Source organism: Actinosynnema sp. NPDC023794 (assembly GCF_040639675.1).
GTDB classification, from domain to species: domain Bacteria; phylum Actinomycetota; class Actinomycetes; order Mycobacteriales; family Pseudonocardiaceae; genus Actinosynnema; species Actinosynnema luteola.
This window is the reverse complement of sequence record NZ_JBFAFR010000024.1, coordinates 57,672-112,682: the sequence shown is the minus strand read 5'-3', so window position 1 is coordinate 112,682 and position 55,011 is coordinate 57,672. Positions and strand designations below refer to the sequence as shown.

Sequence of the window (55,011 nt, the reverse complement as noted above, 5' to 3'; positions counted from 1 at the left end):
GCAGAAGCTGGAGGACGCGGGCCTGACCACGATGGAGGCCTGCGGCGACAGCCCGCGCGTGGTGCTCGGCTCGCCGGTGGCAGGCATCGCCGAGGACGAGGTGGTCGACGGCACGCCCGCGATCGACGAGATCCTGCGCCGCTACATCGGCGACCCGCGCTTCTCGAACCTGCCCCGCAAGTTCAAGACGGCGATCTCGGGCCTGCCGGACGTGGCGCACGAGATCCACGACGTGGCGTTCGTCGGCGTGGACCACCCCGAGCACGGCCCCGGCTTCGACCTGTGGGTCGGCGGCGGCCTGTCCACCAACCCGATGATCGGCAAGCGCCTGGGCGCGTGGGTGCCGGTCGACGAGGTGCCGGACGTGTGGGAGGGCGTGATCAGCGTCTTCCGCGACTACGGCTACCGCAGGCTGCGGCACCGCGCGCGGATCAAGTTCCTCGTCGCGGACTGGGGCCCCGAGAAGTTCCGCGAGATCCTCGAGAACGAGTACCTCAAGCGCAAGCTGGTCGACGGCCCCGCGCCGCACAACCCGACCAACCCCCGCGACCACATCGGCGTGCACAAGCAGAAGGACGGCCTGTGCTACGTCGGCGCGGCCCCGATCGCGGGCCGGGTGTCCGGTTCCACGCTGGTCGAGGTGGCCAAGGTGGTGGAGCGGGCGGGTTCGGGCCGGGTCAGGCTGACGCCGCAGCAGAAGCTCGTGGTGCTGGACGTGCCCGAGGCCGAGGTCAAGAACCTGCAGGCGGACCTGGCGAAGCTGGGTTTGCAGACCGAGCCGTCGCCGTGGCGGCGGGGCGTGATGGCCTGCACCGGCATCGAGTTCTGCAAGCTCGCGATCGTCGAGACCAAGGCGCGCGCGGTGGAGCTGGTGTCCGCGCTGGAGTCCCGGCTGGCCGACGTCGTGGCGGGCGTCACCGAGCCGATCTCCGTGCACATCAACGGCTGCCCGAACTCCTGCGCCCGGATCCAGACCGCGGACATCGGGCTCAAGGGCCAGATCGTCACCGACGCCGAGGGCAACCAGGTCGAGGGCTTCCAGGTGCACCTGGGCGGCGGGCTCGGCCTGGACGCCGGTTTCGGCCGCAAGCTGCGCGGCCACAAGGTCACCGCCGCCGAGCTGTCGGACTACGTCGAGCGCGTGGTGCGCAACTTCGTGGCCAAGCGGGAGCCGGACGAGCGGTTCCCGCAGTGGGTCGCCCGCGCGGACGAGGGTGATCTGAAATGAGCGCGACCGCGCCGCCGTCTCCGGGGGAGCGGCCATGAGCGAGCGGGCCACCCCCTTCTACTGCCCTTACTGCGGCGACGAGGACCTCCGTCCGCAGGAGGAGCCCGGCTACTCGTGGCTGTGCGCCTCCTGTCGCCGCGTGTTCACCGTCAAGTTCGTTGGTCTCAACCTTCCTCAGGAGGTGCAGCGATGACCGCCCCCACCAGGGTCGAGGAACTGAAGGTGATCGCGGAGGCCGCTTCGGCAGAGCTGGCGGATGCCAGTGCCGAAGAGGCGCTCGCGTGGACCGCCCGCACGTTCGGCGAGAGCTGGATCGTCGCGTCGAACATGCAGGACGCCGTCCTGATCGACCTGGCGACCAAGGTCAAGCCGGACGTGGACGTGCTGTTCCTGGAGACCGGCTACCACTTCGCCGAGACCATCGGCACGCGGGACGCCGTCGACCTGGTCTACCCCGACGTGCGCATCGTCAACGCCGCGGCCGAGCAGTCGGTGGCCGACCAGGAGGCCCGGTTCGGCCTGCTGAACAAGACCGACCCGAACCGGTGCTGCGAGCTGCGCAAGGTCATCCCGTTGCGGCGCACGCTGAAGGACTACGACGCTTGGGTCACCGGCGTGCGCCGCGTCGACGCGCCGACCCGGGCGAACACGCCGATCGTGACGTGGGACGAGCGCAACGGGCTGGTGAAGGTCAACCCGATCGCGCCCTGGTCCGACGAGCAGTTCAACGCCTACATCGCCGAGCACGGGATCCTCGAGAACCCGCTGGTGCAGGCGGGTTACCCCTCCATCGGCTGCGCGCCGTGCACCGCGAAGCCGTTGCCGGGCGCCGACGCCCGCAGCGGTCGCTGGGCGGGCCAGGCCAAGACCGAATGCGGGTTGCACGGATGACCACCGCGACAGCTCTCGACACGTTGGGCCGCCTGGAGTCCGAGGCGATCCACATCTTCCGCGAGGTGGCGGGCGAGTTCGACCGGCCGGTGATCCTGTTCTCCGGCGGCAAGGACTCCACCCTGCTGCTGCACCTCGCGGTCAAGGCGTTCTGGCCCGCGCCGGTGCCGTTCCCGCTGCTGCACGTGGACACCGGGCACAACTTCGACGAGGTCATCGAGTTCCGCGACAAGGTCGTGGCCCAGCACGGGCTGCGGTTGGAAGTCGCCAAGGTGCAGGACTACATCGACGACGGCCGGCTGGCCGAGCGCCCCGACGGCACGCGCAACCCGTTGCAGACCGTGCCGCTGCTGGACGCGATCACCGGCCACAAGTTCGACGCGGTGTTCGGCGGCGGTCGCCGGGACGAGGAGCGGGCCCGCGCCAAGGAGCGGATCTTCAGCCTGCGCAACGCCTTCGGCCAGTGGGAGCCGCGCCGGCAGCGCCCGGAGCTGTGGAACCTCTACAACGGCCGCCACCGCCCGGGCGAGCACGTCCGGGTGTTCCCGCTGTCCAACTGGACCGAGCTGGACGTGTGGCACTACATCGCCCGCGAGGGCATCGAGCTGCCGCCGATCTACTACGCGCACCGGCGCGAGGTGTACCTGCGCGACGGGATGTGGCTGGCGGAAGGCCCGTGGGGCGGTCCGCGCGAGGGCGAGCGGATGCTCGAGAAGACCGTCCGCTACCGGACCGTCGGCGACGGGTCGTGCACCGGCGCGGTCGAGTCCGACGCCGCCGACATCGACGCCGTCATCGCCGAGGTGGCGGCCAGCAGGCTCACCGAGCGCGGCGCGACCCGCGCGGACGACCGGCTGTCCGAGGCCGCCATGGAAGACCGCAAGCGGGAGGGCTACTTCTAGATGAGCGACCTGTTGAGGTTGGCGACGGCGGGCAGCGTGGACGACGGCAAGTCCACGCTGGTCGGCAGGTTGCTGTACGACACCAAGTCGGTGCTGGCCGACACGCTGGACGCGGTGCACCGCGCCAGCGCCGACCGCGGCCTGACCACGCCGGACCTGTCGCTGCTGGTGGACGGCCTGCGCTCGGAGCGCGAGCAGGGCATCACCATCGACGTGGCCTACCGCTACTTCGCCACGCCGAAGCGCTCGTTCGTGCTGGCCGACACCCCCGGCCACGTGCAGTACACCCGCAACACCGTGACCGGCGCGTCCACCGCGCAGCTCGGCGTGCTGCTGGTCGACGCGCGCAAGGGCGTCATCGAGCAGACCCGGCGGCACGCGGCCGTGCTGGCTCTGCTCGGCGTGCCGCGCCTGGTGCTGGCGGTCAACAAGATCGACCTGGTGGACTTCGACGAGGTCACGTTCTCCCGCATCGCCAAGGAGTTCACCGCGCACGCCACCGCCCTCGGGTACGCCGAGGACGCCGTGGTGGAGATCCCGGTGTCCGCGCTGGCGGGCGACAACGTGGTGGAGCGCTCGACGCGGACGCCCTGGTACGACGGCCCGACGCTGTTGGAGCACCTGGAGTCCGTGCCCGTCGACGCGGACGCGCACGACGCGCCGTTCCGCTTCCCGGTGCAGTACGTGATCCGCCCGCGCACCGCCGAGCACCCGGACTACCGCGGTTACGCGGGCCAGGTCGCGGCGGGCACGGTGCGGGTCGGCGACGAGATCGCCGTGCTGCCCGCCGGGCTCCGGTCCACGGTGACCGGCATCGACACCGCCGACGGCCCGTTGCAGGAGGCCGCCGCGGGCCACTCGGTGACCCTGCTGCTGGCGCACGACCTCGACATCTCGCGCGGCGACCTGATCGCCACCGCCGGGCAACCGCCGAAGGTGACCGACGAGTTCGACGCCACGGTGTGCTGGCTGTCGGAGAAGGCGTTGACGCCGGGCGCGCGCGTGCTGGTCAAGCACGGCACGCGGACCGTGCAGGCGATCGTCACCGAGCTGCGCACCCGGTTCGACGAGCAGAAGCTCGCCAGCACCGACGCGCCGGACTCCCTGTCGCTCAACGAGATCGGCCAGGTCTCGCTGCGCACCGCCGAGCCGATCCCGGTGGACGACTACACGAAGGACCGCCGCACGGGGGCGTTCCTGGTCATCGACGCCGCGGACGGCAGCACGCTGGCCGCGGGGCTCGTGGGTGCCCCGCTGCCGGAGGTGGACGGCGTGGACAGCTGTACCGAGGGCGGCGACGCCGCCCAGCCCGACAGCCACGCCCTCGTGTCCCCCGGCCCCTGAAAGGTCCCGCGATCGTGAGCACCAAGCGCCGCTTCCTGACCACCTCGCTGGCAGTACTGACCGCACTCACGGCACTCGCCGGGTGCTCCCGGATCGACCGCGGCGCCGCCGCCGCCCCCACCCAGGACAAGGGGGCGGCGGCGGAGATCCGCCTCGGCTACTTCCCCAACGTCACCCACGCCGCCGCGCTGATCGGCGTGGACAAGGGCTTCTTCGCCAAGGAGCTCGGCTCGACCAAGCTCACCACCCAGACGTTCAACGCGGGCCCCGACGCGGTGAACGCGCTGCTGGGCAGCTCGCTGGACGTGTCGTTCATCGGGTCCGGCCCGGCCATCAACGCCTACGCGAAGTCGGGCGGCGAAGCGGTCCGGCTGGTCGCCGGCGCCACGTCGGGCGGCGCGCAGCTCGTGGTCAAGCCCGAGATCACCTCGCCCGCCGACCTGAACGGCAAGGTCCTCACCACCCCGCAGCTCGGCAACACGCAGGACGTCGCGCTGAAGAAGTGGCTGGCCGACGAGAAGCTCGACGTGCAGGTGACCAACGTCGAGAACTCGCAGTCGCTCGACCTGTTCAAGCGCGGCGACATCCAGGGCGCGTGGGCGCCGGAGCCGTGGTCGTCACGGCTCGTGCTGGACGCCGGCGCGAAGGTGCTGCTCGACGAGAAGGACCTGTGGGAGGGCGGCGAGTTCCCGACCACGGTGATCCTCGTGCGGGCGAAGTTCCTGCAGGAGCACCCGCAGACCGTCGAGGCACTGCTGCGCGGCCACCTCGCGGCCACCGACTTCGCGCTGGACAACAAGGTCGAGGCCAAGCAGGTCGTCAACAACGCGTTGAAGCAGCTCACCGGCAAGGCGCTGGGCGAACCGGTGCTGGACCGGGCGTTCGACAACATCGAGCTGACGCTGGACCCGCAGGCCAAGTCCTTCCCGCGGTTGGCGCAGGACGCGGTGACCGCGGGCGTGGCGAAGGAGGCCGCGAACGTGGCCGGCCTCGCCGATTTCACGCTGCTGAACAAGGTGCTCTCGGCGGCGGGCAAGCCGACCGTGGACACCGCCGGGCTGGACAAGAAGTAACTCGAGGAAGGCAGGCACACCATGACCGCCACGCTTGAGACCCCAGCGGCCGTGTCCGACGTGGACGCCGCGGTGACCTTGTCCGGGGTGCGGAAGGTCTTCGGCCACGGTTCGGCCGGCGTCGTCGCGCTCGACGGCGTCGACCTGTCGGTCGCCCCGGGCGAGTTCGTGTGCCTGCTCGGCGCGTCCGGCTGCGGCAAGTCGACCTTGCTGAACGTGGTCGCCGGGCTGGACGCGCCCACCTCGGGCACCATCGAGCTGAACACCTCGCGGCCCGCCGTGATGTTCCAGGAAGCCGCGCTCATGCCGTGGCTGACCGCGGCGCGCAACGTCGAGCTGCCGTTGCGGCTGGCGGGGCTCAAGCGCGGCCCGCGGCGGGAGAAGGCCAGCGAGCTGCTGTCGCTGGTGCGGCTGGTCGGCGCGGGCCACAAGCGCCCGCACGAGCTGTCCGGCGGCATGCGGCAGCGCGTGGCGCTGGCGCGCGCCCTGGCGTCCACGCTGGGCAGCGCCGAGGACGGCACGCCCGGGCTGCTGCTCATGGACGAGCCGTTCGCCGCGCTGGACGCCATCACCCGCGACGTGCTCCAGGCGGAGCTGGTGCGGGTGTGGCGGGAGACGTCGACGGCGATCCTGTTCGTCACGCACGACGTGCGCGAGGCCGTGCGGCTGGGTCAGCGGGTCGTGCTGCTGTCCTCCCGTCCCGGCCGGGTGGTGCGCGAGTGGTCCACCGCGGACTGCGACGAGCCCGCCGTCATCGAGGACATCACGACCCACCTGCGAGAGGTGATCAGCGGTCATGCCGCAGCTTGACACGGACCTCTCGGCGGTCGGCGCGGGGCTGGACGCGCTCGACGCGCCGTCGGAGGAGCGGCGGCCGTCGTGGCGCAAGCGGTTCGTCCGCACCGCCGTGCCGCCGCTGATCGCGTTCGCCCTGCTGCTCGGCGTGTGGCAGGCGTTGTGGGCACTGGCGTTCTGGCCGGAGTACCAGCTGCCGGCACCCGGCTCGGTGTGGGCGGCGGTCCTCGAGGCGGTCGAGACCGGCCGGGCGTTCGAGGTCCTGTGGACGTCGGTCAGCCGCGCCGTGCTCGGCTTCCTCACCGCCGTGGTGATCGCCACGCCGTTGGGGCTGCTGATCGCCAAGGTGCGGGTGGTGCGGGCGGCCATCGGGTCGTTGCTGACCGGTCTGCAGTCGCTGCCGTCGGTGGCGTGGGTGCCGGCGGGCATCCTGTGGTTCGGCGCGACGCCCGCGACCATCTACTTCGTCGTGCTGATGGGCTCGGTGCCGTCGATCGCCAACGGCCTGGTGTCGGGCGTCGACCAGATCCCGCCGCTGCTGCCGCGCGTCGGCCAGGCGTTGGGCGCCGGTCGGATGGCGGCGGCCCGGCACATCCTGCTGCCCGCCGCGCTGCCGGGCTACCTGGCCGGGTTGAAGCAGGGGTGGGCGTTCTCGTGGCGGTCGCTGATGGCGGCGGAGATCATCGCCACGTCGCCGCAGCTCGGTGAGGGGCTGGGGCAGTACCTGCACAACGGGTCGGCGTTGAACGACATCTCGATGGTGATCGCGGCGATCTTCCTGATCCTGCTGGTCGGCGTGGGGATCGAACTGCTGGTGTTCCGGCCGTTGGAGCGGGCGGTGTTGCGGGCGCGCGGATTGACGGGCGCGCTGTGACGGCGTTGGTGGCCGTGGCGCACGGCAGCCGTGATCCGCGCTCGGCGGCCGTGGTGCACGAGTTGTTGGACGTGGTGCGGGCGTTGGCGCCGTCGCTGGACGTGCGCGGGTCGTTCTTGGACCTCTCCGTGCCGTTGCTGGGCGACGTGCTGCGCGGGGCGTACGCGGACGGCCACCGTTCGGCCGTGGTGGTGCCGCTGCTGCTGGGCAAGGCTTTCCACGCGCGGGTGGACGTGCCGGGCGCCGTGGCGGACGCCCGGCTGCCCGGCTTGGACGTGACGATCTCCGACGTGCTCGGCCCGGACCCCCGCCTGGAGTCCGCGGCCCTGCGTCGCCTGGTCTCGGTCGGCGTCCGCTCCCGCGACCGCACGCTCGGCGTGGTCCTGGCGGGCGCGGGCTCGTCCCACGCACCGGCGAACGCCCTGGTGTCCTCCATCGCCGCCCGCTGGGCCGCCGGCTCCGGCTGGGCGGGCGTGGAAGCCGCCTTCGCCTCCTCCGCCACCCCTGACGTGCCCACGGCGGTGGCCCGCCTGCGTGCCCGGGGCGCCCGCCGCATCGCCGTGGCGTCGTGGTTCCTGGCACCGGGCTTCCTCCCGGACCGCGTGACCCGGCTGGCGGGCGAGGGCGCGATCATCGCCCCACCGCTGGGCCCGGACCCGGAAGTGGCCGAGCTGATCCTCCACCGCTACCGCTCGGCCCTGACCGCCGACCTGGCCCAAACCGCCTGACCCCGCGAGAGTCCTACGTCCAGCACGCGTGTGTCCTACGTTCGCGTCGCGCGTGTCCTACGTTCGGAACACCCGAGTTCAACGCTCAGAACGTCCCGACCGCCCTCAGGACGACACCCGGGTGAGCCAGGAACGCAGCTCCGACGCCACCGCCACCGGTGCGTCGAGCTGGATCAGGTGACCCGCCCCGGCGACCCGGGTGAGCGCCGCGCCGGGGATGGCGGCGGCCAGCCGTTCGCCGGTCGCCAACGGGATCCAGGTGTCCTCGACGCCCCACAGGACGGTCACCGGGAGGTCGACGCGGTCCAGCAGCGCCTCGTTCTCCACGAGGTAGCGCTCGTCGTACGCGGCGATCTGGCGGTAGAACGCCGGTTGGCCCTCCTCGCCCAGCCAGGGCGCCACGAGTTCCGCGAGGTCGTCCTCGTGCGGCCCGCGGTGGCTCGCGTTGCCGACGTAAGCCTTGACCAACGCCTCGTGGATGTACGGCGGCACCCGGGCGAGCACGTCCGGGTGCTCCTGCACGAGCCGGAAGAACGGCGAGCCGGACGGCGGGATCGCCACGACGTCGGCCAGCAGGAGCGACGCGAACGGCACACCGTGCACCAGGTGGGCGCGCAGCGAGACCGCGCCGCCGTAGTCGTGCGCGACGACGTGCGGCCGGTCCAGCCCCCAGTGCGCGAGCAGCGCCGTGAACGCCTCCGCCTGGACGCCGAAGTCGACGGGGTGCTCGGCGTGCTTCGACGAACCGCCGTAGCCGGGCATGTCCCACAGGTGCACGGTGAAGTCGCCGCTCAACGCCTCGGCGAACGGCCGCCACAGCCACGACGACCAGGGCGTCCCGTGGCAGAACACCACCGCCGGCCCTCTACCCGCACGGCCCCAGGCGATGCGCCGCCCTTCCCACTCGAACGTCTCGCCGAGATCCATGCCCTCACGGTAGGGCGTCGCACCGGCGCGGGCAGGGCGGCTGGACGTCCGGTCAGGCGTCGCCCGTCGGCCACTCGTCCGCGTCCAAGGCCTCGACCAGGCGTTCCATCACCTTGAGCGTGGTGCGCAAATCGTCCAGGTCCACCTGGGCCGAGATGCGGTTGGCGAACGCGTGCTGGGCCCGCGCCAGGCCGGAGACGGCTGCGTAGCCCGCCGCCGTGGGGCGGAACAGCTTGGCGCGCTTGTGCGCCGGGTTGGGCAGGTACTCCGCCAAACCCCTCTCCACCAGCACGTCGGCGATGCGCTGCACGCTCTGCCTGGTCAGGCTCATCTCCCGGGCGATGCCCGACACCGGCAGCGGCTCGCGGAGGACGGCGCCGAGGACCTGCCACCACGCGGCGGTCAGGCCGACCGGCTTCGTCATCAGCTCCGCCGCCTCCAGGAAGCCGCCGTAGAGGCGGAACGTGCGCATGATGACCTCGGTCAGCACGTCCCCCGCCGCCGTCCGGGGCTCGACGCCGCTCACGACACCGCGGCGACGAGCTTGCCGAACCACGCCGGGTCGCCCGTCCGGTACAGGCCGTACCACGCCTCCAGCACGGCCGGCTCGTACAGGTCCAGCTCCACGAAGATCTCCCGCGCGAACTCCAACGCCGACGCCGCGCCGGCCGTGATCACGCCGTCCGCCCGCACCGCGCGTTCCGAGCTGAACAACGACGCGCCGGTGTACCCCGGCACGGCCGCCAGCTGCTCGACCGCGTTGCCGCCGTGCGCACGAGTGTTCAGCAGACCCTCGGCGGCCAGGCCGATCGTCGCGCCGCAGATCGCCGCCACCGGCACTCCCGCGTCCAGCCACCGCCGCGCCGCCGCCCCGAACACCGCGTTGTCGCCGCTCTCCCACGTGTCCGCGCCGGGCAGGATCAGCATCGCGCTGTCCGCCGGGTCGACGTCGGCCAACGCCAGGTCCGGTGTGATCCGCAGGCCGCCGATGGACGTCACGGGGTCGAGCGTCGCGCCGACGGTCCGCACCCGGTACCGACCGGGCACCTTCTGGAACTGCGGCGTGTTGATCTGCGCCGTCGCGTACCCGAACTCCCAGTCGGCCAGCGTGTCGTAGAGGGCGAGGTGAACCGTCTTCGTCATCATGACAGTATCCTGTCATTTGGACAGCACACTGTCAATAAGTCCGGATCGTAGAGTGCCACCCATGGCAGACGAGCTGGTCCACTACGAGGTGCGGCGTGGCATCGCGACGATCACGCTGGACTCACCCCACAACCGCAACGCCCTGTCCGCGCAGCTGCGCGCCGAGCTGACCGGGCACCTCAAGACCGCCACGGCCGACGACGCCGTGCGCGTGATCCTGCTGAGCCACACCGGACCGGTGTTCTGCTCCGGCATGGACCTCAAGGAGGCGGGCGGCGCGAGCGCCGACCAGCAGGGGGTCAACGAGTTCCCGGCGATCCTCGACCAGCTCTGGACCAGCCCGAAACCCGTGGTCGCACGGTTGGCGGGCCCGGCGCGCGCGGGCGGCGTCGGCCTGGTCGCGGCGTGCGACATCGCGGTCGCGGCGGACACGGCCACCTTCGCGTTCAGCGAGGTCCGCATCGGCGTGGTGCCCGCCGTCATCTCGGTGACCGTGCTGCCCCGCCTGCTGCCCCGTGCCGCGCACGAGCTCTTCCTGACCGGCGAGACGTTCGCCGCGCCGAAGGCCGTCGCCATCGGCCTGATCAACTCGGCCGTGCCCGCCGACGGCCTCGACGCCGAGGTCACCCGCTACACCGACATGCTCGCGCTGGGCGCGCCGAATGCCCTCGCCGCCACCAAGCGGATGCTCCAGCAACCGCGGTCCACCGACCTGGGCGAGGTGTTCGCCGACATGCTGGCCCTGTCCGCACGGCACTTCGGCGGTCCCGAGGGCCAGGAGGGCATCGCCGCGTTCGTCGGCAAGCGCAAGCCCTCGTGGGTGCCGGCGGAGGATTGACACGCGCACTGGAACAACACTCGTTCGAGTGAAGCCGGTGTGGGCCGCGTAACACCTCCAAAAGCGCGCCGAGTGACTTTACGACCGCTTGTTCGCGGTCCCGTCGCAATCCGAGGAGGTGTGATCATGGCGGAGAACTCATCGGTCGCGGCCCGCAAGGCCATCGACTTCATCCAAACGAGCGGGTTGGTGAACGTCGACGTTCCGCTGAAGGACGTGTTCCGGGACGTCGGCAAGCTCGAGGAAGTCGCAGGCTACGTGGCTGTCTGGGAGAAGTACGCGGTCGTCGTGGCGAGTGAGGCCGAGCAGGTCGTGAAGTCGCCCGTGATCTGAACATCCATTTCGCGAACGACCCGGGAGGCGCGGGTGGTCGAGATGACGGTGTGCCGGAGCCCGGTGGACCTGGAGCGCAAGTCGGTGGAGTGGCTGGCCGCGGCCAGTCGGTACTTCGATCCCGACACCGCGCCCGAGTCGGGTGTGATGTTCGCCCGGAAGGCGCTGGTGGAAGCCGCCCTGCTGGTCGGCTTGCGCGCGCGCCAGGACGGGGTCGAACTCGACCCCGGCACTCGCGTCCTCCGCGACAAGGTCGCCGAGATCGCCGCCCGCGCGTCCTACCGGGAGCTCGTCGCGCGCGACGACCGCGCGCTCCTGCTGTACGCGTGCACCTGCGCCGCGTTGCGGCTGTGCGGACAGGACGACCCGGATTTCGACCACGCCATCGACCGGGCGGTCAACAGCCGGTACGCCACCGCCTTCGAGCGGATTCCCTATCGACAACTCGACCTGCTGCACACCTTGGAACTGCTGGAGGTCGACCACTCACTTCCGTCCGTGGCGGCGACGCTCCCCTTCACGCTCCTGTGCGCCGACCCCTCGGTGGTGCGCCTTTCGGACTCGGACACCTACGCGATCACCCACACGATCTTCTACGCCACCGATTTCGGCACCCGGACACCCGACTGGCCGGAATCGTTCAGCCTGTCGCGCGCCGTGGAGATCCTGGAGAGCCTGCTGGTCCTGTGCCGGCGCCGCGGGAACGCGGACCTGGTGGGAGAACTCCTGTGCTGCCTGTCGTGCCTGGGGATCCACGACTCGCCCGAGTCCGGTCCGGCCTGGGAGTTCCTCGCTCGGAGCCAGGAGCCCAGCGGCCGGGTCGACGGACCGGACGGCATCGTCCACCCCGTGCTCGGCGCCGACGACACCGCGTACCGCGCATGGGCGACGGGCTACCACACCACGCTCATCGTGGCGCTGGCGGGCATGCTCCACCGCAACCGCGTGATCGTGACCGACTACCCCGTCCCGGCACCGCGGTCACGTCGCGCCGAACTCACCACCGCGGTGCGGGGCGGCGTCACGTGGCTCGTCGACGCCGTCGACGGCGAGCCGCTGCGAACAGCCCTGCCGATGCTGGCCGCGGCGGTCCGCGGGGCCAGGACCACCGGAGGGTTGCCGCGAACGCGCGCGGCGTTGACCGAAACGCTCGCGCGAGCGGAACGAGAGCCCGACCACACCTGGGACTCCTACAGCGCCGACATCGTGCTGGAGATCGCCCGCGGGTGCGCGGGGCTCGGCTTGGCGTGCGCACCGCTGAGTCGCATGCTCGGAGACCTGGGAGCGTCCCTCGCCGAGGCCGACTCCGTGCCGCCCGAAGCGACCTGCGGGGTGCTGGCGCTGACCGACCTCGGTCATCTCGCCCGAGGCCGCGGCGCCGACCTCCTCCGCTCGTCGAAGCCGCGTCGATCGGTGGACCTGGCGGCCTCTCCGGTGGACACCGCGCAACGGCTGGCGTCGACCCACGACCCGCGACTGGGCCCGATCGGTCAGCCGCACGAGTGGCGGCCGGTGGCGGAGCACCTGTTCGGCGCCCTCGCGCCCGCGTGCCAGGCGTACGACCTCGGCCAGGTCGCCGCCCTGGTGCGCGGCTTGGCGCTCCTCGGCCTGGGTGGCCACCGGATCACGCTGGACGCCGTCGACTTCCTGCTGGGCCAGCAACACCGATCCGGCGCGATCGGGTTCCCGGCCTGTGACGACGGCGAGGCGCGGGAGCGGGCACACCGCGCTTGGACGCAAGCCGCGGTCGTCGGTCTGTCCGCGCTGCTGGAAGCACCTGTCGGCACGGTGGTCCCGAGTCCGGGCCGGACCTCGCGTCAGTCCGGGTAGACGACGGTCAGCACGCGGTCGCCCAGCTCGGCGGTCCGGGCGGACGCGTCCGCCAGCACGGCTTCCACCTCGGCGTCGCCGCCCTCCCACTCCAGCACGTGCTCGCCCTCGGGCAGCCACGACAGGTCGGTCAGGCAGTCGTGCAGCGCGTCCAGGTTGTGCCCGAACCAGTCGGGGAAGCTCAACGCCTCCGCGATGGCCCCGATGGCGTCCTTCTTCGTGTGCGCGCCCCGGCGCACCACGTGCCGGTAGGTCATTTGCTCACGTCCACGACGACGAACGACTCGTAGTGGTCGGCCGTGTAGTAGACCTCGGCTGACGACCCGGTCACGAGCCGCCGCGCGCCGCGGTCGTCACTGCCCGGCGTGGGCACGGTGTACTCCCGGTAGTAGTCGGAGGGTTTGGCGGGCAACAGCTTCTCGCGGTTCTGGAACGTCACGCCGTCGTTGCGCGGGTACGGGAACGGCCCGCCCTTCCCGATCAGCTCCCACGTGGCCTTCACCTGCGCGGGCAGGTCCGACAGCGGCTCGACCGGCAGCCCCGGGGCCGCGCCCGGCACCGAAGCGGAGGCCGGAGGCGGCGCGGGGTCCGACGACGTGCCGGTGAGGTCCTTGGCGAAGTAGCCGACCACGACCAGCGCGATCAGGCCGAGCAGTGCGACGGAGAGGCGCCGGGCGGGAGTCACGGTCGCAGAGCCTACGAAGGCTCGCCCGCGTCCACCTTCCGGGGCTGGTCCGCGTCACCTGCCCGGTCGACCTTGGGCACCGGGTTGAACCTGGTCGAGGCGTTGTCCACGACCCGGTCGATGAACCTGGCCACACCGAGGGACAACGGCAGCAGCACGCACATGAGCAGCGCGAACTGGAACGGGAACGCCAGCTGCGCCAGCCACAGCTCGACCCCGTCCCACCACTGCTCGAACGCGTCAACCACACCGGCGAGCGTAGTCCCGTGACGCGCTTCACCGCACACGGATCACTACCACTCGGTAAGTTGCCCGCATGTTCGCCGTCTACGCAGCCGAGCCGAGCCCCGAAGACCCGATCGCCGCCGTGCGCGTGGGCGAACGACCGGAACCCGAAGTCCCGGAGGGCTGGGTGAAGGTGGCCGTGAAAGCGGCGAGCCTCAACATGCACGACCTCTGGACGCTGCGCGGCGTCGGCATCAAGCCCGAGCAGTTCCCGATGACCCTGGGCTGCGACGGCGCGGGCGTGCTGGAGGACGGCACGGAGGTCGTGCTGCACTCCGTGATCGGCGACCCGGACTGGTCCGGCGACGAGACGCTCGACCCGCGCCGCACCCTGCTCACCGAGAAGCACCAGGGCACGTTCGCGGAGCACGTCGTCGTCCCCAAGCGCAACGCGCTGCCGAAGCCCGCGGGGCTGAGCTTCGCCGAGGCGGCGTGCATGGGCACGGCGTGGCTGACCGCGTACCGGATGCTGTTCGTGAACTCGGGGCTGCGGCCGGGGCAGACGATGCTCGTGCAGGGCGCGTCCGGCGGCGTCTCGACGGCGTTGGTGCAGCTGGGCCGTGCGGCGGGGTTCCGGGTGTGGGTGACCGGCCGCAGCGAGGAGAAGCGCGCGTTGGCCGAGAGCCTGGGCGCGCACCGGGCGTTCGAGTCCGGCGCACGGCTCCCCGAACGGGTGGACGCGGTGTTCGAGACCGTCGGCAAGGCCACCTGGTCGCACTCCATGAAGGCGCTCAAGCCGGGCGGCACGCTGGTCATCTCCGGCGCGACGAGCGGTGACGCGTCGGCGGCCGAGCTGCCGAGGCTGTTCTTCCTGCAGTTGCGGGTGGTCGGCTCGACCATGGGCACCCGCGAGGAGCTGGGCGACCTGCTGTCGTTCTGCGACCTGACGGGCCTGCGCCCGCAGATCGGCGCGGAGCTGCCGTTCGAGCGGGTCGAGGAGGGCTTGCGCGCGATGCTCGACGGCGAGACCGCGGGCAAGATCGTCTTCACGCGCGGCTGAGCTTCGTCAACCCGTACGGCCGCACAAAATCCACTCCCTCGAATGGTGCAATCGGACAAACCTCGTGACAGTTGACCGGCGTACGGTTCGCCGCACACCGATCCACCGAGGGAGTTGGACGAATGACGGTCCAGGACGGATTCGGCCGTGGCAGCGGGGTGTTCCGCCGCAAGCCGATCGAGCAGATCAGTGACGAGAAGACGGCGCTGACCCGGACGTTGGGGTTGTGGCAGCTCACCGCGATCGGCATCGGCGGCATCATCGGCGCGGGCATCTTCTCGCTGGCGGGCGCCGTGGCCAACAAGACCGCCGGCCCCGCCGTGCTGATCTCGTTCCTCGTCGCGGGCATCGCCAGCGCCGCGGCGGCGTTCTCCTACGCGGAGTTCGCGGGCCTGATCCCCAGGGCGGGCTCGGCCTACACCTACGGCTACGCCGTGCTCGGCGAGATCGTCGGCTGGTTCATCGGCTGGGACCTCCTGCTTGAGTACACCGCGATCGTGGCCGTGGTGGCGATCGGCATCAGCGGCTACTTCAACGAGTTGCTGAACCTGCTCGGCCTCGACCTGCCGGTGTGGATGCTCGGCGCGCCCGGCACCGAGACCGGTGACGTCGCGGCGGGCAGCTACAAGGTCAACCTGTTCGCCGTGCTGCTGTGCCTGCTGATCGCGTTCGTGCTCAACACGGGCATGAAGAACGCGGCCCGCTTCGAGACGACCCTGGTGTACCTGAAGGTCGCCGTGGTGCTGCTGGTGATCGTCGTCGGCGCGTTCCACATCAACACCGACAACTACAACCCGTTCTTCCCGTTCGGCATCTCGGGCGCGCTCACCGGCGCGGCCACGGTGTTCTTCGCGGTGTTCGGCTACGACGCGATGAGCACGGCCGCCGAGGAGTCCAAGGACTCCCAGAAGCACATGCCGAAGGCGATCATCTACTCGCTGGCCATCTCGATGGTGCTGTACGTGCTGGCCTGCCTCGTGCTCACCGGCATGGTCAACTACCAGGACGTCGACTCGGAGAGCGCGTTCGCCTCGGCGTTCGCCGACATCGGCCTGCCGGCGCTGGGCATCATCATCTCCGTCGGCGCGGTGCTGGGCATCACGACGGTGCTGTTCACGTTCCTGATGGGCGCGGCGCGGGTCGGCTACTCGATGTCGCGCGACGGCCTGCTGCCGAAGTGGTTCGCCAAGACCCACCCGGTCAAGCACGTGCCCACGCGCACCACGTGGGTGCTCGGCATCGCGTCCGCCGTCATCGCGGGCTTCCTGCCCATCGCCGAGGCCGCCGAGCTGACCAACATCGGCATCCTGCTGGCGTTCGTGGTGGTGTGCGTCGCGGTGATCGTGCTGCGGTACAAGCAGCCGCACCTGCCGCGCACGTTCAAGACGCCGGGCATGCCGGTCGTGCCGATCATCGGCGTGGTGTTCTCGCTGTGGCTGATCACGTTCCTGGCGCCCGAGACCTGGCTGCGCTTCGGCGTCTGGTTCCTCATCGGGCTGGTCGTGTACTTCGCCTACAGCAAGCGCAGGTCAGTCCTCAACAACCCCTCGAACGCCGACCGCGAGGACTGAGTCGCACCACTCGTCGACCACGTCGGCGAGCACGGCCATCGGCAGCGGCCCGCCGCGGAGCACGAGGTCGTGGAACGCCCTGATGTCGAAGCGGTCGCCCAATCTCCGCTCCGCCTCACCGCGCAGGCGCTGGATCTCCAGACGCCCCACCATGTAGGACAGCGCCTGCGCGGGGTTCTCGATGTACCGGTCGACCTCGGAGAAGATGTCCACGTCCGGCATGACGGCGTTGGCGCGCAGGTAGTCCACGGCCTGCTGCCGGGTCCAGCGCAACGCGTGCAGACCGGTGTCCACCACCAGGCGCGCGGCGCGCAGCGAGTCGCCCGACAGCATCCCCAGCCGCGCCACGTCGTCGCTGTAGAGGCCCATCTCGTCGGCCAGGCGCTCGGCGTAGAGCGCCCAGCCCTCCAGGTAGGCCTCGATGCCCGCGAACCGGCGCAGCAGCGGCAGGTCGTCGACCTTCTGGGCCAGCGCGATCTGGAAGTGGTGGCCCGGCACGCCCTCGTGGAACGCGGTCGACTCGGCGCTGAACCGCTCGCGCAACTCGGACTGGTGGGTGTTGACGAAGTAGGTGCCCGGCCGGGAGCCGTCCATCGCCGGGTCCATGTAGTAGGCCAGCGGCGCGTTCGGGGCCTCCGCCTCCGGGACGACCTCCACCTCGCACCTGGCTCGCGGCACCGTGCCGAACCAGGCCGCAGCGGCTTCCTCGGCACGGGCGATGGTCTGCGCCGCCAGCGTCACCATGTCCTCGGGGCTGCTCCAGCGCAGCTCCGGGTCGGCCATCAGCCGGGCGCGCACGCCGGCGGCCGTGGTCGGGCCGAACACCCGGCCGCCGATCTCCTCGTACTCCCGGTCCAGTTCCTCGATGAGGTTCAGGCCGATCCGGTGCAGTTCCTCGGGCGTGTGGCCGGTCGTGGTGTACATGCGGACCAGGTCGGTGTAGATCAGGTCGCCGTCGGGCAGCCAGCACAGGCCGGGCCGGTCCTCGCCGCGACCGCGGTCGACCACCTCGGCGCGCAGGAAGTCGCGGTAGCGGGTGATGGCGGGGCGCACGGTCTCGTGCAGCAGTCGTGCGCACACGGCGGCGTGCGGGCTGTCGTGCAACGGCGTGCCGAGCGGGTCCTCGTCATCGGCCAGGTAGCGGTCGATGCGGTGGACAGCGGCCTCCACCAGGTGTCTGAGCGGACGTCGGGTTGACTCGCGCTGTCTTCGGGTGAGCACGTCGAGGTAGCCGGGCAGCGACGACAGCCGGGTCAGGTACGCCTGCCGCGCCTGGTCGTCGGTCGGGCGGATCAGCGGCAACGCGCCGAGCAGGACCGCGAGCGGCGCGGTGAGGCCTTCGGCGTGGGTGTGCTCGACCAGGTTCGCGTCGAGGCGGTGCACCAGGCTCCACGCCTGTTGCACGACCACCGCACGCGTCACCGGGTCGTCGTCCTCGGCGCGCGCCCGCCGCGCTATGTCCTCGGCCCGGGCGCGCAGCACGCGTCCGCCCTCGGCGCTCGGATCCGGCAGCCGGTCGTCCCAGCCCGGGATGCCGAGCAGCGTCGCCATGACGGGATCGTCGTCCAGGACCAGGGTCAGCATCTCGTCGGCGAGTTCGCGCGCGGTGGTCACGTCGCCATTCTGTGGTGCTACGCGGGTGAAATGCGCGTGATCGCGACGGAAAGGGCTTGGCGCGCCTCGCCGACCAGCCTCGCCACCACCTCGGCCGCCGGGGCCGGTCGGACCAGCGCGTAGGTCTGCCCGGCCCACAACGACATCAGCTCCGGGTCGCCGGTCGCGCGCACCGGCCGGGTCAGGTGGTGCACCTCCGGGTAGGCGGCGGGCGCCTGCCCCTGGTTGTCCACCAGGAACCGGTTCACCAGGCCGCGCGCCGGACGTCCGCTGAACGCCCTGGTCAACGCCGTGCGGCGGGTGCCTTCGGCAAGGGCTTGGCGGTGCGCGGCGGACGTGCCCGCTTCCGGCGTCGGCAGGAACGCGGTGCCCAGCTGCGCCGCGACCGCGCCCGCGGTGATCACGGCGGCCACGTCCGCGCCGTGCACCAGGCCGCCCGCCGCGATCAGCGGCAGGTCCACCTTGGCGCGGACGAGCCGCAACGCGGCCAGCACGCCGAACAGCTCGCCGCCCCCGGGCGAGACGCCGTCGTCGGCGAACGTGCCGCGGTGCCCGCCCGCTTCACTGCCCTGCACGCACAACGCGTCGGCGCCGACCTGCGCCGCCTGGGCGGCTTCCTGCGGTGTGGTGACCGTGACGACGACCGTGGAGCCGGCGGCGTGCAGCCGGTGCACGTCCTCGGGGTTCGGCAAGCCGAACGTGAACGAGACCACCGGAACGCGCAACGCCATCACGAGTTCGAGCTTGGCGGCGTAGGCGTCGTCGTCCCACCGCGGTTCGCCCGGTTCGGTCGGCGACTGCGCCTTGACGCGGTCGCGGTAGCCGGACAGGTCGGTGGTGGACCGGGGGCCGGGCACGAACAGGTTCACCCCGTACGGCCGGTCGGTCAGCGCGGTGGTCGCGGTGATCTGCTCGGCGACCGCCTCGACGGACAGGTAGCCGGCGGCCAGGAACCCGAGGCCGCCCGCCCGGCCGACCTCGGCCACGAGCGCGGGTGTGGACGCCCCACCGGCCATCGGCGCGGCGATGACGGGCACTTCGAGTCGGTCCAACATGGACCCGACCCTAACCCCGGCCACGGCTCCGGTCACGTATCGGCTGGTCCGCCGCGTTCTGGCGCAAAACGGCGCAACCCGGGCCGCGCCGGGGCCGATCCACGCCAGGCAGCCGGTTCGCTCCCGCCGGGCGGGACAACGGGCAACCCCGGGGCCACCACGCCGTCGTACTGACATGCCCAACACCCACCCACGCCGGGATGCCTTGCGCCTCGGCGCGTTCGCCGGCGTCGCGCTGCTCGCACCCGCGCTGCCCGCGTCGTCCGCCGACGCCTCGACCTCGCACTTCCGGCACGGCGTCGCGTCCGGCGACCCGCTGCCCGAACGGGTCGTCCTGTGGACCCGCGTCACGCCCACCGAGGACAGCACGCCCGGTTCCGGCGCGGGTCCGACCGTGGCGGTCGGCTACGAGGTGGCCGAGGACGCGCAGTTCCGCCACGTCGTCCGGCGCGGCGAGGTCACCACCGGCCCCGACCGCGACCACACGGTCAAGCTGGACGTCGGCGGCCTGCACCCCGGCTGCTGGTACTTCTTCCGCTTCCGCTTCGGCGGCGCGCACTCCCCCGTCGGCCGCACCCGCACCGCGCCCGCCCACCACGCCGACGTCGACGGGTTGCGGTTCGGCGTCGTCTCCTGCTCCAGCTGGGTCGCGGGCCGCTTCGCCGCCTACCGGCACCTCGCCGAGCGCGGCGACCTCGACGCCGTCGTGCACCTGGGCGACTACCTGTACGAGGACTACATCGGCACTCACAGCCGCACCCACGAGCCGCCGGGCGAGGCGGTGTCGCTGACCGACTACCGGATCCGCCACGCCCAGTACAAGACCGACCCGGACCTCCAGCGCCTGCACGCCACCTACCCGTGGATCATCACGTGGGACGACCACGAGTGGGCGGACAACGCCTGGTCCGACGGGTCCCCCAGCCACGACGAGACCACCGAGGGCACGTGGGCGGACCGCCGTGCCGCCGCCCTGCGCGCCTACCGCGAGTGGATGCCCGTGCGGTTGGACGGCGACCGGGTCTACCGCCGCCTCCGCTTCGGCACACTCGCCGAGCTCACCATGCTGGACCTGCGCACGTACCGCAGCCGGCAGGTCGACCAGGGCCAGGTGGGCGACCCCGGCCGCACGCTCACCGGTCCGGACCAGATGGCGTTCCTGCGCGAGGGCCTGCTGCACACCGACGTCCGGTGGAAGCTGGTCGGGAACCCGGTGATCTTCTCGCCGCTGCTCGTCCCGCCGGTGCCGCAGGCGGGCGCCGTGGCGCAGCTCGTCGGGCCGACGATCAACAACGACCAGTGGGACGGCTACCCGCGCGACCGCGACGCGGTGATCGCGCTGCTGGACGAGCACGACGTGCGCGACACCGTGTTCCTCACCGGCGACGTGCACAGCTCGTGGGCGTTCGACGTGCCGGTGGACGAGGCGCTGTACCCGCTGACGAAGACCGTCGCCACCGAGCTGGTCGTCCCGTCGGTCACCTCGGACAACTTCGACGAGCTCACCGGCTCGCCGCCGCGCACCACGTCGTTGGCGGTGGAGGCCGCGCTGGTCGGGCTCAACCGGCACCTGAGGTGGGTGGAACTGGACTCGCACGGCTACACCGTGCTGGACGTGCGGCGCGAGCACGTGCGGATGAACTGGTACTTCCTGGCCGACCGGACCCGGTCGGACACACCGGCCACGCCGGCGAAGACGGTGACCGTGCGGTCCGGCGCGCAGCGCATCGGCTAGCGCCGTCCCTCCCGCGGCGCGACGGGAGGGACGGCGTCCGCCGCACTACGGCAGCGTGTCCAGGTGCGGCGCCACCGCGTTGGCGAACTGCCAGTTGTTGGAGGCGTCCCAGTTGATCGACCACGTCATCGCGCCGCGGATGCCGGGCCAGGTCTGCGCGGGCTTGAACGAACCGCAGTTCGTGCCCCTGGCCAGGCAGTCGAGCGCCCGGTTCACGTTGGCGGGCGACTGGTAGCCGCCGCCTGCGCCGGACGGCGAGGCGGGCAGGCCGAGACCGACCTGGTCGGGGCGCAGGCCGTTCTGCAGCTGGATGCAGGCCAGCGCGACCAGGAAGTCCACCGTGCCCTGGGAGTAGACCTTCTGGTCGCAGCCGAGCATCGAGCCGGAGTTGTAGTACTGCATGTTGACCACGGTGAGGATGTCCTTCACCGCCAGCGCCAGCTTGAAGTACTCCGCGCCGGTGGACTGCATGTCGATGGTCTGCGGCGCCATCGCGATGACCTTGCCGCCGCCCGCGTGGATGGCGCGCAACGCCTGCGCCATGTAGGTGGCGTTGACGCCGTTCTCCAGGTCGATGTCCACGCCGTCGAACCCGTAGTTCGCGATGAGGGTCTTGACGCTGTTGGCGAAGTTGGTCGCCGCGGTGGAGTTGCCGACGCTGATCGTGCCCTTCTCGCCGCCGACCGAGATGATCACCTTCTGCCCGCGCGCCTTCAGCGTGCGGACGTCGGCCTTGAACTGCGCGTCGGTGTAGCCGCCGAGCTTGCTCGACAACGACGGGTCCAGGGTGAACGCGACCGCGCCCGGCGTGGTGGTGGCGTCGGCGAACGCGACGGCCACGATGTCGTACGTGGTGGGCACGTCGGCGAGCTTGAGCAGGCGCGAGCCGTTGTCGAAGTTGTGCCAGTAGCCCGTGAGCGCGTGCTTGGGCAGCGACGGGTCCGGGTTGCCGGGCGTGGTGGTGGTGGTGGTCGTGGTCGTCGTCGTGGTCGTGGTGCTGGTCGTGGTGCTCGTCGGCGGCGTGCCGGGACCGTCCAGGCTCACGTCGTCGGCGTAGAAGGTCGGCTGGCCGTACCAGCCGTGCACGTAGATGGTGACGCTGCTGCTCGCGCCGGTGGTGAAGTCGATCGAGAGCCGGCTGAAGCCCGCCGAGCCCGGTGTCCACGTGCTCTTGTCGCCGCTGCCGGTGCCGGTCACGCCCAGGTACACGTAGCTGCCCTGGACCCACGCGGACAGGTTGTAGGCGGTGTTGGCCTGCACGGAGATCGTCTGCGAGCAGCGGGCGTTGTCCTGGCCCGCCGGCGTGCCCGCCATCGCGTGCGTGCCGCTGCGCTTGGTCGTGGTCGCCGCCGTCGCCGCGGCGCTGCACGTCCACCCGCCCGTGCCGCCCTCGAACCCGGGGTTGGCGACCAGGTTGGCGGCCGACGCGCTGCCCACCACGACCAGGGTCAGGCCCGCGATGGCCAGCACACCAGCCAGCACCGCGCCCAGTGCGCGTCTCGTCCTCGAAACCACGTCGACCTCCACGTCCTCGTCGGCGGCCAAAGCCCAGCACAGGTGAGGTGGGCCACTCGAAAAATGGACTAGACCACTGTGGCTTGTCAAGGTGTGAACAATGATCCGATGACGTTCACCGTTGATGACGCGATCCGGATCGCGCGGGCAGCGCACGAGGGGCAGGTCGACAAGTCCGGGCAGCCCTACATCGGCCACCCGCTGCGGGTGATGGGCCGGGTGTCCGGCGAGCACGCGCGCATGGCGGCCGTGCTGCACGACGTCGTCGAGGACACCGCCCTCACCGCCGACGACCTGCTGGCGGCCGGGTGCCCGCCGGAGGTGGTGGCGACCGTCGTCACGTTGAGCCACCGTGACGGGGAGGCGCAGGAGGACTACCTGGCGCGGGTGCTGACCGATCCCGTCGCGGTGGAGGTGAAGCGGGCCGACATCGCCGACAACACGTCACCGCCCCGACTGGCCCTGCTCGACCCCGCCACCCAGGACCGGCTGCGGGCGAAGTACTCGAAGGCCCTCGACATCCTGGGCCGGTGACGTGGCCTTCACGCCGCCGTGACACTTGCGGCGGAGATCACGTCGAATCTGGTCGCGCAAGCCTCTGACGTGCGGCATCATAGTAGGTGAACCGATACAGAAGGACGACCGAAAGGCGATATGACCACCGTTCTGGAGACCGTTCGCACGTACTTCGCCACCCGGCGGCAGATCCGCAAGCGGGAAGCGGACCTGAACCGCGAGTTGGCCGCCTACGACACCCCGAGCGCCCGGATGGACATGGAAGCCATCCTCGCCCGGCACTCCAGCCACGAGGCGCGTGAGATCGAAGCGATCCTCCGCCGCCAGGCGCTCAGCACCACGCTGCGCAACCACGGCTGAGTCGCCACACCCCTTCGAGGGCCTTCAGGACAGGGGCGTCCTGAGGGCCCTTCCGTCATTCCGCCCCGTCTTCCCGCAGTCGCCCGAGCAGCTCGGCAGGCACGATCCGCACCGGGAACGGCAGCGTCGCGTCGAACGCGTCGTTCCCCTTCACCTCGGCCACCTGCCGGTAGCAGCCCCCGGCGTCGAGTTCGAAGACTGCCAGCACGGGCTCCTGCGGATCGATCACCCAGTAGCTGATCACGCCCATTCGCTCGTAGGCGTTCTTCTTGATCGTGAGGTCGCGAATACCCGTGCTCGGCGAGAGCACTTCCACCGCGAGCAGTGGGGCGACGGGCAACAACTTGTCGGTGAAATCGACGCGGCGGCCGACCAGGACATCCGGCTGCACCTCCGTCCTACCGGACAGTCGACGGCGAACGGAGCCGGTAGCGCGGTCAGGTCATCCGGGCACACCGCGCGCAATCGCCCACAGAGCTCCGCCACGATTTCCTGATGCCGGTAGCCCGGCGTCGGGCTCGCGAGCAGCTGCCCGTCGACGAGTTCGTAACGGCGTCCGCCATCAGGCATGCCCTCCAGGTCCTCGACCGTGTAGGAGCTGCCTTCGTGTTCGACCATGACGGTCATGGTCCCCTCCTTTCCGGTTGGTGCGCCAACCATGGCAGGAGGAAACGCGACAACCGGCCTCCACGCCCACCGGATCACCCGAAGATGTGCCGGCAGGCGCGATTTGGCCGGTGGTCCTTACTTCTTTCCCTTGTCCTTGCCGGAGTCGTCAGTGGACAAGGCGGCGACGAAGGCTTCCTGGGGGACCTCGACGCGGCCCACCATCTTCATCCGCTTCTTGCCTTCCTTCTGCTTCTCCAGCAGCTTGCGCTTACGCGTGATGTCACCGCCGTAGCACTTGGCGAGCACGTCCTTGCGGATGGCGCGGATCGTCTCGCGGGCGATCACGCGGGCGCCGACGGCGGCCTGGATCGGCACCTCGAACTGCTGCCGCGGGATCAGCTCGCGCAGCTTGCTCGCCATCTTCGTGCCGTACCCGTACGCGTGGTCCTTGTGCACGATCGCGCTGAACGCGTCCACCGGCTCGCCCTGCAACAGGATGTCGACCTTCACCAGCTCGGCGTCCTGCTCGCCCGACTCCTCGTAGTCCAACGACGCGTAACCGCGCGTGCGCGACTTCAGGGCGTCGAAGAAGTCGAAGATGATCTCGCCGAGCGGCATGGTGTAGCGCAGCTCCACGCGGTCCTCGGACAGGTAGTCCATGCCGCCCAGCTGGCCGCGCTTGGACTGGCACAGCTCCATGATCGCGCCGATGTACTCGCTCGGCGCGATGATGGTGCACTTGGTGATCGGCTCGTACACCTCGGCGCGCTTGCCGTCCGGCCAGTCGGACGGGTTGGTCACCACGTGCTCGGTGCCGTCGTCCATGACCACGCGGTAGACCACGTTGGGCGCGGTGGAGATCAGGTCGAGGCCGAACTCGCGTTCCAGCCGGTCGCGGGTGATCTCCAGGTGCAGCAGGCCGAGGAAGCCGCAGCGGAAGCCGAAGCCCAGGGCCGCCGACGTCTCCGGCTCGAACGTCAGCGCGGCGTCGTTGAGCTGGAGCTTCTCCAGCGCCTCGCGCAGGATCGGGTAGTCCGAGCCGTCCACCGGGTACAGGCCGGAGTAGACCATCGGGCGCGGCTCGCGGTAGCCGGCCAGCGGCTGCGTGGCACCGTGCTTCTCCGCCGTCACGGTGTCGCCGACCTTCGACTGGCGCACGTCCTTCACGCCGGTGATCAGGTAGCCCACCTCGCCGACGCCCAGGCCGGCGCTCGGCTTCGGCTCGGGCGAGATGATGCCCACTTCCAGCAGCTCGTGGGTCGCGTTGGTGGACATCATCCGGATCCGCTGGCGCGGGGTGATCTTGCCGTCGACCACGCGGATGTAGGTGACGACGCCGCGGTAGGTGTCGTACACCGAGTCGAAGATCATCGCGCGGGGCGGCGCGTCGGCGTCGCCGACCGGCGCGGGCACGCGCTTGACGACCTCGTCCAGCAGCGCGCCGACGCCGAGGCCGGTCTTGGCCGAGACGCGCAGCACCTCCTCGGGCTCGCAGCCGACGATGTGCGCGAGCTCCTTGGCGTACTTGTCCGGGTCCGCCGCAGGCAGGTCGATCTTGTTGAGCACCGGGATGATGGTGAGGTCGTTCTCCATCGCCAGGTACAGGTTGGCCAGCGTCTGCGCCTCGATGCCCTGCGCGGCGTCGACCAGCAGCACGGTGCCCTCGCACGCCTCCAGGGCCCGCGACACCTCGTACGTGAAGTCGACGTGACCGGGGGTGTCGATCATGTGCAGCACGTGGTCCTGGCCGTCGACCTGCCACGGCAGCCGCACGTTCTGCGCCTTGATGGTGATGCCGCGTTCGCGTTCGATGTCCATGCGGTCGAGGTACTGCGCGCGCATCGCCCGCGCGTCGACGACGCCGGTGAGCTGCAACATGCGGTCGGCCAGGGTCGACTTGCCGTGGTCGATGTGCGCGATGATGCAGAAGTTCCGGATCAGGTCCGGAGGCGTGAACGTCTGGTCGGCGAACGTGGTCACTCAGGTTCCTCGCACAGGAAGGACGGGATCTGCCCATTTCAACTAGGCACAGCATCTCACGTCAGGCCGTGGTGGCGTTCCACGCGTGCGTGACGGAGGCCATAAGCTGCCCGCCGTGCGTGCGAACGGTGAAGACTCCCGCCCGTCGAGGGGCGCGGTGCGCGAGGTCCACACGGCCGCGGTAGCGGCCACCCTGGAGTACTCCCCCGACCTGGACGGCCTGGCCGACCCGGGCGAGGTGGTGTGGGCCTGGGTGCCCTACGAGGAGGACCCGACCCGCGGCAAGGACCGGCCGCTGCTGGTCGTCGGCCGCCACCGCCGGGCGCTGCTCGGCCTGATGCTGACCAGCAAGACCCCCGACCGGCACGAGCTGGACGACTGCCTCGACCTCGGGTCGGGTCGCTGGGACCGCGACGGCAGGCACTCCTACCTGCGGTTGGACCGGGTGTTCGAGCTGGACGAGGACGACATCCGCCGGGAGGGCTCGGTGCTGGAGCCGGAGCGGTTCTCGCTGGTCGTGGACGCGCTGCGGCGGATGGGCTGGCGGTGAGTCCTCCCCCGGGACCGCTACCTCCGAGCAGCGCTTCCGGGGTGTCTCCGGGCCGGCCTCAGGGCGGTCCCCGATGCGGTCGCAACGCGCCGCGGCGACCCTGGAGACATGGCGAACAACCTGATGAAGGCGTTGGACGCGGCGTTCGGGCACCCGCGCGGCAAAGTGGGTGAGCTGGGCGGCCGGGTCATGGCCGTGCTGAACGCGAAGGTCGAGGAGCACGTCGCCGAGGTGGCCGCGCCGACGTCGGAGGAGGTCGTGCTGGTGCTCGGCCCGGGTCCGGGGGTGGGGCTCAAGCTGGCCGGCGAACGCGCGCTCAAGGCGATCGGCGTCGACCCGTCGCAGGTCATGCTGGACGAGGCGCGCGAACGGTGCGCGGAGCTGATCGTGGCCGGCCGGGTGGAGCTGCGCGAGGGCGCGGCGACGCGGACCGGCCAGCCCGAGGACTCGGTCGACGTGGTGATCTCGGTGAACAACCTCCAGCTGTGGGGCAACCGGCCGGCGGCGTTCCACGAGCTGTTCCGGGTGCTGCGGCCCGGCGGCAGGCTGGTCGTCTCGGTGCACCGGCGGGTGCTGGACACCTCGGAGTACGACCTGATCCAGGAGGCCGAGGCGGCGGGGTTCACCGGGGTGCGCACGTCGTTGCACCAGTACGGCGGCGTGGTCGGGCCCGCGGTGCGGCTACTGGCGGCCGTCCCGGCGTAGCGGGTGGTCGGCGGGCACCTCGACCAGCACGATCCGCCTGCCGTCCGGGTCGGCGATCCACAGCTCGTCCAGGCCCCACGGCTCGCGGCGGGCGGGCCGGACGACGTGCTCGGCGAGTTCCTCGGCAGCCCGTCCCAGGTCGCGCACCTGCAGCCACAGCTGCGTGGCGTCGGTGGGGTGCTCGGTCGAGGCGCCGGAGACCTCCAGGAACCCCTGGCCGAGGAAGAACACGGTGCCGCCGGGGAACTCCCGGTACACGGCCAGGCCCAGCACGTCCCGGTAGAACGCCCGAGCGCGCTCCGGCTGCCGTGAGCGGACGAGGACGCGGCTGCTCAGGATCTCCACGCCGGCCAGCCGATCACACCTCCAGGTCGAGCGCCATTCGCACGTGGTCGCCGTCGCGACCGTCCGCACGCCAGCCGTGCGCGGTGTAGAAGCGCTGCGCGCGGTGGTTCTCGGCGAACACGTCGAGGCGCGCGGTGGTGACGCCGAGGTCGCGCAGCGCGCCCATCGCCGCCTCGTGCAGCGCGTGGCCGACGCCGTTGCCCCAGCACGCCGGGTCGACCTGGAGCTGCAACAGCTCGCCACCGGGCGCGACCAGGGCGAAGCCGGCGAACACGTGGTCGAGCTCGGCGCACAGCCACACCCGGCCGGGCTTGGCGAGGTCGTAGCCCCTGGCCCGCACCGCCTGCTCCCACTCGGCCAACTCCGCCTCGGGCAGGTGGCCGTCGTAGTAGCTGCGGCGAGCCTTGATGTGGACCTCGACGAGCGGAGCCCCGTCCTCGGCGCGTGATGGGCGCACGGTGATCGTCCCCATGCGTTCACAGACGTGCCGCCGCCGGCGAGGTTGTCCGGACCTCGTGCCGCGGCACGTCCGCCGCGAGGAACGCCAGCAGCCGCTCGCCCTCCCGTTCCACCTCGGCCATCGCGGGCACGCGGTGGAACGGCCGCAGCTCCAGCGTGGCGACCTCCTTGGTGCGGTGCAGCCTCCAGTCGCCCGCCGTGACGCCGTCGACCAGGAAGAACTGCGGCACGGGACCGTGCGGGTCGTACTTCTGCGCACGCACGTCGTCGGTGACGACCCGGCGGCGGTCGGCGTGCGAGAGCAGCAGGTTGTCGAAGTCGTAGAGGAACCTCGGCGGCGCGGGCACGTCCTCGTCCGGCCGGGGCGCGTCGGGCAGGTCGAACAGCTCCTGGCCGTCCTCGTCGCGCAGCCGCAGCAGCGGCAGCCCTTCGACCACCTCGCGCAGCCTGGTGAGACCGGACCAGGTCTGCACGTCCTTCACCGTCGCGGGCCCGAACGCGGCCAGGTAGCGCAGCACCAGGTCGTCCACCGACGGCCGGTCCACCGCGGACGCGCCCAGCCACGTCTCCGCGCAGGTGTGCGCGATCGTGCCGCTGCGACCCCACAGCCCGCGCGGCGGCACCTGCACCAACGGCACCAGGCACCGGATCGCGTAGGCGAGCGAGGAGGGCGCGCGGTCCGGCCACTGCTCGTGCAGCAGCGCGCCCAGTTCCTTGTTGGTGCGCGGCTTCTCGGCCAGCAACGCCCGACCGGCGGCCACCACGGCGTCCACGTCCAGCCCGCGCATGTCCCGGCCGTGGGTGAAGTTGCGGAACAGGTCCCGATCGAGCGCGGGCTGGACCGCGGGGCGCAGCGCCAGGGCGTCCGCGGCGGTCACCAGGTGGATCGTCGACCGCATCACGGCGATGCGCACCAGTTCCCGGTTCACGAGCAGGTCCGCGGCCCGGTCGGGGGTGAAGCCCGCGATCCGCGACCACAGGCCGGTGTACCAGGTGTGCGGCGTCTGGGCCTGCAACCCGACCAGGTGCGCGACGGCCTCGGGCACGGTCGCCTCGGTGCGGGCCAGCAGGAACTGGCGGGCGAGGGTGGCTCGACCGAGGGCGCGACGGCTCAGTACCGGGGTCATGCGCCCACCGTAGGACCCATTGCGGTCAACTCCTGTCCTCGTATCGCGCCGACTTGCCCGGCATCCAGAAAAAGTGATATCACTTTGCTAAGCACGCGATATGCGAACGAGGGGTGGAACATGGACGCGATGACGGACTTGGCGGTGCAGATGCCGACTCCGGTGGTCCGGGAGCGGGAGGCGCGCGCGGTCTCGGGGTGGGGCGTCTTCGGCGGCGCGGTGGTCGCGCTGCTGCTGGGCGTCGCGGTGCTCGTCCTCAGCTCGATCCCGGGCGACGACGGGCCGAGCGTCCCGGGGATCGTGGGCGGCGCGCTGCTGATGGTGGGAAGCGGCCTCGCGGGCGGCGGGCTGTTCACCGTCGCGCCCGGCGAGTCGCGCGTGCTGCAGTTCGCGGGCCGCTACACGGGCACCGTCCGCCAGGACGGCCTGCGCTGGGCGAACCCGTTCACCACGAAGGCGAAGGTGTCGACCCGGATCCGCAACCACGAGACCGCCACGCTGAAGGTCAACGACGCGGACGGCAACCCGATCGAGATCGCCGCCGTGGTGGTGTGGCAGGTCGAGGACACCGCGCGGGCGAAGTTCGAGGTGGACGACTTCGTGCGGTTCGTCGGCATCCAGACCGAGACCGCGGTGCGGCACATCGCGACCAGCTACCCGTACGACAACCACGAGGAGCTCGGGCTGTCGTTGCGGGAGAACGCGGACGAGATCACCGAGACGCTGTCGGTGGAGATCGCGGCACGCGTGCAGTCCGCCGGCGTGAAGGTGATCGAGTCCCGGCTCACGCACCTGGCCTACGCTCCGGAGATCGCGCAGGCGATGCTGCAACGCCAGCAGGCGGGCGCGGTGGTGGCGGCGCGGTCCCGGATCGTCGAGGGGGCGGTCGGCATGGTCCAGCTCGCGCTGGCCAAGCTCGCCGAGGAGGACGTGGTGGAACTGGACGAGGAGCGCAAGGCGGCGATGGTGTCGAACCTGCTGGTCGTGCTCTGCGGCGACCGATCCACCCAGCCAGTGGTCAACGCCGGGTCGTTGTACACCTGACGTGGCCGAGCGCAAGAGCGTCCTGCTGCGCCTCGACCCGGCGGTGCACGACGCGCTGACGAGGTGGGCGAACGACGAGCTGCGCAGCACGAACGCGCAGATCGAGTTCCTGCTGCGCCGAGCGCTCGCCGAAGCCGGCCGCCTGCCCACCGGCGCGGCCGACCAACCCAGGCGCGGCCGGCCCCGCAAGAGCGACCGGGACGGCTCGACCGGATGACCGACGCCGTCGGTGCGGACCCATCGCACCGACGGCGTTCGCGTGCCACCCGGTCGGGCAGTGATCAACTCGCGGAGCGTGACGGCTGGTGCGACTGTTGACCAGGTGAGCCAGATGGACGCCCCGTACCCGCCAGGAACACCCGCGTGGGTGGACATGATGACCACCGACCGTGAAGCCACCATGGAGTTCTACGGCGGCCTGTTCGGCTGGGACTTCGAGATCGGCGGCCCGGAGACCGGGCACTACACGATGGCACTGGTGCGCGGCCTGCCCGTGGCGGGTTTCGGCGAGATGCCCTCGGACGTGATGTTCCCCGTGGTGTGGACGACCTACCTGGCCACCGACGACCTGGACGAGTCGGTGGAGAAGCTGAACGCCAACGGCGGCAAGGTGCTCGTGCCGGAGTTCGACACCGGTGGACCGGGGCGGGGCGCCATCGCGGTGGACCCGTACGGCGCGGCGTTCGGGCTCTGGGAGGCGGGCACGCACATCGGCGCGTACGTGGTGAACGAGCCCGGCTCGGTGATGTGGAACGAGCTGGCCACCCGCGACCCGTTCGGCGCGGCGGAGTTCTACCAGCAGGTGTTCGACGTGGGGCTGGACCCGCTGCCGGACTTCCCGTACACGCAGCTGCGGGTCGAGGGCCGCGCGGTGGCGGGCGTGTTCGGGATGGCCAACGAGATCCCCGCCGAGATCCCGCCGCACTGGATGACCTACTTCGCGGTGACCGACGCCGACGCGGCGGCACGGCGGGTGAGCGAGCTGGGCGGCGTCACGGTCGGCGACGTGGTCGAGTCGCGGTTCGGCCGGTTCACCACGGTCGGCGACCCGATGGGCGCGACGTTCCGGGTCATCCAACCGCCGCCTTCCACCCCAGACTGACCACGAGCGCCACCACGACGGTGAGGAACACCCGGCGCACGAACGCCGAGCCGCGCCGCACCGCCAGGCGCGCGCCGAACACCGCTCCGGTCACGTTGCACAGCGCGAGCACCAAACCCAAGCCCCACAACACCTTTCCGGCCGGGATGAAGTACAAGAGGGCACCCAGGTTCGTTGCGACGTTCACCACTTTCGCCGTGGCCGAAGCGCGCAGGAACGCGAACCCGACGAGACCCACGAGCAGGAACACCAGGAACGCGCCCGTGCCCGGACCCGCCAAGCCGTCGTAGAAGCCGATCAACGCGCCACCGGCGGCCATCACGGCGATCTGCGCGAAGCGCGTGAACCTCGGCGTCTCGGCCACGCCCAACTCCGGCTTGCGCCACGTGTAGAGGCCGACGCCGACCAGCGCGACGAGCACCACACCGTTGAGCACACCGGGCGCCAACGCCCCGGCGAACGCCGCACCGCCCACCGCGCCCACGAACGCGGCCGACGCCATCGGCAGCGCCGAGGACCAGTCGATCGTGGTCTGCCGGGAGTAGGTGCGCACCGCCGCCGCAGTGCCGACCACGGAGGCGATCTTGTTGGTGGCCAGCGCGTAGAGCGGCTGGCCGCCGGGCGCGATCAGCAGCAACGCGGGCAGCTGGACCAGCCCGCCGCCGCCCACCACCGCGTCGACCGCGCCCGCGACGAGCGCGGCCAGGCAGAGGAAGAGCAGGGCGGCGAGCGAAATGTGCCCGAAGCCGGGCCAGTCGAGTGCGGCGGTCACCCGCCCAGCCTAACCGAACGGTTGTACTGTTTTTAGCAGTCCGCCTTCCCTTGCTGGTCTGCGACGTGGGAACGCTCCCAAATGGGCCGTTCGGCCCTGTCGTGCGCCAGGTCACGCGGGAAAGGGTGTCCTCGGACGTTCTCCCGATCCACGCAGGAGGTTTCTCGGTGTTGAGATCCCGCAAGCGGACCGCGGTGGCCGCGTTGGTCGCCCTGGCCCTGCTGGTCACCGGAGCGCAGGCCAGCGGCATCATCGAGCCTGCCGGGCAGGACTACCAGGACGCCCGGGCGCCGGTCGACCGACGCGTCGAGAACCTCCTCAAGCGCATGACGCTGGAGGAGAAGGTCGGCCAGATGACCCAGATCAGGCTGGGCAAGCTGCGCGGCAACTGCGAGTGGAACCCCGGTCCGCTGCGCGAGGACTGCATGAAAGCGGTCCTGGAGGACGCGAAGGTCGGCTCGATCCTGTCCGGCGGCGGCGAAACGCCGAACCCGAACACGCCGCGCGCGTGGGCCGAGATGACCAACGCCATCCAGAAGTACTCGCTGGACCACAGCAGGCTGCGGATCCCGCTGATCTACGGGGCGGACGGCGTGCACGGCCACTCGAACGTGGTCAGCGCCACCATGTTCCCGCACCAGATCGGCCTCGGCGCGACGTGGAACCAGGAGTTGCAGGAGCAGCTCGGCGCGTCCACCGGCCGGGCCATGCGCGCCACCGGCGTGTTCTGGAACTTCGCGCCGGTGTCCGACATCGCGCGCGACACCCGCTGGGGCCGGTACTACGAGACCTACAGCGAGGACCCGGTGCTGGCCGGCGCGCTCGCGGCGGCGTACGTGCGCGGGCAGCAGGCCGACCCGACCGACGGCACCGCGAAGCTGACCGCGACCGCCAAGCACTTCGCGGGCTACTCGGAGCCGTTCAACGGCCACGACCGCGCGCCCGCCCAGCTGCCGATCCGGTACCTCCAGGACACCGTGCTGCCCGCGTTCCAGTCGCAGTTCGACGCGGGCGTCGGCACCGTGATGATCAACTCCGGTGCGGTGAACGGCGTGCCCGCGCACGCGTCGAAGTACCTGCTGACCACGCAGTTGCGCGACCGGATGGGGTTCCGGGGCGTGGCGATCACCGACTGGGAGGACATCCGGTTCCTGGTGGACCGCTACCACGTGGCGGCGAACTACGAGGAGGCCATCGCGATGGCCGTGAACGCGGGCATCGACATGGCGATGGAGCCGTCGGACGCGGCCGGGTTCACCGCCGGGCTGCTGGCGGGCGTGCGGAGCGGCGCGATCCCCGGCAAGCGGATCGACGAGGCCGTGCGGCGGATCCTGAAGCTCAAGTTCGAGCTGGGGCTGTTCGAGAAGCCGTTCGTCGACGTCGAGAAGGCCGACGCGATCGTGAACGGCGCGGACCGGGCGCTGGCCCGTCAGGCGGCGGCGGAGAGCACGGTGCTGCTGCGCAACGACGGCGTGCTGCCCCTGTCGACCGGCGTGGGCAAGCTCGTGGTGACCGGTGACTCGGCCGACTCCGTCGCCCGGCAGCTCGGTGGTTGGACGGTCGGCTGGCAGGGCGTGCCGGCCTCGTCGCCGATGCCGCCGACGGTGACGGTGTTGCAGGGCATCAAGGCCGCCGTGCCGTCGGCGAACGTGGTCAGCGCGGCCACGCAGGCCGACGCGGTGGCGCAGGCCGGTGACGCCGATGCGGTGGTCGTCGTGCTCGGTGAGGACCCGGGCGCGGAGGGTGAGTCGGACACCGAGGAGCCCGCGCTGACCGCTGCGCAGCAGGGCCTGGTGGACGCGGTGCGGGCGACCGGCAAGCCGGTCGTGGTCGTGCTGCTGACCGGCCGGCCGCAGGTGCTGGGCACCGTGGCGGACGCGCCGGCGCTGGTCGCGGGCTGGCTGCCCGGTTCCGAGGGCGGCAGCGCGATCGCCGACGTGCTGTTCGGGGCGGTGAACCCGAGCGGCAGGCTGCCGGTGTCGTGGCCGAAGACGGTCGGCGACCAGCCGTTCTCGTACGACCAGGTGCGCGGCGCGAACACCGCGCCCAGCTCCGCGTACGACCCGGCGTTCGCGTTCGGGCACGGCCTGTCGTACACGACGTTCACCACGTCCGCGCCGAAGTTGGGTTCGACGGAGGTGCGGCGGGACGGCCAGGTGAAGGTGTCGGTGACCGTGGCCAACACCGGTGCGCGTGACGGCACGGTCGTCGTGCCGGTGTACGTGCACCAGCCCGTGAGCAAGGTGCTCACGCCGCCGCAGCGCCTGGTCGGCTTCACGCGGGTGGCGTTGAAGGCCGGTGAGCAGCGGGCGGTCGAGGTGACCTTCGACGTGCGGCGGCTCGCGGTGACGGCGGGCGACATGGACGGCTCGGGCAAGCCCGAGGTCGCCAGGGGCGGCTACGAGGTCGTGGTCGGCGACGGGAGGGCTCGATTCACGGTGCGGTGAGCTGCCCTGATAACCTTCTCGGTCGTACCCGCGCGGCATTCCGCTGTGGAGGAAAACCGCCCCCTCGTGGGGCGGAGCCGGTGACAAGCGCGGTGCGACTCCGAGACCGAGGAAAAGGTGGCTTTCGCGTGGCGAACATCAAGTCCCAGATGAAGCGGATCAAGACGAACGAGAAGGCGCGCCTGCGCAACAAGGCCGTCAAGTCGTCCCTCAAGACCGCGATCCGCAAGTTCCGTGAGGCCGCCGAGGCCGGTGACAAGGAGAAGGCTGTCGCGCTGGCGCAGGACGCGTCGCGCAAGCTCGACAAGGCCGTCTCCAAGGGCGTGATCCACGCCAACCAGGCCGCCAACAAGAAGTCGGCGCTGGCGCGGCGCGCCAACCAGATCTGATCTGGTCTTCACGCTGAAGCGCCGCCCACCCCCGCGCGGGGGTGGGCGGCGCTTTTCGTTTGCGCTCTCTCGAACGGCAGGCAACGGCAGCCGGCGACCCAGTAGCCACCAACCCGGCGACCTGGCAGCCGTCGACCTCACAGACACGGGCCTCGCAGCGTCCGCGGCAGCCGCTCACCAGCCGGCACCCCAGCGGCCGGCACCCCAGCGGCCGGCACCCCAGCGGCCGGCAGCCGGCGGCCAACGCCCGCCACCCAGTGCCCGGGCAGTCACGCGGTCACCACCCGCACGACCGGCTCCGCGCTCAGCGGCGGCCGTGGGCGGCGACGATCTTCAGCACCGCGCGCTCCAGGGCGTAGCCCGAGTCGGCGGCGACGCCCTTGACGTCGGCGTTCAGGTCCGCGACCACCGTCATCGCCGACGCGAGCCCTCGGTCCTCCCAGCCACGCGACTGGCCCTGGGCCTTCTTCACCTTCCACGGCGGCATGCCGAGCTCGCCCGCCAGCTTGAACGGGTCGCCCCGGCCCACCGCGGACACCCGCGCGATCGTGCGCACGGCGTCGGCCAGCGCGTCGGCGACCAGCACGTGCGGCACGCCGAGCTGGATCGCCCACCGCAACGCCTCCAGCGCACCAGCCCGGTCACCCATCACGGCCTTCTCCGCGACCGCGAACCCCGTCACCTCGGCCCGGCCGCGGTGGTAGCGGCGGACCGCCTCGGCGTCCACCTTGCCGCCGGTGTCGGCGACGAGCTGCGAGGCCGCCGCCGCCAACTCGCGCAGGTCCGACCCCACCGCCTCGATCAGCGCCGCCACGGCCTCCGGATCGGCCTTGCCGCCGCCCGCCGCGCGGATCTCGTTGCGCACGAACGCTTCCCGGTCCGCCGCCTTGGTGATCTTGGGGCACTCGGTCACCCGGGCACCTGCCTTGCGCAGCGCCGCGGGCAGGTCCTTGGCCGCCTTGCTGCGCCCGCCGCCGCTGTGGACGACCACCACCGTCACCCCGTCCGCCGGGGCCTTGGCGTAGCCGATGACCGCGTCAGCGATCTCCTTGCCGGACTCCTGCGCGGCCTCCAGCGCGACCACCCGCCCTTCGGCGAACAGCGACGGGCTCACCAGTTCCGCCAGTTCAGGCGGGGTGAGATCGGTCACGCGGACGCGGGTCAGGTCGGCCTGCGGATCGGCTTTCCGCGCCGCCGCCAACGCACCGCGCACCGCGCGCTCGACCAGCAACTCCTCCTCGCCGAGGATCAGGTGCACGGCGTCGGGCATGTCAGCGGGCGCACTCACGGGCGCGATCCTCCCACGGGTGGCAGACGTCCGGATGGTGGACGTCTCTGGCTGAGGGTCGGGATCGTGACGTAAGTTGAAGTCCACAACTGAATACCGCTCATCCAGAGGGGCAGAGGGATCGGCCCGAAGAAGCCCCGGCAACCCGTCGCACAGCGTCCGCTGGCGACCACGGTGCCAATTCCGACCCGCGGTGCGCGGGAAAGATGAGGAGATACCTCGCGATGACTGCTGTCAGTGTGCCCTCGGCCACCACCTCCTTCGACCTCGGTCCTGCCCGTGCGCTGTCGTGTCGTGAATGCGGCCACGAGACGCCGCTCGCCGCCGAATACGCCTGTCTCGAGTGTTTCGGGCCGCTGGAAGTGGCCTACGACTTCGGTCGGATCCGTCGCGAGGACATCGAGGCGGGCCCCCGGTCGATCTGGCGCTACCGCGGCCTGCTCCCCGTGCCGACCACCGTCGAGTCGCACCCCAACACCAACCCCGGCGGCACCCGCCTGGTCGAGGCCGACCGCCTCGCCAAGGCCCTCGGCGTGCGCAAGGTGTGGGTGAAGGACGACACCGGCAACCCGACCCACTCGTTCAAGGACCGCGTGGTCGGCGTCGCCCTCGCCGCCGCCCGCGAACTGGGCTTCAAGGTCCTGGCCTGCCCGTCCACCGGCAACCTGGCCAACGCCGTCGCCGCCGCCGCGGCCCGCGCGGGCTGGGAGTCGGTGGTCCTGGTCCCCTCCACGCTGGAGCAGGCGAAGATCCTCATGACCGCCGTCTACGGCGGCAACCTGATCACGGTCGACGGCAACTACGACGACGTGAACCGGCTGGCTCAGGAACTGGCCGCCGAGCACGAGGACTGGGCGTTCGTCAACGTCAACGTCCGCCCCTACTACGCCGAGGGCTCCAAGACGCTCGGGTACGAGGTCGCCGAACAGCTCGGCTGGCGGCTGCCCGACCAGATCGTGGTGCCCATCGCGTCCGGCTCGCAGTTGACCAAGGTCGACAAGGCCTTCCGCGAGCTGGGCGACCTCGACCTGGTCGAGCAGACCCCGTACCGCGTGTTCGGCGCGCAGGCCACCGGCTGCTCCCCCGTCTCGGCCGCCTTCAAGGCGGGCCACGACGTGGTCACCCCGGTTCGCCCGGACACCATCGCCAGGTCGCTGGCGATCGGCGCACCCGCCGACGGCCCCTACGTGCTGGACGCCGTCCGCCGCACCAACGGCGCGATCGAGGACGTCACCGACGAAGAGGTCGTCGAGGGCATCCGCCTCCTGGCCCGGACCGAAGGCATCTTCGCCGAGACCGCCGGCGGCGTCACCGTCGCCACCGCGAAGAAGCTCATCGAGACCGGCCGGCTGGACCCGGACGCCGAGACCGTGCTCCTGATCACCGGCGACGGCCTCAAGACCCTGGACGCCCTCGGCGACCGCGTCGGCCCCCGCGCCAACGTCCCGCCGTCGGCCGAGGCCGTGCTGAAGGCTCTCCAGGACTGACCGGTTCCGCCCGTGCTCGCCCGGGGTCGGACCGTGGTTCCGGCCCCAGGCGGCACGGCGGCGGTCGGTACGGCCCTGGGTGGCACACCGGCGACCCGTGCGGCGGAGGTCGGCTCAGTGCCGGCCAACTCCTTCGCCCTGCCGGCGCTCTCCCGTCGGCTGTCGTGGTCATAGGGCGATCCTGGAGGAGCGGAGCCACCCGGTCCGGGGGAAGGCGGTCAGCTCGGGCAGGACGTGCGGGCCGACCGGTTCGGTGACCACGCGCCAGGCGGTGAGCATCTGTGGCCAGGGTCGTTCCGCCTTCTCCTGGTTGTAGCGCTCGGCGTGCCACTCCTCCGGCGGTATGGCGAGGTCGGCGTCGAACAGGCCGTCGGCGATCAGCCGGTAGGCGGTGTCCGGCGAGGGGACCTGCGCCAGGCGGATCACGCCGGTGGCCGTAGCCCTGGCGACGATTCCGCGCTCACCACTGGGCAGTTCCTCGCACACGTAGTACGTGAACGCCGGCCGGAGCTCGTCGGTCGGCCAGGGTTGCGCGGTGTAGCCGGGCTGCCACAGCGCCCACGCCACGGCCCGGTTGTCGCCCTGCGGCGACCAGCCGGAGTGCAATCGGATCCAGACGTCGTTCCTCATCGTTCTCCCCTTGTCCGTTGTCGGGTTGGCCGCCGCTCCTGCGGGCGACCCGCGGCCCGTCCGGGCCGGCCAGGACGGCGGTGTCGCCGTCCCGGTCCGTGCGAAGCACCAGCGCGCCTCGGCTCGTCAACGCGTCGACCAGCACCCCGCTGGGGTGGCCGTACCGGTTGTCCGCGCCCACGCTCACCAACGCGATCCGCGGCCGGACCGCCGCGAGGAACGCCGGTGACGAGTACCGCGAGCCGTGGTGCGGCACCTTGAGCACGTCGGCCCGCAGGTCCACGTGCCCGCCGAGCAGGTCCGCCTGCCCGGCCAGTTCGATGTCTCCGGTCAGCAACACCCGCCCGGCCGCGGTGGAGGCCCGCAGCACCAGCGACGCGTCGTTGACCGCCGTGTTCGTGTCCGTCCCGCTCGCGGGGTCCGCGCGCGGGCCGAGCACGTCGAGCTCCAGACCCGGCCAGCTCAGCCGCTGCCCGGCGCCCAACTCCACCACGCGGACCCCGGCCGTCCGCGCCCGTTCCCCCACCTCCTCCCACGCCCACTCCGGCTCTCGCGACGGCCCCACCGCCACCGCGCCCACACCCAGCTCAGCCAGCACCGCCGCCAACCCGCCGACGTGGTCGGCGTGCAGGTGGCTGAGCACCACCAGCGGTATGCGCCGCACCCCGAGCCGCCGCAGGCACGACAGCACCGGCACCGGGTCCGGCCCCGTGTCGACCAGCACCGCCCGGTCGCGCTCGGCGGTGGCGAGGACCACCGCGTCGCCCTGGCCCACGTCACAGGCCACGACCGACCAGCCGGGCACCGGCCACCCCGGCGAGACGACGTTCAGCGGCACGACCACCACCACCGCGCCGACGACGGCCGCCACGACCACCGTCCGCACCCGGCGCAGCCTGGTGATCGCGTAGCCGAGAACCAGCACCCCGGCCAGCAGCAGCCCGCCGATCCAGCCGCTGGGCCACCCGACCGCCGCGCCGGGCACGGCCGCCGCGTGCCTGCCGACCATGATCAGCCAGCCCACCGCCGGACCTGCCACCTCGACCACCAGCCGGGCCGTCGGCTCGTGCACCTGCGCCAGCACGGCGGCCAGCACACCGAGCACGGTGGCCGGGGCCACGACCGGCGCGGCCAGGAGGTTCGCGACCACCGCGACCAGGCTCACCTGGCCGGACAGCCCGGCGACCAGCGGCGCGGTGGCCAGGTTCGCCGCCACCGGCACCGCCAACGCCTCGGCGAAGCCCACCGGGACGCCGCGCTCCTTCATCGCGGCGGCCCACCTCGGCGCGAGCAGCACCAGCGCCGCCGTCGCCACCACCGACAGACCGAACCCCGGCTCAGTGGCCAACTCCGGGTCGTAGAACACCAGGACCACCACCGCGGCTGCGAGCGCCGGCAACGCCGACCGCTCCCGACCCAGGACCAGCGCGAGCAACGCCACCGCACCCATCACGGCGGCCCGCAACACGCTCGGCTCCGGCCCTGCCAGCACCACGAAGCCGACCAGCGCCGCCATCGCGCCCACCGCGCAACCACGCGGACCGACCCGCATCAGCCTCAGCAGCAACAGGACCGCGCCGCAGAGGATCGCCAAGTTCGCACCGCTGACCGCGAGGACGTGGGCGAGACCCGCCGTGCGGAACTCCTCCACCACCCTGGGTGGGAGGCCGGAGGTGTCGCCGACGACGAGCGCGGGCAGCAACCCGGCGGGTTCGGGGTCGAGCGCGGTGCTCGCGTTCCGCAGTCCGGCACGCAGGTCTTCGGCGACCCGCTGCCACACCGGCGCTTCGGTCACGTCCTGCGGAGGCCCGCGAACCCGCAGCACCGCGACCGTCAGCTCGCCTTCGCGAGGAGGGGCGAGAGCGCCACGCGCGGTGACCCGTTGGCCGGGCAGGAGGTCCCGCCACCGCGCCGCCGGCGCCAGCACGGCGATCCGACCGCCTCCGTCGAGCGATCCGCGCACCAGCACCAGGTCGACCCCGCTCGCCCGCGAGCCGAAACCACTGGTGCGCAAGCCGTGCGGCCGGTTGTCCAGTTCGAAGTGGACAGTGGTAGGCGTGCCCCGCTCCGCCGCGACGCGCAACGGGTGGTGGGCCGCCCCGTGCACCTGGGCACCGATCCAGCACGCCGCCACCGGACCCGCGACGGCCACCGCCACCGCTGCCGGTCGCCACCGGCGCAAGGCCAAGCCGCCGACCACGGCAGCGACCAGACCGATCACGAGCGCGGCCCACCACGCCCACAGCAGCCCGGCCAAGGCCGTCGCCCACACCGTCAACGCGGCGGGGACCAGATACGCACGAGGACTCACGACCTCACCCCGGATGAAGAGCACGAAGAACCACGGAGAACGGAGGAGAACGACGGCGGTGAGGCCGATCGCCCACGCCGCCTACTACGCCCACTTCGCCAAGTGCAGCCCGATGAGCGCCGTAGCCCGGACCGCTTGTGCCGCTAGGACCAGGTGCGCACAGGACCTCCGCTCACACCCGGATACTCACGGCTGAGCCACCGGGGTGGCCGCGGCAGGCCCACCGCGAGTGCCGCCCGCCTCCAGAGCGGCCCGGCGGAGGTGGTCGCCACACCGCCTCCCCCGCGAAGCCGACTGCACGCGGCAGCCCATGAGCCCGAGAGCGTTCGGGAGCGGCGGCGGTCCGACGAACACTGCCCACACCGTCCGGACCACGTGCGTGCGGCGACGCCCGTGCCCCTCGAACCGTGGGTCCGGCCGGCGAGGCCGGCGGCGGAGGGGCCAGGTCCGCCTCTGGCCCAGAACCACACCACCGGGGACCACGGCGGCCGAGCCGCACGGGGAGGTCAGCGGCAGCCTGAGGGCTGTGGCCTGCGATGGCCGCCGGCAGCCGATGCGCACGGGTTCATGGGACCGCGTTCGGCTGAGGGCCGGCCGCCGAGAGTCGTAGTAGGTGCGGCCCGTCCCGGCAGGAGCATGTCGTTGGCGGGTTGTCTGCGGTGCGGCGAGGGCTGGGTTCGCGGGTCACGAGGCCACCCACCGGAACCTCGACAGGGTGGTCAGGCGGGAACCGGTGGTGCGGAGGGCGCGACGGACGCGGTTCAGGAGTTGCCGGTGGTGGCCGGAGTGGTTGCGGCGCGGTGGACGGGGTGATGGGTGGTGGGCATGGGGGCAGGACCGGGTGGGACGCATGGTGACCTCCGAGTGGTGTCGGGATGGCGGCGGAGTGACGGCGGGGCGGTGCCGAGCGGTCAGAGGCGGACGAGGTCGCGGAGTTTGGCCAGCTTCGCGTCGCCGATGCCCTCGATCTCACCCAGTTGGTCCATGGACGTGAACGGGCCGCGTTTCTGCCTCCGGTCGACGATTCGCTGCGCTGTCACCGGGCCCACGCCCGGCAGGGTGTCCAGTTGGTCCTTGGTCGCGGTGTTCAGGTTCAGCGGCTCGGTGGTCGTGTCGGCCGGTTGCGGGATGGCGATGCCCACGGCTATCTGCTCGCCGTCGGTGACCTTGCGGGCGAGGTTCAGCGGGGTCAGGTCGGCGCCCGGGTTGGCGCCGCCCGCCGCTTGCAGCGCGTCGGCCACCCTGGCGCCGTTCGGGACGGTCACCAGGCCGGGAGCGGGCACCAGGCCCACCACGTTGACGACCAGTTGTTCCTCGGCGCGGGTGACGACGGCGGCCTCCGCCACCGGGAGGTCCGGTGGGCTCTCCGGCACCGGGCGCTCCCACCACAGGGCCAGGGCGACGACCAGCGCCACGCCGGCCATCACGCCCGCGAGCAGGATCCTGCGGCGGTGCGGGACGGCCGGCTCGGGCAGCCAGCGTCGCAAGAGGCGGCGCAGAGGGGTGGGCGGGCCGGCGCGGCCGTCGGACGAGACGAAGACCAAGGTCTCGGCGTCCGACGCGCGGTGTCTGCCCCGCTCCTGGGAGATGAGGGCCTTCAGGCGGGCGGTCGTGGTTTCCGGGTTCCTGTCGAACATGGGCTCGACGTTAGGCCGGATGGACCAGGGGGTGGGGTGCTGGTTTTCGATCTGTGGACAACTGGCTGAATGATGGATAAGGAGGAGCTAGGACACCCCTCCGGGCAGCACCACCACGCCCAGCACACCGGGGCCCGTGTGCGCGCCGATCACGGCTCCGACCTCGGAGATCAGGCATCCGGTCGAGCCGGGCACGCGTTCGTCCAGCAACGTCGCCAGTTCCGCCGCGCGTTCCGGCGCGGCCAGGTGGTGGACAGCCAGGCCGACCGGCCCGGAACCCGCCGCCGACGCGGCCAGGTCGACCAGCCGGCCGATCGCACGCCCCATTGTCCGCACCTTCTCCAACGGCACGATCCGACCGTCGTCCACGTGCAACAACGGCTTCACCGCCAGCGCGGTGCCGACCAACGCGGCCGCCGCGCCGATCCGCCCTCCTCGCCGCAGGTGGTCGAGCGTCTCCACGCAGAAGAACATCCTGACCCGGGCAGCGGCGGCCACCGCGGCTTCCTCCGCGCACTCCGCGTCACCACCCGCGGCACACGCGGCCAGCGCGGCGAACCCCAGCCCCATGCCCGTGGCCCGCGAGTCGACCACCCTGATCCGGCCCGGGTCGACCTCCTCCGCGGCCAAGCGCGCGGCCTCCCACGTGCCCGAGAGGTCACGGGACAGGTGCACGGACACGATCGCCTCCGCGCCCTCCGCCAGCACGGACCGGTACACCTCGGCCAGCTCGCCCGGCGTCGGCCGGGACGTGGTCACCCGGCGGTGCTCCCCCAACGCGGCGGCCAGCTCGGCCGGCCCGAAGTCCACGCCGTCCAACCTGCTGCGACCGTCCACGGCCACGTGCAGCGGCACGACCCGGACGCCGTGCCGCTCGGCGAACCCCTCGGGCAGGTACGCCGTGGAGTCGGTGACGATCGTGGTGGACACGAGTGCCGAGACTACGGCTCCGCCGCACCCGAGTGGCCGACCGCCACGGACCTGATCAGTTCCGCCATGGCCCGCCCGACCAGCTCGTGCCCTTCCCAACCCCAGTGCATGCCGTCCGGGTTGCCGAGCCGTGACCGAAGGTGCTCGCCCACCAACGGCGGCACGTCCAGCAGCGGCACGCCCGCCCCGACAGCCCACTCGCGCAGCGCGCGCTCCGCCGCCGCACGCCCGCTGTGCACACCGGCGTAGGCAGCCGAACAGTGCACCGAGGGCGTCATCCCGACCACCCTGATACCGGGCTCCAGAGCACGCACCGCGCACACCGAGTCGTTCAGGTACCGCACGGTCAAGCGAGGCGGCAGCGCCACCGGGTACCCGCAGAAAGCCCGCGACAGCACCGGCTGCAACGTCCGGTACCCGGCCCGCGCCCGCCGCCGCAGCCCGTCGGGCCGCAAGTAGCGCAACCCCTGCCGCAGGTAGGTTGGCAACGGCGACGGCAGCGTGTCCATGTGCCCCACTGCCAGCACCACCACGTCCGTGCGCGGCAGCAACGACCACACCCGCGGATCACCGGTCAACGACCACCACGCGTCACGCGCCGTCCACCCGAACCCCGCCGACAGCTCCGCGTGCCCGCCCAGCGCCGATGCCGCGACGTTCGGCCACAGCCGGGGGTGATCGGCGGGCAACGGCCCCTGCGGACCGTGGAACGAGAGCGAATCGCCGAGGACGAGCAGTCTCACCGGGTGATTCCGGCGTTGTACGACGACAGCCGCCACCTGCCGTCGCCGTGCGGCCGGCGGGTGAACACGGTCCAGTGGCAGTTGCCGATGCCACCCAGCAGCGCCCAGCGGTCGACCGGCAGCTCCAGCAACCTCCCGGTCAACGCGCTGATCAGGCCGCCGTGCGCGCACAGCATGACCGTGCCGGAGAACTCCGCGTCCACGTCGGCCACCACGGCGAGCGCGCGCTCGGCGACCTCGACGCGCGTCTCGCCGTCCGGCGGCGCCAGGGTGCCGTCGGCACGCCACAGGTCCAGCGCGCCCGGCCACTCCACCTCGATCTCGGTCGAGGTCAGCCCCTGCCACTTGCCCAGGTGCGTCTCGCGCAGCCGTTCGTCGACGCGCAGGTCGACGCCGGTCGCGTCGGTGAACACCGTGGCGGTGTCCCTGGCGCGGCGCAGGTCGGAGGCGACCACCAGCTCGGGCTCGAACCCGGCGAGCACCGGCACCGCGAACCGCGCCTGGTTCCACCCGGTCTCGGTCAGCGACGAGTCCAGGTGGCCCTGCATGCGGCCGGTCGCGTTGTAGTCGGTCTCACCGTGCCGCCACAGCACGAGCCGGTTCAGGGTCATGCCTCGGCGGCCTCGTCGGTCGGCGGCCCGGCGTCGAACTCGATGCGCGGGCAGTCCTTCCACAGCCGCTCCAGGCCGTAGAAGGTGCGCTCCTCGGCGTGCTGGACGTGCACGACCACGTCCACGAAGTCCAGCAGGACCCAACGACCTTCGCGCGCGCCTTCACGGCGGACCGCCTTGCGGCCGGTCTCGCGCAACTTCTCCTCGACCTCGTCCACGATCGCGCCGACCTGCCGCTCGTTCGCGGCGGAGGCGATCACGAAGCAGTCCGTGATCACCAGTTGGTCGGACACGTCGAGCACGATCACGTCGTGCGCCTTCTTGTCGGCTGCCGCGCTAGCGGCGACCAGCGCCAACCGTCGTGCCTCGTCGGTGGCTGCCACGTCACTCCTCATCACACCGGCGGACGCCGTTACGCCCGCACGAGTCAATGAGGGTACCGGCGTCTCGGCTCAGTCCGGCATCGAGTAAAGCCGACGCTTGCTTATGTACTGAACGACACCATCCGGCACGAGGTACCAGACGGGCAGTCCGGCGGCCGTCCGGTCCCGAACGGCGGTCGACGAGATGGCCATCGCGGGCACCTCCACCAGCGACACCGCGCCCGGCGGCAGGTGCGTGTCGACCAGCTCATAGCCCGGTCGGGTGACGCCGATGAAGTGGGCCAGGTCGAACACGTCGTCCGCACGCCGCCACGACAGGATCTGCTCCAACGCGTCCGCGCCGGTGATGAAGAACAGGTCCGAGTCCGGGTGCCCGGCCTTGAGGTCGGTGAGGGTGTCGACGGTGTACGTCGGGCCGGGCCGGTCGATGTCCACCCGGCTGACCGAGAACCGCGGGTTGGACGCGGTGGCGATGACCGTCATCAGGTACCGGTCCTCGGGGGCGCTGACCTCGCGCTCGCTCTTCTGCCAGGGCTGACCCGTCGGCACGAAGACGACTTCGTCGAGGTCGAAGCGGGCCTGGACCTCGCTGGCCGCGACCAGGTGGCCGTGGTGCACCGGGTCGAAGGTGCCACCCATGACCCCGATCCGCCGGTTCGACATGGGAGGTGAGCCTAGTTCGGGTGGTGCGCGGGCGGCCGGTCGCTCCCCGAAAGGCCGCCCGCGCACTCGTCTCCCGGTCGCGGCCCTGGGGAGTAGGCCGCAACCGCGGATCGCGCGGCCCACCCCGAATCGAGCCGCACGGCAGAGGAACGCGCACGTCAGGCGGCTATGACGCGATTGGCGGAACTTTTTCCTAGACCTGGGGCGCGAGCACCGCGCCGTCCGCAGAACGCACCAGGATGGCCTCCATCGGGCACGACTCCGCGGCGTCCACGACCGCGTCGTCCGGCTCGACCTCCGACTTCACCGGCGTGGCCGTGCCGCCGTCCAACCGGAAGTGGTCCGGCGCGATCGACGTGCACATGCCCGTACCCATGCACGTGGCCCGGTCGACTTCGATCGTCCACTCGCTCATCGGTCTACCACCTCACCAGTAGTCGTTCGGGGCCCCGCACCAGTCTGCCCTTCTTGAACACCACCTCGTCGGCCAACTCCAGGTGCGGGAACCTATTGAGCAAGGTCGAGATGGAGACCTGCAACTCCATCCTTGCCAAGGGCGCGCCGATGCAGTGGTGCACGCCGTGACCGAACGCGAAGTGCGGGTTGTGCTCGCGGTGGAAGTCCAGCTCATGGGGGTTGGGGAACACCGCGGGGTCGCGGTTGGCCACGAGCCCGTCCACGAACACCGCCTCGCCGGCGCGGACGGTCACGCCCGACAGCTCGACGTCGGCGGTGGCGATCCGGGGGAAGCCGGGCGCGCCGGACAGCTTCGTGATCCGCAGCAGCTCCTCCACGGCGGCCGGCACCAGCGACGGGTCGGCGCGCAGCTCCGCCAGCCGCTCCGGGTGGGTGAGCAGCTGGTAGGCGAAGTTGCCGATCTCGCTGCCGGTCGTCTCGTGGCCCGCGATGAGCAGCGTGACGCCGAACGAGACCAGCTCCTCCTCGGTGAGCCGGTCGTCGTTGTCGTGCGCGTGCACCAGGACGGTGAGCATGTCGTCGGCCGGGTTCTCGCGCTTGTCCTCGACCAGGTCGCGGATGTACGCGCGCAGCGACGCCGCCGCGGCCTCGATCTCGGGCACGGTGAACGCGGTGATCGCCACCGCCGCGTCCGACCACTCGCGGAACTTCGCCCGGTCCAGCGCAGGCACGCCCAGCATCTCGCTGATGAGGGTGATGGCCACCGGCATGGCCAGTGCGTCGACGAGATCGGCGGGCGGCCCCTGCGCCTCCATGTCGTCCAGCAGCCCGTCCACGATCTCCTGGGCGCGCTCACGCAGCTGCCCGGTGCGACGGGCGGTGAACGCCTTGGCCAGGATCCGGCGCAGCCTCGTGTGCTCCGGAGGGTCCATGCTCAGGATGGTGGTGATGCCCGGCACCTCGGGCATGGTCCGCGGCGGGTCGTAGTCGGCGTCCATCACCGGCGCGCGGCTGAACCTCGGGTCGGCCAGCACGACCTTGGCATCGGCGTAGCGGGTGACCAGCCAGGCTTCACGGCCGTACGGCAGGCGCACGCGGGCCACCGGCTCGTCCCGCTGGAGCTCCAGGTAGGTCTCGTTGACGACGAGGTCGTCGGGTTCGGGGAACGGGTAGGGCCGGGCCGCCATCGCAAACCCCCACTGCCAGTGATCACTTGCACCCGACAGTAGGTACCCCGCCCGGCACGCGGGACGTGCTCCGCAACGCCGCTACGGCTTTCACCGGCGGCGCTGCGGAGCACCGTCCGCTAGGGCTGGGGCGCGAGCACCGCGCCGTCCGCCGAACGCACCAGGATGGCCTCCATCGGGCACGACTCCGCGGCGTCCACGACCGCGTCGTCCGGCTCGACCTCCGACTTCACCGGCGTGGCCGTGCCGCCGTCCAACCGGAAGTGGTCCGGCGCGATCGACGTGCACATGCCCGTACCCATGCACGTGGCCCGGTCGACTTCGATCGTCCACTGGCCCACCGGTGTCACCAGCTCACCGGCAGGGCCTGCGGGCCGCGGATGAGCCGGCCCTTCTTGAACGTCACGTCACCGTCCAACCGGAGCAGCGGGAACCGCTTGAGCAGGGTGCCGATCGCGACCTGCAGCTCCATCCGAGCCAGGGGCGCGCCGATGCAGTGGTGCGCGCCGTGGCCGAACATGATGTGCGGGTTGTGCTCGCGGTGGAAGTCCAGCTCGTGCGGGTTGGAGAACACCGACGGGTCGCGGTTCGCCGTGACGTTGTTGACGAACACCGCCTCGCCCGGCTTGATCGTCACGCCGGACAGCTCGACCTCCGCGGTCGCGATCCGGGGGAAGCCCGCGGAGCCGCCGAGCGCGGTGAAGCGAAGCAGCTCCTCGATCGCGGCGGGCACCAGCGACGGGTCGGCCCTCAGCTCGCCGAGCCGCTCCGGCCTGCGCAGCAGCAGGAAGACGAAGTTGCCGATCTGGTTGGCGGTGGTCTCGTGCCCCGCCACCAGCAGCGTCACCCCGAACGAGATCAGCTCCTCCTCGCTGAGCCGGTCCTCGTTGTCGCGCGCGGCGATCAGCACGGAGAGCATGTCGTCGGCGGGCTCGGCGCGCTTGCGCTCGATCAGCCCGGCGATGTAGGCCCGCAGCGCCTGGTTGGCCGCCATGATTTCCTCGTGGGTGAACGCGGTGATCGCCACCGCGCCCTCCGACCAGGCGCGGAACTGGCCGCGGTCCTCGAACGGCACGCCGAGCATCTCGCAGATGATCGTGATGGGCAGCGGCATGGCCAGCGACTCGACCAGGTTCGCGGGCGGCCCCTGCGCCTCCATCTCGTCCAGCAGGCCGTCCACGATCTCCTGGGCGCGCTCGCGCAGCTGCTCGGTGCGCCGCGCGGTGAACGCCTTCGCGACCAGCTTGCGCAGCCGCGTGTGGTCCGGCGGGTCCATGCTCAGGATGTTCGTCTCGGTCGGCATCGTCGGCAGGGTGCGCGGGACGTCGGCGCCCGGCTCCATCACCGCCGCGCGGCTGAACCGCGGGTCCGCCAGCACGGTCTTGACGTCCTCGTAGCGGGTCGCCAGCCAGCCCTCGCCGCCGTAGGGCAGCCGCACCCTGGCCACCGGCTCGTCCCGTTGCAGGTCGAAGTAGGTGGGATTGATCTCGAGGTGGTCGAGCTCGGCGAACGGATAGGACCTGGTCTCCATCGTCTACCCCCATGTAAGCACTCGCTTACATCCGACAGTAGGGAGGTCGTCACGGACCGTCAACCGGGTTCGGTGTGTTCCAGCAGGACGGACGCTGCTCGCGTCACGAGGGCCGCGACGGTGGTGGCGTCCGCGTCCGCGAGGGGCTGTTTGCCGAACACGCTGCGCAGCACGCCGATGCCCACGACCCACGCCAGGACGAGGTCCGCGCGCAGCTCCGCGTCCTCCGCGTCCGTAAGGGACGACAGAGCGCGCGCGTACTCCTCCCCCAACTGCCGCCGCACGACCTCCGCCGCCGAGTCGTGGTGCGAGGACCGCAGCACCGCGTACAACGGGTGGTCCTCGCGCCTCGGCTTCTCCTCCATCATCCGCAGCAGCACGTTGCGCAACAGGTGCTCGATGGGCGAGTCCTCCAGCAGCGCACGGCTCTGCGTGGCCAGCACGGTCGCGAACAGGGCGTCCTTGCTGCCGTAATAGCGGAACAGCAGGGCCTGGTTCACGCCCGCGAGGCTCGCGATGTCACGCACCGTGGTGCGGTCGAACCCCCGCTCGCCGAACAGCTTCGTGGCGGCGTCCAGCAACGCCGCCTTGGTCGCGGCGGCGTCCCGGGGCCTGCTCACGACCTCGGCCGGACGTGCCCCTCGCCCCAGACCACCCACTTGGAGGAGGTCAGCTCGGCCAACCCCATCGGGCCGCGGGCGTGCAGCTTCTGGGTGGAGATGCCGATCTCCGCGCCCATGCCGAACTCGCCGCCGTCGGTGAACGCGGTGGACGCGTTGACCATGACCGCCGCCGCGTCGACCCTGGTGGTGAACCGGCGGGCCGCGGCGAGGTCACTGGTCACGATGGCCTCGGTGTGGCCGGAGCCGTGCGCGGCGATGTGCTCGATGGCCTCGTCGATCGAGCCGACCACGCGGGCGGCGATGTCCAGCGACAGGTACTCGGTGTCCCAGTCCTCGTCGGTGGCGGCCTGGACCCGGGGGTCGGCGGCGAACCGCTCGTCGCCGTGGATGGTGACGTTCTCGGCCTTGAGGGCGTCGGTGATGCGGGGCACGAACTCGTCCGCGATCGCGGCGTGCACCAGCAGGGACTCGGCCGCGTTGCACACGCTCGTGCGGCGGGTCTTGGAGTTGAGGACGATGCGCTGCGCCATGTCGAGGTCGGCGCTCGCGTCCACGTACACGTGGACGTTGCCGACGCCGGTCTCGATGGCCGGCACGGTGGCCTGCTGCACGACGGCGTTGATCAGGCCCGCGCCACCGCGCGGGATGACCAGGTCGACCAGGCCGCGCGCGGTGATCAGGTGGGTGACCGACGCGCGGTCGTGGCACGGCAGCAGCTGCACGGCGTCGGCGGGCAGGCCGGCGGTCTCCAGGGCGTCGCGCAGGATCGCGACCAGCGCGGTGTTCGAGTGCTCGGCGGTGGACGAGCCGCGCAGCAGGGCCGCGTTGCCGGACTTCAGCGCCAGGCCGGCCGCGTCCACGGTGACGTTCGGGCGGGCTTCGTAGACCATGCCGACCACGCCCATCGGGACGCGGACCTGCTTGAGCTCGAGGCCGTTCGGCAGGATCGAGCCGCGCAGCACCTCGCCGATCGGGTCCGGGAGGCCGGCCACCGTCTCCAGGCCCTGGGCCACGCCGTCGATGCGGGCCTCGGTGAGCGCGAGGCGGTCGAGCAGGCCCTGGTTCAGCCCCGCGGCCTTGCCCGCTTCGAGGTCCTTGGCGTTGGCCTCCAGCACCTCGGTGGCGCGGGTGCGCAGCGCGGTGGCCATCTCGTGCAGCGCGGCGTCCTTGCTCTCACGGGTGGCGAGGACGAGCTCGTTGGCGGCGACACGGGCGCGCCGGGCCGCGGCGTGCACCTGTTCGCGCAGGTCATCAGTCACGCCGTCCAGCCTACGGTCACCCGGTCGTGGATGTCTTCGAGGTTCCCGAGGATCGGACGGCCGTCCACGATCGGGTGAAGCTGCGGCCGGGACCGTCGCACAGGTGTCCGTCCTGTCGGGGGCGTCTGCCACTGTGTGGCCCATGAGGTCGCGTCCCTGGCGACCGAATCGTCCGAGCGAGCGAGGACAACAAACGATGGACGACAGCGCGTTGCGGGAACTGGCAGAGGAACGGCTGAGGGCTTTGGCGGGCCCCCAGGCCGTGCTGCGCGAGGACCAGTGGACGGCCATCCACGCGCTGGTGTCCGAGCGGCGGCGGGCGCTGGTGGTGCAGCGCACGGGGTGGGGCAAGTCCGCCGTGTACTTCATCGCCACGGCGTTGCTGCGGTCCTTGGGCGAGGGGCCGACGGTGATCGTGTCGCCGTTGCTGGCGCTGATGCGCAACCAGGTCGGCGCGGCGGCGCGGGCGGGCGTGCACGCGGCGACGATCAACTCGGCGAACACCGACGAGTGGCAGGACGTGCAGGACCGGGTGGCGTCCGGTGACGTGGACGTGCTGCTGGTGTCGCCGGAGCGGCTGAACAACCCGGACTTCCGGGACACCGTGCTGCCGTCGCTGACCGCGGCGGCGGGGCTGCTGGTGGTGGACGAGGCGCACTGCATCTCCGACTGGGGTCACGACTTCCGGCCGGACTACCGGCGGCTGCGGACGTTGCTGACCGAGCTGCCGGCGGGCGTGCCGGTGCTCGCCACCACGGCCACGGCCAACGACCGGGTGGTGCGGGACGTGGCCGACCAGCTGGGGCTGGGCGCGGGCACGGACGCGCTGGTGCTGCGCGGGCCGCTGGACCGGGAGAGCCTGCGGCTGTCCGCGGTCCGGCTGCCGACCGCCGAGGCCAGGCTGGGGTGGCTGGCCGAGCGGCTGGAGCAGCTGCCCGGCTCGGGGATCATCTACACGCTCACGGTGGCGGCGGCGGACGACGTGGCGGCGTTCCTGCGCGAACGCGGCTACGAAGTGACGTCGTACTCGGGCCGCACCGACCCGGCCGAGCGCCAGCGGGCCGAGGAGGACCTGTTGGCGAACCGGGTCAAGGCGCTGGTGGCGACGTCCGCGCTGGGCATGGGGTTCGACAAGCCAGACCTGGGGTTCGTGGTGCACCTGGGCGCGCCGCCCTCCCCCATCGCCTACTACCAGCAGATCGGCCGCGCGGGACGTGGGGTGGAGCGGGCCGAGGTGTTGTTGCTGCCCGGTCCGGAGGACAAGGACATCTGGGCGTACTTCGCGTCGCTGGCGTTCCCGCCGGAGCACGTGGTGCGGCAGGTGCTCGACGTGCTGCCGGCGGACCGGGCGATGTCGACGGCGGCGCTGGAACCGATGGTCGAGCTGTCGCGGACGCGGTTGGAAGTGGTGTTGAAGGTGCTCGACGTGGACGGCGCCGTGCGGCGGGTGCGCGGCGGGTGGGTGTCGACGGGACAGCCGTGGTCCTACGACGCCGAGCGGTACGAGCGGATCGAGGCGGCGCGGCAGGTGGAGCGGCAGGCGGTGCTGGACTACCTGGCCACCGACGGCTGCCGCATGGAGTTCCTGTTGCGGCAGTTGGACGACCCGCACGCGGCGCCGTGCGGTCGGTGCGACAACTGCACGGGGCAGCGGCCGTCGGCGGAGGTGTCGGACGCGGCGGCGGCGTCGGCGCGGGAACGGCTGCTGCGACCCGGCGTCGAGGTGGAGCCGCGCAAGATGTGGCCGACCGGGATGGCGGCGGCCGGGGTGTCGTTGTCCGGGAAGATCCCGCCGGGCGAGATCGCGGCGACGGGGCGGGCGTTGGGGCGGTTGACGGACATCGGCTGGGGCAACCGGTTGCGGTCGTTGCTCGCCGGGGACGACCAGGAGATCCCCGACGACGTGTTCGCCGCGTGCGTGAAGGTGTTGTCCGCGTGGAGTTGGGCGGAACGGCCGGTGGGCGTGGTGACGGTCGGGTCGCGGACCAGGCCCGCGCTCGTGGGCAGCTTCGGGCAGCGGATCTCGGCGGTCGGGCGGCTGCCGCTGCTCGGGCAGGTGTGGCTGGGCGAGGCGACGCGCCGGGCCAACAGCGCGCAGCGGCTGGCGGGGCTGGTGCGCGAGACCGACGTGCCGGATCTGTCCGGTGTGGACGGTCCGGTGCTGTTGGTGGACGACCAGGTCGACACGGGGTGGACCATGACGGTCGCTGCCCGGCTGCTGCGGCGGGCGGGGGCGTCGGCGGTGCTGCCGTTCGCGTTGGCGGTGACGGCGTGATCAGGAGGTGAGGGCGACGAGGTGAGGTTGATGACGGAACGGTTGGTGCTGCGGCCTTTCACGGAGGCCGACGCGCTCGCGTTCGCCGCGTACCGGTCGGATCCGGACGTGGCCAGGTACCAGGGTTGGGAGACACCGTTCTCCTTGGCGCAGGCCGAGGAGTTCGTGCGGGAGGTCGCCGCGGCCGACCCGACCGCCCCCGGCTGGTACCAGTTCGCGGTCGAGGCGAACGGGGTGCTCGTCGGCGACGTCGGGGTGGGTCTGCACGAGAACCGGATGCAGGCCGACATCGGCTACACGCTGGCTACCGCGCACCAAGGGCACGGGTACGCGTCGGAGGCCGTGCGACGGGTGGTGGCGTACTTGTTCGAGGTGCGGGGGCTGCACCGGGTGGCCGCCGAGTGCGACGCCCGCAACGTGAGGTCGGCGCGGTTGCTGGCCAGGCTCGGGTTCCGGCAGGAGGGGCACCGGGTGTTGAGCACGTGGGCGAAGGGAGAGTGGACGGACGACCTGCTGTTCGGCCTGCTGGCCACCGAGTGGCGCACCGCGACCGGCTCGCGGGGGTGAGCACGACGTGGATCGGTGAAGGATCTACCGACTTCAGCGGCTTTGTGGTTGTGTCCAACCCATGGCTGCCCTGGAGACCGAGCCCCAGCACCGCCTGCCCGTCCGCAAGCTCGTCGCGGCGAGTATCGGGAACGCCATCGAGTGGTACGACTGGACCATCTACGCGACGTTCTCGATCTACTTCGCCACGCAGGTCTTCCCCAAGGACAACCCGCGGCTCGCGCTGATCAACACGCTCGCGGCGTACGCGATCGCGTTCTTCTTCCGACCGCTGGGCGGGTACCTGCTCGGACGGTTCGCCGACCTGCGCGGGCGGCGGACGGCGATGCTGCTGACCATCGTCCTGATGGCCGGTGGTTCGGTCGCCATCGGCCTGCTGCCGACGTACGCGCAGGTGGGGTGGCTGGCGCCGGTCCTCCTGCTGCTGGCCCGCATCGCGCAGGGACTGTCGCTGGGCGGCGAGGTCTCCAACGCCTCGGCGTACCTGGCGGAGATCGCGCCGCCGCACCGGAGGGGGCGGTACTCGGCGTTCTTCTACATCTCCACCGGCGCCGCGGTGCTGATCGCGTCACTGCTCGGGTACGGGTTGGCCCGCACGCTCGACGAGGCCCAGTTGGCGTCGTACGGCTGGCGCATCCCGTTCCTGATCGGCGGCGTGCTGGGGCTGGTGGGCCTGTGGATGCGGCGCAGCCTCGAAGAGACCGAGCAGTTCGAGCACAACAAGGCCAAGGCCCGGCAGCTCAAGCGCCCGCTGCTGACGACCCTGCGCGAGCACCCCAAGGCGGTCGGACGGCTCGTCGGCTTCACCATGCTGTCGACGCTGTGCTACTACACGTTCTTCAGCGCGCTGACGCCGTTCGCGGTGACCAAGCGGGGCGCGGACGACGGGGACGTGTTCCTCGCCCTGTCGATCGCGACGGCCCTGTTCATCGCGCTGCAGTACCCGATGGGCGCGCTGTCGGACCGGGTCGGCCGCAAGCCTCAGTTGCTGGTCTGGTCGGCCGCGACGGCGGTGCTGGTCGTGCCGCTGTCCACGCTGATCGGGCCGGGTGTCGGCAACCTGCTCCTGGTGTTCTGCGTCGGGCTCGGCCTCTACACGGCCATGACGTCGATCGCGCCCGCCGTGATGAGCGAGTTGTTCCCGACCGAGCTGCGCGCCCTCAGCATCGGCTCCTGGTACAACCTGACCGTGGCGCTGTTCGGTGGCACCGCGCCGCTGGTGATCCAGTGGCTGCCGGGCAGCACGTTCTTCGTCTACGTCGCGGCCGGGGCCGCCATCGCGTTCGTCGTGATCCTCACGATGCCCGAGACGAAGGGCGAGACCCTGCGGTAACGCCGCCTCAGGACGTCACGGTCAACCGGGTCAACGGCTCGCCGGACAGGTCGCGCAGGGCCGCCAGCAGGGTGGCGCGCCGGGCCGCGGGCAGCTCGGCCAGGAAGTCGTCCTCCATGCGCCGGATCGCGGCACGGGCGCCGCGCAACCGCTTGCGCCCCTCCTCGGTCGGCTCGATGATCCGCGCCCGCCGGTCGTCCGGATCGGGCCGCCGGGACACCAGCCCCTCGGCCTCCATGCCGTCGATGATCGAAACCATCTTCGTCTTGTCCACGTCGACCGCCCTCGCCAACGCCAACTGGGTCGGCGCGGCGCCCCGGGACAGCTCGGTGAGCACCACGTAAGCCCACATGCCCAGCCCG

At 71.6% G+C, this 55,011-nt stretch carries 59 protein-coding genes and 1 riboswitch (2 of these 60 running past the window's edge); of the genes, 28 read left to right on the top strand and 31 right to left on the bottom strand.

The genetic code is table 11. The annotated features are described in order from the left end of the window. The 9 genes in view from AB0H12_RS33785 to AB0H12_RS33745 are tightly spaced (at most 34 nt apart) and all read left to right on the top strand, a layout consistent with a single transcriptional unit that may run on beyond the window. Positions 1-1,228, top strand: the 3' portion of a protein-coding gene (locus AB0H12_RS33785; RefSeq protein ID WP_499628463.1) for a nitrite/sulfite reductase. Its footprint begins 455 nt before the window's first position; only the last 1,228 of its 1,683 coding nucleotides appear in the window; its start codon lies off the left edge, out of view; the stop codon is at positions 1,226-1,228. A 34-nt stretch (positions 1,229-1,262) separates the two neighbouring features. Further along, a complete protein-coding gene (locus tag AB0H12_RS33780) occupies positions 1,263-1,421 on the top strand; it encodes an Insertion element protein (protein ID WP_106615051.1) in 159 nt (52 codons plus the stop codon). After that, positions 1,418-2,119: a phosphoadenylyl-sulfate reductase gene (locus tag AB0H12_RS33775; RefSeq protein WP_499628462.1), complete on the top strand. Its 702-nt coding sequence runs from the start codon at positions 1,418-1,420 to the stop codon at positions 2,117-2,119. Before AB0H12_RS33780 ends, AB0H12_RS33775 begins: the two co-directional genes overlap by 4 nt. Then, positions 2,116-3,021 (top strand): sulfate adenylyltransferase subunit CysD, encoded by a 906-nt coding sequence (gene cysD / locus AB0H12_RS33770; protein ID WP_499628461.1) that lies wholly within the window; start codon positions 2,116-2,118, stop codon positions 3,019-3,021. The genes AB0H12_RS33775 and cysD overlap by 4 nt, the downstream gene beginning before the upstream one ends. After that, complete coding sequence (locus AB0H12_RS33765) at positions 3,022-4,365, top strand: sulfate adenylyltransferase subunit 1 (RefSeq protein ID WP_499628460.1); 1,344 nt, start codon at positions 3,022-3,024, stop codon at positions 4,363-4,365. A gap of 14 nt (positions 4,366-4,379) precedes the next feature. Then, positions 4,380-5,438 carry an ABC transporter substrate-binding protein gene (locus AB0H12_RS33760; protein ID WP_499628459.1) on the top strand — a complete coding sequence of 353 codons (1,059 nt, stop codon included), beginning with the start codon at positions 4,380-4,382 and terminating at the stop codon, positions 5,436-5,438. A gap of 21 nt (positions 5,439-5,459) precedes the next feature. Further along, the gene (locus tag AB0H12_RS33755; protein WP_230572925.1) at positions 5,460-6,248 is read left to right on the top strand and encodes an ABC transporter ATP-binding protein; all 789 of its coding nucleotides are present in this window, start codon (positions 5,460-5,462) and stop codon (positions 6,246-6,248) included. Then, positions 6,235-7,107 carry an ABC transporter permease gene (locus AB0H12_RS33750; RefSeq protein WP_499628458.1) on the top strand — a complete coding sequence of 291 codons (873 nt, stop codon included), beginning with the start codon at positions 6,235-6,237 and terminating at the stop codon, positions 7,105-7,107. Before AB0H12_RS33755 ends, AB0H12_RS33750 begins: the two co-directional genes overlap by 14 nt. Beyond that, positions 7,104-7,835, top strand: coding sequence for a sirohydrochlorin chelatase (locus AB0H12_RS33745; RefSeq protein WP_499628457.1), 732 nt, complete (start codon positions 7,104-7,106; stop codon positions 7,833-7,835). Before AB0H12_RS33750 ends, AB0H12_RS33745 begins: the two co-directional genes overlap by 4 nt. Positions 7,836-7,940: 105 nt before the next feature. Here AB0H12_RS33745 and AB0H12_RS33740 read toward each other — a convergent pair whose 3' ends face one another. Genes AB0H12_RS33740 through AB0H12_RS33730 form a run of 3 tightly spaced genes read right to left on the bottom strand, consistent with a single transcriptional unit; the run spans position 7,941 to position 9,905 of the window. Next, positions 7,941-8,762 (bottom strand): alpha/beta fold hydrolase, encoded by an 822-nt coding sequence (locus tag AB0H12_RS33740; RefSeq protein WP_499628456.1) that lies wholly within the window; start codon positions 8,760-8,762, stop codon positions 7,941-7,943. 52 nt (positions 8,763-8,814) lie between these two features. Continuing rightward, positions 8,815-9,288 carry a MarR family winged helix-turn-helix transcriptional regulator gene (locus tag AB0H12_RS33735; protein ID WP_499628455.1) on the bottom strand — a complete coding sequence of 158 codons (474 nt, stop codon included), beginning with the start codon at positions 9,286-9,288 and terminating at the stop codon, positions 8,815-8,817. Next, entirely contained in the window at positions 9,285-9,905 is a 621-nt protein-coding gene (locus AB0H12_RS33730; protein WP_499628454.1) for a DJ-1/PfpI family protein, read from the bottom strand. The genes AB0H12_RS33735 and AB0H12_RS33730 overlap by 4 nt, the downstream gene beginning before the upstream one ends. A gap of 64 nt (positions 9,906-9,969) precedes the next feature. On the opposite strand from AB0H12_RS33730, the gene AB0H12_RS33725 reads away from it, so the two are divergent. From AB0H12_RS33725 to AB0H12_RS33715, 3 genes are all read left to right on the top strand, one after another. Next, positions 9,970-10,746 carry an enoyl-CoA hydratase-related protein gene (locus tag AB0H12_RS33725; protein ID WP_499628453.1) on the top strand — a complete coding sequence of 259 codons (777 nt, stop codon included), beginning with the start codon at positions 9,970-9,972 and terminating at the stop codon, positions 10,744-10,746. A gap of 126 nt (positions 10,747-10,872) precedes the next feature. Continuing rightward, positions 10,873-11,079, top strand: coding sequence for a hypothetical protein (locus tag AB0H12_RS33720; RefSeq protein ID WP_499628452.1), 207 nt, complete (start codon positions 10,873-10,875; stop codon positions 11,077-11,079). A gap of 42 nt (positions 11,080-11,121) precedes the next feature. Next, positions 11,122-12,909 (top strand): DUF6895 family protein, encoded by a 1,788-nt coding sequence (locus tag AB0H12_RS33715; RefSeq protein WP_499628468.1) that lies wholly within the window; start codon positions 11,122-11,124, stop codon positions 12,907-12,909. On the opposite strand, the gene AB0H12_RS33710 is transcribed toward AB0H12_RS33715, so the two are convergent. From AB0H12_RS33710 to AB0H12_RS33700, 3 genes are read right to left on the bottom strand one after another with little or no spacing between them, the layout of a single operon-like run. Next, entirely contained in the window at positions 12,897-13,166 is a 270-nt protein-coding gene (locus AB0H12_RS33710; protein ID WP_499628451.1) for a barstar family protein, read from the bottom strand. The genes AB0H12_RS33715 and AB0H12_RS33710 overlap by 13 nt on opposite strands. Continuing rightward, positions 13,163-13,594: a guanyl-specific ribonuclease gene (locus AB0H12_RS33705; RefSeq protein ID WP_499628450.1), complete on the bottom strand. Its 432-nt coding sequence runs from the start codon at positions 13,592-13,594 to the stop codon at positions 13,163-13,165. Before AB0H12_RS33705 ends, AB0H12_RS33710 begins: the two co-directional genes overlap by 4 nt. Positions 13,595-13,605: 11 nt before the next feature. Beyond that, a complete protein-coding gene (locus AB0H12_RS33700; RefSeq protein ID WP_499628449.1) occupies positions 13,606-13,842 on the bottom strand; it encodes a hypothetical protein in 237 nt (78 codons plus the stop codon). Between the two features lie 68 nt (positions 13,843-13,910). Here AB0H12_RS33700 and AB0H12_RS33695 point away from each other — a divergent pair, with 68 nt between their 5' ends. Continuing rightward, complete coding sequence (locus tag AB0H12_RS33695) at positions 13,911-14,879, top strand: zinc-binding dehydrogenase (protein ID WP_499628448.1); 969 nt, start codon at positions 13,911-13,913, stop codon at positions 14,877-14,879. Between the two features lie 122 nt (positions 14,880-15,001). Next, positions 15,002-16,450 (top strand): amino acid permease, encoded by a 1,449-nt coding sequence (locus AB0H12_RS33690; RefSeq protein ID WP_499628447.1) that lies wholly within the window; start codon positions 15,002-15,004, stop codon positions 16,448-16,450. Here the strand turns inward: AB0H12_RS33690 and AB0H12_RS33685 are convergent. After that, a complete protein-coding gene (locus tag AB0H12_RS33685) occupies positions 16,409-18,064 on the bottom strand; it encodes a DUF885 domain-containing protein (RefSeq protein WP_499628446.1) in 1,656 nt (551 codons plus the stop codon). The genes AB0H12_RS33690 and AB0H12_RS33685 overlap by 42 nt on opposite strands. A gap of 17 nt (positions 18,065-18,081) precedes the next feature. Next, complete coding sequence (locus tag AB0H12_RS33680; protein ID WP_499628445.1) at positions 18,082-19,119, bottom strand: NAD(P)H-dependent flavin oxidoreductase; 1,038 nt, start codon at positions 19,117-19,119, stop codon at positions 18,082-18,084. Between the two features lie 175 nt (positions 19,120-19,294). Here AB0H12_RS33680 and AB0H12_RS33675 point away from each other — a divergent pair, with 175 nt between their 5' ends. Beyond that, entirely contained in the window at positions 19,295-20,854 is a 1,560-nt protein-coding gene (locus AB0H12_RS33675; RefSeq protein WP_499628444.1) for an alkaline phosphatase D family protein, read from the top strand. A gap of 45 nt (positions 20,855-20,899) precedes the next feature. Here the strand turns inward: AB0H12_RS33675 and AB0H12_RS33670 are convergent, their stop codons facing one another. Next, on the bottom strand, positions 20,900-22,369 hold the full coding sequence (locus AB0H12_RS33670) for a chitinase (RefSeq protein ID WP_499628443.1): 1,470 nt from the start codon (positions 22,367-22,369) through the stop codon (positions 20,900-20,902). Between the two features lie 108 nt (positions 22,370-22,477). Between AB0H12_RS33670 and AB0H12_RS33665 the strand changes: the two genes are divergently transcribed. Next, positions 22,478-22,903: an HD domain-containing protein gene (locus AB0H12_RS33665; RefSeq protein ID WP_499628442.1), complete on the top strand. Its 426-nt coding sequence runs from the start codon at positions 22,478-22,480 to the stop codon at positions 22,901-22,903. Between the two features lie 120 nt (positions 22,904-23,023). Then, positions 23,024-23,245, top strand: a complete 222-nt coding sequence (locus AB0H12_RS33660; RefSeq protein ID WP_230572941.1) for a hypothetical protein — start codon at positions 23,024-23,026, stop codon at positions 23,243-23,245. A gap of 55 nt (positions 23,246-23,300) precedes the next feature. On the opposite strand, the gene AB0H12_RS33655 is transcribed toward AB0H12_RS33660, so the two are convergent. Both AB0H12_RS33655 and lepA read right to left on the bottom strand, forming a co-directional pair. After that, positions 23,301-23,636, bottom strand: coding sequence for a Uma2 family endonuclease (locus AB0H12_RS33655; protein WP_499628441.1), 336 nt, complete (start codon positions 23,634-23,636; stop codon positions 23,301-23,303). A 353-nt stretch (positions 23,637-23,989) separates the two neighbouring features. Continuing rightward, positions 23,990-25,834, bottom strand: a complete 1,845-nt coding sequence (gene lepA / locus AB0H12_RS33650) for a translation elongation factor 4 (protein ID WP_499628440.1) — start codon at positions 25,832-25,834, stop codon at positions 23,990-23,992. 115 nt (positions 25,835-25,949) lie between these two features. Between lepA and AB0H12_RS33645 the strand changes: the two genes are divergently transcribed. Together AB0H12_RS33645 and AB0H12_RS33640 are read left to right on the top strand one after the other, a co-directional pair. Continuing rightward, complete coding sequence (locus AB0H12_RS33645) at positions 25,950-26,384, top strand: type II toxin-antitoxin system PemK/MazF family toxin (protein ID WP_499628439.1); 435 nt, start codon at positions 25,950-25,952, stop codon at positions 26,382-26,384. A 108-nt stretch (positions 26,385-26,492) separates the two neighbouring features. After that, entirely contained in the window at positions 26,493-27,089 is a 597-nt protein-coding gene (locus AB0H12_RS33640) for a class I SAM-dependent methyltransferase (RefSeq protein ID WP_499628438.1), read from the top strand. On the opposite strand, the gene AB0H12_RS33635 is transcribed toward AB0H12_RS33640, so the two are convergent. The 3 genes from AB0H12_RS33635 to AB0H12_RS33625 are packed head-to-tail and all read right to left on the bottom strand — an operon-like array spanning position 27,066 to position 29,020. Continuing rightward, on the bottom strand, positions 27,066-27,434 hold the full coding sequence (locus AB0H12_RS33635) for a VOC family protein (protein WP_499628437.1): 369 nt from the start codon (positions 27,432-27,434) through the stop codon (positions 27,066-27,068). The genes AB0H12_RS33640 and AB0H12_RS33635 overlap by 24 nt on opposite strands. A 13-nt stretch (positions 27,435-27,447) precedes the next feature. Next, on the bottom strand, positions 27,448-27,906 hold the full coding sequence (locus AB0H12_RS33630; RefSeq protein ID WP_499628436.1) for a GNAT family N-acetyltransferase: 459 nt from the start codon (positions 27,904-27,906) through the stop codon (positions 27,448-27,450). Positions 27,907-27,910: 4 nt separating this feature from the next. Then, positions 27,911-29,020: a winged helix DNA-binding domain-containing protein gene (locus AB0H12_RS33625; RefSeq protein WP_499628435.1), complete on the bottom strand. Its 1,110-nt coding sequence runs from the start codon at positions 29,018-29,020 to the stop codon at positions 27,911-27,913. A 120-nt stretch (positions 29,021-29,140) separates the two neighbouring features. On the opposite strand from AB0H12_RS33625, the gene AB0H12_RS33620 reads away from it, so the two are divergent. The 3 genes from AB0H12_RS33620 to AB0H12_RS33610 all read left to right on the top strand — a co-directional run bounded on the left by AB0H12_RS33620 (position 29,141) and on the right by AB0H12_RS33610 (position 31,166). Further along, complete coding sequence (locus AB0H12_RS33620) at positions 29,141-30,064, top strand: SPFH domain-containing protein (RefSeq protein WP_499628434.1); 924 nt, start codon at positions 29,141-29,143, stop codon at positions 30,062-30,064. Between the two features lies 1 nt (position 30,065). Continuing rightward, positions 30,066-30,281 carry a type II toxin-antitoxin system antitoxin gene (locus AB0H12_RS33615; RefSeq protein WP_499628433.1) on the top strand — a complete coding sequence of 72 codons (216 nt, stop codon included), beginning with the start codon at positions 30,066-30,068 and terminating at the stop codon, positions 30,279-30,281. A gap of 114 nt (positions 30,282-30,395) precedes the next feature. Beyond that, complete coding sequence (locus tag AB0H12_RS33610; RefSeq protein ID WP_499628432.1) at positions 30,396-31,166, top strand: VOC family protein; 771 nt, start codon at positions 30,396-30,398, stop codon at positions 31,164-31,166. On the opposite strand, the gene AB0H12_RS33605 is transcribed toward AB0H12_RS33610, so the two are convergent. Next, positions 31,135-31,938 (bottom strand): TSUP family transporter, encoded by an 804-nt coding sequence (locus tag AB0H12_RS33605; protein ID WP_499628431.1) that lies wholly within the window; start codon positions 31,936-31,938, stop codon positions 31,135-31,137. The two genes, AB0H12_RS33610 and AB0H12_RS33605, sit on opposite strands and share 32 nt — an antisense overlap. Before the next feature lie 167 nt (positions 31,939-32,105). Here AB0H12_RS33605 and AB0H12_RS33600 point away from each other — a divergent pair, with 167 nt between their 5' ends. Continuing rightward, complete coding sequence (locus AB0H12_RS33600) at positions 32,106-34,385, top strand: glycoside hydrolase family 3 N-terminal domain-containing protein (RefSeq protein WP_499628430.1); 2,280 nt, start codon at positions 32,106-32,108, stop codon at positions 34,383-34,385. Positions 34,386-34,513: 128 nt separating this feature from the next. Next, positions 34,514-34,774 carry a 30S ribosomal protein S20 gene (gene rpsT, locus AB0H12_RS33595; RefSeq protein ID WP_230572953.1) on the top strand — a complete coding sequence of 87 codons (261 nt, stop codon included), beginning with the start codon at positions 34,514-34,516 and terminating at the stop codon, positions 34,772-34,774. Positions 34,775-35,078: 304 nt separating this feature from the next. On the opposite strand, the gene holA is transcribed toward rpsT, so the two are convergent. Then, on the bottom strand, positions 35,079-36,062 hold the full coding sequence (holA, locus tag AB0H12_RS33590) for a DNA polymerase III subunit delta (RefSeq protein ID WP_499628429.1): 984 nt from the start codon (positions 36,060-36,062) through the stop codon (positions 35,079-35,081). A 97-nt stretch (positions 36,063-36,159) separates the two neighbouring features. Then, positions 36,160-36,275, top strand: a riboswitch (SAM riboswitch). Positions 36,276-36,286: 11 nt separating this feature from the next. Here holA and thrC point away from each other — a divergent pair. Next, positions 36,287-37,549 carry a threonine synthase gene (gene thrC, locus AB0H12_RS33585; RefSeq protein WP_499628428.1) on the top strand — a complete coding sequence of 421 codons (1,263 nt, stop codon included), beginning with the start codon at positions 36,287-36,289 and terminating at the stop codon, positions 37,547-37,549. Positions 37,550-37,717: 168 nt separating this feature from the next. Here the strand turns inward: thrC and AB0H12_RS33580 are convergent, their stop codons facing one another. The 14 genes from AB0H12_RS33580 to AB0H12_RS33515 form a co-directional block, all read right to left on the bottom strand. Beyond that, a complete protein-coding gene (locus AB0H12_RS33580) occupies positions 37,718-37,975 on the bottom strand; it encodes a hypothetical protein (protein WP_499628427.1) in 258 nt (85 codons plus the stop codon). A gap of 34 nt (positions 37,976-38,009) precedes the next feature. Beyond that, positions 38,010-40,490: a DNA internalization-related competence protein ComEC/Rec2 gene (locus AB0H12_RS33575; RefSeq protein WP_499628426.1), complete on the bottom strand. Its 2,481-nt coding sequence runs from the start codon at positions 40,488-40,490 to the stop codon at positions 38,010-38,012. Positions 40,491-41,401: 911 nt separating this feature from the next. Then, the gene (locus AB0H12_RS33570; protein ID WP_499628425.1) at positions 41,402-42,127 is read right to left on the bottom strand and encodes a ComEA family DNA-binding protein; all 726 of its coding nucleotides are present in this window, start codon (positions 42,125-42,127) and stop codon (positions 41,402-41,404) included. Positions 42,128-42,214: 87 nt separating this feature from the next. Beyond that, positions 42,215-43,057 carry a DegV family protein gene (locus AB0H12_RS33565; protein WP_499628424.1) on the bottom strand — a complete coding sequence of 281 codons (843 nt, stop codon included), beginning with the start codon at positions 43,055-43,057 and terminating at the stop codon, positions 42,215-42,217. An 11-nt stretch (positions 43,058-43,068) separates the two neighbouring features. After that, complete coding sequence (gene octT / locus AB0H12_RS33560) at positions 43,069-43,800, bottom strand: diglucosylglycerate octanoyltransferase (RefSeq protein WP_499628423.1); 732 nt, start codon at positions 43,798-43,800, stop codon at positions 43,069-43,071. Next, a complete protein-coding gene (locus tag AB0H12_RS33555; protein WP_499628422.1) occupies positions 43,797-44,411 on the bottom strand; it encodes a histidine phosphatase family protein in 615 nt (204 codons plus the stop codon). Before AB0H12_RS33555 ends, octT begins: the two co-directional genes overlap by 4 nt. After that, the gene (rsfS, locus tag AB0H12_RS33550) at positions 44,408-44,794 is read right to left on the bottom strand and encodes a ribosome silencing factor (protein ID WP_499628421.1); all 387 of its coding nucleotides are present in this window, start codon (positions 44,792-44,794) and stop codon (positions 44,408-44,410) included. The genes AB0H12_RS33555 and rsfS overlap by 4 nt, the downstream gene beginning before the upstream one ends. A gap of 69 nt (positions 44,795-44,863) precedes the next feature. Next, positions 44,864-45,457, bottom strand: a complete 594-nt coding sequence (gene nadD / locus AB0H12_RS33545; RefSeq protein WP_499628420.1) for a nicotinate-nucleotide adenylyltransferase — start codon at positions 45,455-45,457, stop codon at positions 44,864-44,866. A 193-nt stretch (positions 45,458-45,650) separates the two neighbouring features. Continuing rightward, the gene (locus AB0H12_RS33540) at positions 45,651-45,872 is read right to left on the bottom strand and encodes a ferredoxin (protein ID WP_499628419.1); all 222 of its coding nucleotides are present in this window, start codon (positions 45,870-45,872) and stop codon (positions 45,651-45,653) included. A 4-nt stretch (positions 45,873-45,876) separates the two neighbouring features. After that, positions 45,877-47,061 (bottom strand): cytochrome P450, encoded by a 1,185-nt coding sequence (locus tag AB0H12_RS33535; protein WP_499628418.1) that lies wholly within the window; start codon positions 47,059-47,061, stop codon positions 45,877-45,879. A gap of 119 nt (positions 47,062-47,180) precedes the next feature. Continuing rightward, the gene (locus tag AB0H12_RS33530) at positions 47,181-47,411 is read right to left on the bottom strand and encodes a ferredoxin (RefSeq protein WP_499628417.1); all 231 of its coding nucleotides are present in this window, start codon (positions 47,409-47,411) and stop codon (positions 47,181-47,183) included. Further along, positions 47,408-48,592 carry a cytochrome P450 gene (locus AB0H12_RS33525; RefSeq protein ID WP_499628416.1) on the bottom strand — a complete coding sequence of 395 codons (1,185 nt, stop codon included), beginning with the start codon at positions 48,590-48,592 and terminating at the stop codon, positions 47,408-47,410. Before AB0H12_RS33525 ends, AB0H12_RS33530 begins: the two co-directional genes overlap by 4 nt. A gap of 59 nt (positions 48,593-48,651) precedes the next feature. Further along, positions 48,652-49,212, bottom strand: coding sequence for a TetR/AcrR family transcriptional regulator (locus AB0H12_RS33520; RefSeq protein WP_499628415.1), 561 nt, complete (start codon positions 49,210-49,212; stop codon positions 48,652-48,654). After that, on the bottom strand, positions 49,209-50,474 hold the full coding sequence (locus AB0H12_RS33515) for a glutamate-5-semialdehyde dehydrogenase (protein WP_499628414.1): 1,266 nt from the start codon (positions 50,472-50,474) through the stop codon (positions 49,209-49,211). The genes AB0H12_RS33520 and AB0H12_RS33515 overlap by 4 nt, the downstream gene beginning before the upstream one ends. Before the next feature lie 196 nt (positions 50,475-50,670). Between AB0H12_RS33515 and AB0H12_RS33510 the strand changes: the two genes are divergently transcribed. The 3 genes from AB0H12_RS33510 (at position 50,671) to AB0H12_RS33500 (ending at position 54,649) form a co-directional block, all read left to right on the top strand. Further along, complete coding sequence (locus AB0H12_RS33510) at positions 50,671-52,749, top strand: RecQ family ATP-dependent DNA helicase (RefSeq protein ID WP_499628413.1); 2,079 nt, start codon at positions 50,671-50,673, stop codon at positions 52,747-52,749. A 30-nt stretch (positions 52,750-52,779) separates the two neighbouring features. After that, entirely contained in the window at positions 52,780-53,316 is a 537-nt protein-coding gene (locus AB0H12_RS33505) for a GNAT family N-acetyltransferase (protein ID WP_499628412.1), read from the top strand. Positions 53,317-53,377: 61 nt separating this feature from the next. Beyond that, the gene (locus AB0H12_RS33500) at positions 53,378-54,649 is read left to right on the top strand and encodes an MFS transporter (protein ID WP_499628411.1); all 1,272 of its coding nucleotides are present in this window, start codon (positions 53,378-53,380) and stop codon (positions 54,647-54,649) included. Positions 54,650-54,656: 7 nt separating this feature from the next. Here the strand turns inward: AB0H12_RS33500 and AB0H12_RS33495 are convergent, their stop codons facing one another. Continuing rightward, positions 54,657-55,011, bottom strand: the 3' portion of a protein-coding gene (locus AB0H12_RS33495) for a MarR family winged helix-turn-helix transcriptional regulator (RefSeq protein WP_499628410.1). Its footprint extends 92 nt past the window's final position; the window shows 355 of its 447 coding nt (coding positions 93-447); its start codon lies beyond the right edge, outside the window; the stop codon is at positions 54,657-54,659.

Bases quoted from the DNA above. Each gene is read 5' to 3' on its own strand.
- AB0H12_RS33780 (WP_106615051.1), top strand. From the start codon at position 1,263: ATGAGCGAGCGGGCCACCCCCTTCTACTGCCCTTACTGCGGCGACGAG.
- AB0H12_RS33775 (WP_499628462.1), top strand. From the start codon at position 1,418: ATGACCGCCCCCACCAGGGTCGAGGAACTGAAGGTGATCGCGGAGGCC.
- cysD (WP_499628461.1), top strand. From the start codon at position 2,116: ATGACCACCGCGACAGCTCTCGACACGTTGGGCCGCCTGGAGTCCGAG.
- AB0H12_RS33765 (WP_499628460.1), top strand. From the start codon at position 3,022: ATGAGCGACCTGTTGAGGTTGGCGACGGCGGGCAGCGTGGACGACGGC.
- AB0H12_RS33755 (WP_230572925.1), top strand. From the start codon at position 5,460: ATGACCGCCACGCTTGAGACCCCAGCGGCCGTGTCCGACGTGGACGCC.
- AB0H12_RS33750 (WP_499628458.1), top strand. From the start codon at position 6,235: ATGCCGCAGCTTGACACGGACCTCTCGGCGGTCGGCGCGGGGCTGGAC.
- AB0H12_RS33740 (WP_499628456.1), bottom strand. From the start codon at position 8,762: ATGGATCTCGGCGAGACGTTCGAGTGGGAAGGGCGGCGCATCGCCTGG.
- AB0H12_RS33730 (WP_499628454.1), bottom strand. From the start codon at position 9,905: ATGACGAAGACGGTTCACCTCGCCCTCTACGACACGCTGGCCGACTGG.
- AB0H12_RS33725 (WP_499628453.1), top strand. From the start codon at position 9,970: ATGGCAGACGAGCTGGTCCACTACGAGGTGCGGCGTGGCATCGCGACG.
- AB0H12_RS33720 (WP_499628452.1), top strand. From the start codon at position 10,873: ATGGCGGAGAACTCATCGGTCGCGGCCCGCAAGGCCATCGACTTCATC.
- AB0H12_RS33715 (WP_499628468.1), top strand. From the start codon at position 11,122: ATGACGGTGTGCCGGAGCCCGGTGGACCTGGAGCGCAAGTCGGTGGAG.
- AB0H12_RS33710 (WP_499628451.1), bottom strand. From the start codon at position 13,166: ATGACCTACCGGCACGTGGTGCGCCGGGGCGCGCACACGAAGAAGGAC.
- AB0H12_RS33695 (WP_499628448.1), top strand. From the start codon at position 13,911: ATGTTCGCCGTCTACGCAGCCGAGCCGAGCCCCGAAGACCCGATCGCC.
- AB0H12_RS33690 (WP_499628447.1), top strand. From the start codon at position 15,002: ATGACGGTCCAGGACGGATTCGGCCGTGGCAGCGGGGTGTTCCGCCGC.
- AB0H12_RS33680 (WP_499628445.1), bottom strand. From the start codon at position 19,119: ATGTTGGACCGACTCGAAGTGCCCGTCATCGCCGCGCCGATGGCCGGT.
- AB0H12_RS33675 (WP_499628444.1), top strand. From the start codon at position 19,295: ATGCCCAACACCCACCCACGCCGGGATGCCTTGCGCCTCGGCGCGTTC.
- AB0H12_RS33665 (WP_499628442.1), top strand. From the start codon at position 22,478: ATGACGTTCACCGTTGATGACGCGATCCGGATCGCGCGGGCAGCGCAC.
- AB0H12_RS33660 (WP_230572941.1), top strand. From the start codon at position 23,024: ATGACCACCGTTCTGGAGACCGTTCGCACGTACTTCGCCACCCGGCGG.
- AB0H12_RS33640 (WP_499628438.1), top strand. From the start codon at position 26,493: ATGGCGAACAACCTGATGAAGGCGTTGGACGCGGCGTTCGGGCACCCG.
- AB0H12_RS33630 (WP_499628436.1), bottom strand. From the start codon at position 27,906: ATGGGGACGATCACCGTGCGCCCATCACGCGCCGAGGACGGGGCTCCG.
- AB0H12_RS33625 (WP_499628435.1), bottom strand. From the start codon at position 29,020: ATGACCCCGGTACTGAGCCGTCGCGCCCTCGGTCGAGCCACCCTCGCC.
- AB0H12_RS33620 (WP_499628434.1), top strand. From the start codon at position 29,141: ATGGACGCGATGACGGACTTGGCGGTGCAGATGCCGACTCCGGTGGTC.
- AB0H12_RS33610 (WP_499628432.1), top strand. From the start codon at position 30,396: ATGGACGCCCCGTACCCGCCAGGAACACCCGCGTGGGTGGACATGATG.
- thrC (WP_499628428.1), top strand. From the start codon at position 36,287: ATGACTGCTGTCAGTGTGCCCTCGGCCACCACCTCCTTCGACCTCGGT.
- AB0H12_RS33570 (WP_499628425.1), bottom strand. From the start codon at position 42,127: ATGTTCGACAGGAACCCGGAAACCACGACCGCCCGCCTGAAGGCCCTC.
- AB0H12_RS33555 (WP_499628422.1), bottom strand. From the start codon at position 44,411: ATGACCCTGAACCGGCTCGTGCTGTGGCGGCACGGTGAGACCGACTAC.
- nadD (WP_499628420.1), bottom strand. From the start codon at position 45,457: ATGTCGAACCGGCGGATCGGGGTCATGGGTGGCACCTTCGACCCGGTG.
- AB0H12_RS33540 (WP_499628419.1), bottom strand. From the start codon at position 45,872: ATGAGCGAGTGGACGATCGAAGTCGACCGGGCCACGTGCATGGGTACG.
- AB0H12_RS33535 (WP_499628418.1), bottom strand. From the start codon at position 47,061: ATGGCGGCCCGGCCCTACCCGTTCCCCGAACCCGACGACCTCGTCGTC.
- AB0H12_RS33525 (WP_499628416.1), bottom strand. From the start codon at position 48,592: ATGGAGACCAGGTCCTATCCGTTCGCCGAGCTCGACCACCTCGAGATC.
- AB0H12_RS33510 (WP_499628413.1), top strand. From the start codon at position 50,671: ATGGACGACAGCGCGTTGCGGGAACTGGCAGAGGAACGGCTGAGGGCT.
- AB0H12_RS33505 (WP_499628412.1), top strand. From the start codon at position 52,780: ATGACGGAACGGTTGGTGCTGCGGCCTTTCACGGAGGCCGACGCGCTC.
- AB0H12_RS33500 (WP_499628411.1), top strand. From the start codon at position 53,378: ATGGCTGCCCTGGAGACCGAGCCCCAGCACCGCCTGCCCGTCCGCAAG.